Origin of the sequence: Pseudomonas japonica, from assembly GCF_013522925.1 — a bacterium.
GTDB lineage: Bacteria > Pseudomonadota > Gammaproteobacteria > Pseudomonadales > Pseudomonadaceae > Aquipseudomonas > Aquipseudomonas japonica_A.
In genome coordinates this window covers 115,343-171,592 of sequence record NZ_JAAMQU010000006.1, presented here as the reverse complement: position 1 = coordinate 171,592, position 56,250 = coordinate 115,343, and the positions used below count along the sequence as shown (strand labels likewise).

Genomic DNA, 56,250 nt, shown 5'->3' with positions numbered 1-56,250 from the left:
GCTTCGTAGCGCCAGACGCAGGCGTTCTTCGGAAGCGGTCTTGAGGATGTAGCCATAGGCCGCGCCCGGCGGCACGATGCGGGCGATGCCGCGCACGTAAGCCTCGTCGGCGTAGTTGGACCAGAACAGGATGGAAGTGTCGGGGCGGTCCTTCCAGATAGTCTTGGCCGCTTCCACGCCGGTGCGCTGGGGCATTTGCAGGTCCATCACCACGGCGTTTATCTGGTGCGCGTGGGCCAGGTGTACGCCTTCCAGGCCGTTCTGGCCCTCAAGCAGTTGCTCGCACTCGGGCAACGCCGCTTCGATCACTTCCTTCAGGAATGCCCGGTGAACCGGGTCGTCTTCCACCAATAGAATGTTCATGGCTGCTCCAGCGGTGCGCTGCCCAAAGGCATGCGGATTTTCACCCGCGTGCCCTTGTTCCCGGGGCCGCGGTCGATGTGCACGTTGGCGCCCAGCAAGCGCGCGCGGATCTGCATGTTCCGGATGCCGCCGGTCTTGAGCAGGTCCTTCACATCCAGCCCAAGGCCGTCGTCGAGGATCGTCAGTTCCAGGTGCTGTTGGCTACCGTGAATCATCACGTCGATGGTGGACGGTGAGGCATGGGTAATCGCGTTGTTCACCGCTTCCTGAATGATCCGGAACAGGGCTACTTTCTGCGGTTCAGCGAGGCGATTGGCCTGGCCATCGGTGTGGTCGTACAGGTGCGTTTCGATAGCCAGGCCGCTGTTGCGCACGCTGCGCAGCAGCAGGTCTTCAAGCCCTTCCTCGAAGCCGAACAGCTGCAATACCGTGGGTTTCACCGCATCGATGATCAACCGAAGTTCGCGCATGCTGTCGTGCAGCGCCTCGGTGATCAGCGCCAGTTCACCGGCCATGGCGGCGTCGGTGGTTTGCAGCCGCGCCAGGCGCCGGTGCAGGCGGGTCATGTCTGCCAGAGTTTGGTCGTGCAGGTCCATGCCGATGCGCTGCCGCTCGTTTTCCAGCTCTTCAGTCAGGCGAAGCGCGCCCAGCCGCAGGCCTTCCTCGCGGGCAACGATACGTTCCTTGGCGATGGCCAGCTTCTTGGCCTGGTCGGTCTGGCGCAGGGCATAAAGGTAGGAGGCCAGCAGGTCCGCCACGTGTTGGGTGTATTGCACGTCGCCCAAGGTATAGAAGTTGGCGCTGTGCTTGGAGCAACTGAGCGCGCCGATGATCTCGCCGCAGGCGCGCAGCGGCACATGCAGCCGGCTGCGCAGTTGCGCATCGAAGATGGGCTGGTTGAAGGCGCCGGGGAACTGGAAGCGCTCATCGGTCATGGCGTTATCCGTGAGGATGAACGGCTCGCTGCCCTGCAGCACGGTGCGGATGGGGCTCAAGGCAATCGGTAGCGGGTGGTCGACGAATTCGCTCCACGCCGTGAGCACGCCGGTTTCATACGCGTGCAGGTGATTTTCTCCATCGAGCAGCAGCAGGCTCACGTCGATGTGGTCGTGAGGCAGGATGTAGCGCACCTCATGGGACACGGCGTTGATCATGGATTGGAAATCCAGCAGCCCGGCGAGGGCGCGGGATACGCCGAGGAAGTGCTGCAGCACTTTTTCAGGAGGGATGTGTGGACGCTGCACGGTGCCTGGCCTTTATTGTTCTGGGGCATGCCGGTATGGCAATCGCACTATGGCGCATTGGATCGCTACCTGCACAGCCTAGCGCGCCCGGGCGCCATGCGCTTGCGCGGGTGCGCTCGCAGGGTGCGGGATCCCGCAAGCGGTGTGCGTGATCCTGCGTAACGTGTGCGCCGATCGCCGAAGACGCCGCTGGATCCCAGGCGCAGACTCGCCCCGGAACGTCATGAAACCGACCGGCCTCGGCCGGCCGTCACTAGCCCACAACAATAACAAGGGTCATGCTGATGAAACGTCCTCCATTGCGGCACGTGCTGTTGTCGAGTGTATTGCTGCTGTCGCCATTCGTTGTTGCCCACGCCGATACCTCGGATAAAACCATCGCCCTGTCCAATAACTACGCCGGTAACTCGTGGCGGCAGAACATGCTGGCCAGCTGGAAAGAAACCACCGACAAGGCCGTCAAGGATGGCGTGGTCGCCTCCACGGACGCGCTCACCACCGGCGAGAACCAGGCCACCGAGCAGGCGGCGCAAATCCAGAACCTTATCCTGCAGGGCTACAACGCGATCGTGATCAACGCCGCCTCGCCCACGGCGCTCAACGGCACGGTGAAGCAGGCTTGCGACGCCGGGATCATCGTGGTGTCGTTCGACGGCGTGGTGACCGAGCCGTGCGCCTATCGCATTTCCATGGACTTCAAGCAAAGCGGGCTGGACCAGATGGATTACCTGGCCAAGCGCTTCCCGAACGGCGCCAACGTACTCGAAATCCGCGGCCTGGCCGGCGTGTCCGTGGACGAGCAGATCCACAGCGGCATCGTGGCCGGCGCGCAGAAATACCCCAACCTGAAAATCGTAGGCTCGGTGAACGGTAACTGGACCCAGACCGTGGCGCAGAAAGCCGTGGCGGGTATCCTGCCCAGCCTGCCCAAGGTCGATGCGGTGGTCACCCAGGGTGACGACGGCTACGGTGCCGCCCAGGCCTTCGCCAATGCGGGCCGGCCAACCCCCACGATCATATTCGGCAACCGCGAAGAAGAGCTGTCGTGGTGGAAAAAACAGCGCGACGCCAACGGCTACCAGTCGTTCTCCATTTCCAGCGCCCCCAGCATTTCCAGCCTGGCGTTCTGGGTGGCGCAGCAGTTGCTCGATGGCAAACAGTTGCCTCACGACCTGCTGTCGCCAGCACTCAGCGTGACCCAGGACAACCTCGACACCGCCCTCAAAGGTGTGGAGAAGGGCGGCATCGTGACCCAGGTGTATACCGTGGACGACGTTGCCAAGCTGCAGGCCAAACCCGCCGCGGCGCTGACCGCCAACTGACCGACCCTGCCGCCTGGGAGCACACATGAGCACGATCCAGCGAGCGCTGGTGACCTTCAAGGGCACCAGCAAGTCGTTCGGCGCGGTGCGCGCGTTGAACAACGTGGACCTGAGTTTCCACGCCGGGGAATGCCTGGGCCTGATCGGCCACAACGGCGCGGGCAAATCGACGTTGATGCAGGTGCTGGCCGGCACCCTGGCGGCGGACACCGGCACTATGCAGGTCGAAGGCCGCGACCTGCGCGCCAGCTATAACGTGCAGCTGGCGCGTCAGCATGGCATTCGTTGCGTGTTTCAGGAGCTGTCCCTGTGCCCGAACCTGAGCATTGCCGAGAACACCCGGCTGATGTCGCCCGCCATTCGCGGCTTCGGATGGCGCCGCGAGGCGAGGGCACGGGTGCTGGCCTGCCTGGACGAGATCTTTCCCGGCCATGGCATCGACCCGGACGACACCGTGGCCGACCTGTCCATCGGCAAACGGCAGATGGTGGAAATCGCCCGGGCCTTCGTGCACGTGGACGAGCCGTTGAAACTGGTGATTCTCGACGAGCCCACGTCGTCACTGGACGCCCGGGTAGCTGAGCAACTGCTGCGTTTTGTGCGGCGCTTCGTGGCCAAGGGCGGCAGCATCGTGTTGATCAGCCATATCCTGGCCGAGATGCTGGGCACCTGCGATCGCATCGCAGTGATGCGCGACGGCGGTGTGGTAGACATTCGCCCCGCGAAAAACTTCGACCACGCTTCGCTGGTGGAGTGCATGGGCAGCGCCGCCAAAGCCACGGCCGAGCGCCAGGCGTTTGCCTCCAAGCGCCTGCAAGGCACACCGGTGATTTCCCAGCAACCTTCACGGCAACGGGACGGCCGCACCGTCGACGCCCACGCCGGGGAAATCGTCGGCCTGGCGGGCCTGGCCGGGCATGGCCAAAGCCAATGGCTGACCCAGGTGCTGCGCCGGTGCATCGCCAGCGGCCAGGGCGCCGCGCTGGTGGCCGGTGATCGGCAAACCGACGGGGTATTCCCGCTGTGGTCCATCGCCGAGAACATCACCGTGAGCTCCCTGGGGCAACTGCGCCGTGGTGCCCTGATCGACCCCGACGCCGAACGCGCCATGGCCGAGCAATGGCGCGAGCGCATGAGCATTCGCACGCCCGACATGGCCAACCCGATCCTGTCGCTGTCCGGCGGCAATCAGCAAAAGGCGCTGTTCGCCCGCGCCCTGGCGTCCAGCAGCAAGGTGATCCTGATGGACGACCCCATGCGCGGCGTGGACGTGAACACCAAGCGGGAGGTGTATTCGATCATTGCCGAGGAAGCCGCCAAAGGCCGCACGTTCATCTGGTACACCACCGAACTGGAAGAGCTGGACCACTGCGATCACGTGTATGTGTTCCGCGACGGCCAGGCGGTGCTGGACCTTCCACGCAACCAGCTCAGCGAGGAGCAGATCCTGCGGTGCTCCTTCGAGGAACAGCTCGTATGAATGCGTCTACACCCATTCCCCTGAAGGCTACGGTGGCCAGGCCAGCGCGGCTCAATGTGGCCCGTTTGCTGCGCGGCGCGCTACCGGGCGTGTCGCTGGCGGTGCTGCTGGTGGTGATCTTCGTGATGCAGCCTAGGGCCATGAGCTATATGGGAATGAACCTGATGTTCAACCTGGCGGTGCCGATCGCGTTGGCGACCATTGCCCAGATGCTGATCATCACGGTGAACGACCTGGATCTGTCTTTGGGCAGTTTCATCAGTTTCGTAGCGTGCGTGTGCGCGACGGTGCTCAACCAACACCCGCTGCTGGGCTGCCTGGCACTGGTGGGTTGCGTGGCCGCGTATGCGCTGCTCGGCGCGTTGATACACCTGCGCAAACTGCCTTCTATCGTGGTCACCCTGGGCATGTCGTTCATCTGGATGGGCGGCGCCATTCTGCTGCTGCCGGCCCCGGGCGGTACCGCGCCGCAGTGGTTGCAGGCCATCGTGCGGTACAAAACGCCGCTGTTGCCGTTCGCGATCTTCGTGTGCATCGCACTGGCCCTCGTGGTGCACCTGTTTCTGATGCGTTCCACCTTGGGTGTAGTGCTGCGTGGGGCCGGTGGCAACCCCATCGCCGTGGCCAAGGCGGGGTGGTCCTTGCTGCGGATCAAGGTTGGCCTGTACGCGCTGGCCGGCACCTTCGGCGTGCTCGCCGGGCTGTTCCTCGTCGGCCTTACCACCTCTGCGGACGCCAGCATCGCTTTGCGCTACACGCTGCTGTCCATTGCCGGGGTAATACTGGGCGGTGGCGAGTTCGTGGGCGGGCGCGTATCGCCCATCGGCGCGGTGCTGGGGGCGCTCACCCTGGTGCTGGCCGGGTCACTGCTGTCCTTCCTGCATATTTCCCCCGACTGGCAGATCGGCGCCCAGGGCGCGATCCTGATCCTGGTGCTGGCATTGCGCGCGTTCGTGAACCGCCTGGAGGCACACTCATGATGTCCGCCCGTTCCGCGTTTTCGCGCCTCAATAGCAAACCCTGGCTGTGGTCTTTCCTCGCCGCATTGCTCATATGGCTGGCGACGATAATGTTCACTGGCGGTATGGGCGGCGGTTCGCTGCTGTCCAGCGCGCTGAGTTTTTCGGCGTTCTTCGTGATCGTGGGTATCGGGCAGATGTTCGTGATCACCACGGGCCCCGGCAACATCGACTTGTCCATCCCGGCCAACATCGCCCTCAGCGGCGCGGTGGGCATGAAGCTGATGAACGAACAGGCGGACTTGATCTGGCTCGGGGTAGGAGCGGTGCTGTGCCTGGGCGTGCTGCTGGGCTGCGCCAACTACGCGTTGATCCGCGTACTACGGATCCCGCCGATCATCGCCACGTTGTCTGCCAGCTTCCTGTTGCAGTCCACCGCGATCGCCTATGGCCGCAGTGTTCGCATTCAACCACCAGAGCTGTTCTACAGCTTCTGCACCGGCAACGTGCTGGGCGTGCCGTACCTGGCGATCAGCGTGGCGGTGCTGGCTGTGGGGATGGGCTATGTCTTGGCGCGTACCCGCTATGGTCGCTGGACCGTGGCTATCGGGCAGAACGCCCGCGCCGCCGAACTGGCGGGTGGGCGAGTGGGCCGCGTGCGTTTTGCCACCTACGTATTGAGCGCCGTGTTTGCCAGCCTGTGCGGCGTATTGCTGGCGGGCTTTTCCGGTGGCGCCTCGCTGAGCATGGGCGAGGAATACCTGCTGGCTTCCATTGCGGTCGTGGTGATCGGCGGCACCTCGGTGGGCGGTGGTTTTTCCAACGTGCCTGGCATCTGGGGCGCCGCGTTGTTCCTGTATTTGCTGGTGAGCATGCTCAATACCTTCGGCGCCAGCGCCGGGGTGCGGCTGATCCTTACTGGCTTGATCATTATCGCGGTGATTACCGCTGTGAGCGGGCGCTCGTCCGCCCGCGCTGCTTGAGTGCCAGGCCATGTCGATATCCGAACCCGTCTATGAAGTGCTGGACCCACGTTTTCGCGGGCTGATTTTGCCCAACACCCAACTCGAATGCCTGTACGACCAATGCCGCTGGGCCGAGGGGCCGGTGTGGTTCAACGACGGCGGTTACCTGCTGTGGAGCGACATCCCCAATGAACGCATCCTGCGCTGGACGCCCGAGCAGGGGGTGTCGGTGTTTCGGCCCCGATCCAACTTTGCCAATGGCAACACCCGGGACCTGCAGGGGCGCCTGGTTACCTGTGAGCATGGCACCCGACTCGTGACCCGCACCGAGCCCGACGGCTCGATCACCGTGATCGCCGACCGCTTCGAGGGTAAACGCCTGAACTCGCCCAACGACGTGGTGGTGCATCGTGATGGCGCGGTGTGGTTCACTGACCCCACCTACGGCATCCTCAGTGACTATGAAGGTTTCAAGGCCGAGCCCGAGCAGGCGGGGCGTAACGTGTATCGGGTAGACCCGACCACCGGCGAGGTCCGCTGTATGGTAGGCGATTTTGCTCAGCCCAACGGGCTTGCATTCTCGCCGGATGGCGCAACGCTATATGTTGCCGATTCAGCGCGTTCGCACCATCCCGATGCGCCCCACCATATTCGCGCCTTCGAAGTAAAGGAGGGCAGTTGGCTGGGCGGTTCGCGCGTGTTCGCGCAGATCGAGCCTGGCATCCCGGATGGCCTGCGGGTGGACGTGGAAGGCAATGTGTGGACCAGCGCCGGCGATGGCATTCAGTGCTTCGCCGCCGACGGCACGTTGCTGGGCAAGATCCTGCTGCCAGAAAAAGTCGCCAACCTCACCTTCGGCGGGCCGCGCCGCAACCGGCTGTTCATCACCGCCAACACCTCGCTGTACATGATCCATGTGGCGGTGGCCGGCGCGCAGCTGCCTTGATCGCCCTTATTCGCGAGCTCCGCCCGCTTCCTACAGGTGCATGCCAGAATTCGTAGGAAGCGGGCGGAGCTCGCGAACGGTATCTTCTTACCAGTGAAGCGATCAGGTAATCGCACCAATTTGCCAAGGCACGAATTCGTTCTGGCCGTAGCCGTGTTGCTCGCTCTTGCTGCGCTCCCCGGAAGCAATGCTCAACATCATCCGGAAGATGTGTTCGCCGCGCTCTTCGATGGTCATGCTGCCGTCGGCGATGCCGCCGCAGTTCACGTCCATGTCGTCTTCCTGGGTTTCCCATAGCCGCGTATTGGTTGCCAGCTTGATCGACGGCGAGGGCGCGCAGCCGTAGGCCGAGCCGCGCCCCGTGGTAAAGGCGATCAAGTTGGCGCCGCCAGCCACCTGGCCCGTGGCCGACACAGGGTCATACCCGGGCGTATCCATGAACACCAGCCCGTGAGCCCTTACCGGCTGCGCGTACTCGTACACGTCCACCAGATCGGTGGAGCCGGCCTTGGCCACGGCACCGAGGGATTTTTCCAGGATGGTGGTCAGGCCGCCGGCCTTGTTGCCCGCCGAAGGATTGTTGTTCAACTCGGCGTCCATGCGCGCGCAGTAGCTCTCCCACCAGTGGATGCGCTCGATCAGCTTTTCTCCTACCGCTTGAGTCACCGCGCGGCGGGTGAGCAGGTGCTCGGCGCCATACACCTCGGGGGTTTCGGAGAGTATCGCGGTGCCTCCCGCCGCGACCAGACGGTCCACCGCATTGCCCAGCGCCGGGTTGGCGGTAATCCCGGAGTAGCCGTCGGAACCACCGCATTGCAGGCCTACCACCAAGTGGCTAGCGCTCACCGGTTGCCGTTCCACCTGGTTGGCTTCGGCTAGCAGTTCCTTCACCTGAGCAATCCCGCTGGCGATGGTTTTAGTGGTGCCGCCTGTGCCCTGGATGGTGAAGGTGCGTAGCGAATGGCTGCTCTCCAGGCCTTGCGCGGCGAGCAGGTCGGGAATCTGGTTGGTTTCGCAGCCCAGGCCGATCATCAACACCGAGGCGAAATTGGGGTGCACTGCATAACCGCCCAAGGTGCGGCGCAACATCGCCAAGGCCTCACCGCCGGAATCCACCGCGCAGCCTACGCCGTGGGTGAGGGCGACCACGCCGTCCACGTTGGGGTAGGGCGCCAGCGCCTCGGGGTGGATGTCCCGGCGGAAATAGTCCGCAACCGCCCGGGCCACCGTGGCCGAGCAGTTCACCGAGGTCAGAATGCCGATGAAGTTGCGGGTAGCCACCCGGCCATCCGGGCGCACGATGCCCATGAAGGTTTCGTCGGTTGGCGCGGGCGCGCCCTTGGCATCCACGCCAAAGGCATAGTCCCGTGAAAATTCACCCATGGCCACGTTGTGGGTGTGCACGTGCTGGCCGGCTTCGATGGGCTGGCTGGCGAAGCCGATGATCTGCCCATAGCGGCGCACCGGTTGCCCGGCGGCGATAGCCCTGGCCGCAACCTTGTGGCCTGAAGGGACAGCGTCGAGCACCTCGATGCCTTCAGGGAGGGCCAGGCCTTTTACCAGCGGCTGGCGTGCAATCAGCACGTCGTCCAGCGGGTTGAGGCGGATCACGGCATTGGCGGCGGTTTCGCTGCCTGTTGTTGTTATGAGTTGCATGGTGGTACCTCGGTGTGGTCTTCCTGCTGGGCCGGCGGCAAGCCATTGAGCGCTTTCATTACGTCGAAGAGGTGAGGGACGTAGAGATCGCCATGCCCCAGATTAGTCGCCAGTACGTACACCTGCCGAACCGCTTCAGCGATTGACGCCGACGAGGACTGCTCCGCTGCTAATCGGGAGTACGCGCGCATGTCCTTGGCGGCGTTGCGGATGGCGAACTGTTGGCCGCTGTCGTCGCCTTCAAGCAGGTACGGGATGATGCGGTCGAAGGTTTTGCTGTGGGCGCCGCTGAGCCGGCACACCCCGGCGAATTCGCGCAGGTCGAGCCCGGCCTTGGCGGCAGTGCCGAAGGCTTCGGCGAGGATCGCGCCATTGGCCTGGGCAATGAAGTTGTGAATCAGCTTGGCCCGATAGCCCGAACCGTGGGCGCCCAGGTGATGCACGGTTTCGGCATAAGCGGCCATCAGTGGGCGCACCTGTTCCAGCACCTGCGCCTCACCGCCCACCAGCACGTTCAGCCGGCCTTCGCGCGCTTCTCTGGGGGTGCGGTTCACCGGCGCGTCGAGGAACGCCGCGCCCTTGCTGGCCAATGCCGTGGCCAGCTCCTCGGCCAGTTCGGGGTCGGCCGTGCTGCTGTCGATCACGACAAGGCCAGGGTGCGCGCCTTCGAGCAGGCCGCCCGGGCCGAACACCACCTCGCGCACCTGCGGCGTACCGGTCACGCAGAGGATGACCACGTCGGCATGGCGAGCCAGTTCGGCCCCACTGGAGGCCTCCCCGGCCCCCTGTTCAAGCAATGCCTCAATGGCCGTGCGGCTGCGGTGCGCCAGCGCACGCAGTTCAAAACCTTTCTCGAGCACCCGCGCGGCGATGGCGCTGCCCATCAAGCCCAGCCCCACCATGCCAACGCGTGTGATGCGCTGTTGTGTGGTGCTGGTCGGTTCGTTGCCTGTCTGGTTCATTGCGGCGCCTCCGCGCACAGCGTTCGATGATTGGCCAAGGCAGGCGTGTCGCGCCTTGGCGCCAGCTCACGGCCTGCCCATTGCACATGCTGATGGCCAAGGGCAGCGATGTTGTCGCAGCCCAGCAAGCCAATTACGCGGTCCACTTCGTTCATCAGGATTTCAATGGCGCGATCGGCGCCCGCACGGCCACCGGCGGCCAGGCCCCAGGTGGTGGCACGGCCCACCAGCACCGCATCCGCGCCCAGGGCCATGGCCTTGACGATGTCGCTGCCACGCCTGAAGCCGCCGTCCAGCATGACCGCCAGCCGGCCTTTCACGGCTTCCACTACCTCGGGCAGCACGTCCATCGCCGACACCGCGCCATCGAGCTGGCGGCCACCGTGGTTCGACAGCACGATGCCGTCCGCGCCGATGGCCACGGCCTGCGCGGCGTCGTCCGGGTGCAGCAGCCCTTTGATAATCAGCCGCCGTGGCCAGCGATCCCTTAGCCAGCGCAGGTCCTCCCAGGACAACGAAGGGTCGAGCTCTTTGGCAAGTGCCGTGGCCGCGCCGCTCACGCTGTCCTTGCCGGGCGGCAACAGGTCGCCCAGGTTGGCGAAGCGCGGCATGCCATGGGGCCACAGCACCTCGGTCATCCAGCGGGGGTGCGTGATCACATCCAGGGTATTGCGCAGGTTCAGCTTCAGCGGCCGGGCATAGTTGCGCAGGTCCCATTCGCGCTTGCCATAGATCGCGCTGTCGGTGGTCACCACCAGCGCTTCTACACCCGCACGTTCGGCGCGCTCGGCCAGCTTGGCGACGAAATCGCGGGTACGGTACATGTACACCTGCATCCACACGCGGCCACCGGCGGCTTCGACCACCCGCTCCAGCGGCACGGTGGACGCGTTGCTCAGGATGAACGGGATACCCGCCGCGGCGGCCGCGCTTGCCAGCGCAATGTCGCCTTCGTGGGCGAGCAGCCCGCTGAAGCCGGTGGGCCCGATCATGAACGGTGCCGCGCTGCGCCGGCCGAACAGGTCGATGCCGATGTTGCGCTTGGACACGTCGATCAATGCCCGGGGCTTGAAAGCGATTTCCGAGAACACCTCCCGGTTGCGGCGCAAGGTGGTTTCTTCCTCGGCGCCGCCCTCGATGTATTCGAAACAGAAGTTCGGCACGCGCCGGGCCGCCATTGCGCGCAGGTCTTCGATGCTGTGCGCGCGGCGGGGGTCGCGGCCTGTATAGAGACGACGTAGCACGGGAGGCCTCCTAAACCGGCAGCTTGCGTTGATAGTCGATGGACAGCACGGCGAGCATCTGCACCACCGCCACGCCCACGAAGAACATCAGCGCCAGGAAATACGAGCCGGTGTTCTGCACGATGTAGCCGATGAAGATCGGCACAAAGATCCCGGCAATGTTTCCCACAAAGTTCATGATGCCGTTCAGCGCACCGGTACGGGCCCGGGTGGCCAGCATCGCCGGCGTGGCCCAGTTGCAGCCGCCGCACCAGCGCAGGAAGAACAGCGCCACGCACAGCAGCCCGACCACCGCGAACGGTGCGCGTACATAGGCCACCCCGAGCATGGACAACCCCACGGCGCCCGCGCCGATCATCATCATGCTGCGGTATACCCGGTTGGCGCTCGCCCCGGCCGATTTCCACCGGTCCGCCAACTGCCCGGCCACTACCTCGCCAACGAAGCCGAAAAAGAAGATCAGGAAGGTGGCGCCGCCCAGGGACTTGAGGTCGAAGCCGTGGACGTTGAACAGGTAGGTGGGCAGCCAGGTCATCAGGCCAAAGAACACCAGGTTGGTGCAGGTGTGGCTGGCGCACATGCCCCATACCGAACGGTAGGTGAAGAACCTCAGCAGCGAACCGCCTGCGGCCACCTTCGGCTCGCGTGCATCCTCCTCGGCGTGGGCGTGTTCGATGTAGGCGATTTCCGCATCGTTGATCGACGGATGCTCGCGTGGCGTATTGCGGATGTACCACCAGGCCCAGATACCGCACAGGATGGTGCCCACCCCGGCGACCACGAAGGCCGCGCGCCATGAGCCAAGCCAGGCCATCAAGGAGGCGACCACCACCGCGCCTACGCCGGACCCGAGCGCAGAGCCGGCATCCACAAGGGAAGCCCCGCGGGTTTTTTCGTTCTGGGTGAGCCACAGCGCGTTGAGCTTGCCGCCCACCGGGTAGATCGGCGCTTCGGCGATGCCCAGGCCCATGCGGGTCAGCATCAGGGCGAACCACCCGGTACACGCGGCGCCCAGGGCCTGGAACGCGCCCCAGCTGATGGTGGCGACTGCGATCAGCGTACGAGGTTTCAGGCGGTCGGCGAGCATGCCCGAGGGCACTTGCATGAAGAGGTAGGTCCAGAAGAACGAGCTGAGGATCAGCCCCTGGCGCTCCGGGGTGAGGGAAAATTCCTGGGAAATCGCCGGCATGGCCACGGACAACGCCGCGCGGTCGATGTAGTTGATGGACACGAGCAGTAGCAATAGAAGAAAGATCTTCCACCGCACAGTCGTCTTCTTGGTGCCTTGCAGGCGGGACATATCCATGCCGAGTCTCCTGTTATTTTTATAAGATCGGGCGGGTGGTGTAGGAACTTCTTATCTCTCGAAAGCGGAAACGACTGTCCTGTGAAGTACATTCGCGAGCTTCGCCCGCTTCCTACGTAGGTACTGCGGTGCTCCTAGCGCCCCCAGCGCAATACAAGCGGGTCGAGGCGGCGCGCGACCTCCAGCAACCCTTCGCGAATCTGTGGATGTACCGGGGAGAGTGGGTGGCGCACGGCATCGGAGTGGATGACGCCGCCTTCTTTCATCAGGATTTTGCAGGCCGCCAGCCCGCATTGGCGGTTCTCGTAGTTGATCAGCGGTAACCACTGCTGGTACAGCGCCGCCGCGCGCTCACGATCCCCGTTCACATGGGCCTCGATGATCTTGCGAATCCCATCCGGGTAGGCGCCGCCGGTCATTGCGCCGGTGGCGCCGGCGTCCAGGTCTGGCATCAGCGTGATCGCTTCTTCGCCGTCCCAGGGCCCAACCACGCTATCGCCACCCAGGGCGATCAGCTCGCGTAGCTTGGCGGCAGCCTGCGCAGTTTCGATCTTGAAGTACGAGACGTTCTCGATCTCCCGCGCCATACGGGCAAGAAACGCCGCCGGCAACGGTGTACCGGCCACAGGTGCGTCCTGGATCATGATCGGAATGTTGACCGCGTTCGACACCTGTTCGAAGAACTCATAAATGCCTTGCTCGGTCACCCGGATCGTTGCGCCGTGGTAGGGCGGCATCACCATCAACATGGCGGCCCCGGCGGCTTGCGCGGCCTGGCTGCGGCGGGCGCACACCTGGCTGCTGAAGTGCGTGGTAGTAACGATCACAGGTACCCGGCCGGCCACATGGTCCAGCACCACATTCATCACGGTGTCGCGTTCATCGTCGGCGAGGGCGAACTGCTCCGAGAAATTGGCGAGTATGCACAGGCCGTCGGAGCCGGCATCGATCATGAAGTCGATGCAGCGCTTCTGGCCGTCGAGGTCGAGCTGCCCGTGTGCGTCGAAAATCGTGGGTGCGACAGGGAACACTCCGCTATAGCGGTTTTTGTTGTGGGTATTCATATCGTGCTGTGCTCGTGACTGCGGGGTAGGGGACAACCGCTGCGCTCAGGCGCATATTCACAGGGTGCGGTGACTGCTGATGGCCCGACTATACCGAGGCGTTTTCCGGCCTGTATATTGAGTCCTTTCCATCCCCTGATGAGTTTTTCGACTCACCCATGAATACCCTCAACCTGCTGCTCTCCAGGCTGCGCCTCAAACAGCTGCAACTGGTGACCGCGCTCGACCAGCACAAGTCGCTGCACAAGGCCGCCGCCGTGCTGTCGATCACGCAGTCGGCCGCCAGCAAGGCCTTGCACGAGCTTGAGGTGATGTTCGAGGCGCCGCTGTTCGAGCGATCGGCGAGCGGGATGATCCCCAACGCGTGTGGCCAGCGCGTGATCGAATATGCCCGCTTGCTCACCACGGACCTGGCGTTGCTGTGTGACGACATGGCCGATATCAGGGCCGGGCGCACAGGCCGGCTGGCCATTGGCGCGATCATGGGGGCTATTCCGACCTATGTGATCCCCGCGCTGGATGCCCTTCATGCGCAGATGCCGGCCGTAACCGTGGAAATCGTGGAGGACACCAGCGCGCGCATGCTCGCGCAGCTGGACGACGGCCGCCTGGATCTGGTCATCGGCCGGTCTGCCGTAAGCGCGCACCCCACCCGGTACCGTTACCTCAAGCTCGCCGACGAGCCGCTGTCAGTGGTTGCCGGGTATGACCACTCGACCAAAACCCAGGGTGAGCTGTGCATGCGTGACCTTGCGCAGTATCGATGGGTGACCTACCCCAGCAAGATGCCGCTGCGTGACCTGCTCGAACGCGAGCTGGACCTGGCCGGTATCGACAAGCCCGTGGACACCGTGTCCACGGCTTCGACGTTCGTCACCGTCGCGCTGCTCAACCAGGGCCGGGACCTGGTTTCGCTGTTGCCCACCGACATTGCCCAGCTGTTCGAGCGGCACAAGATGTTGCGCATCCTGCCCGTAGCCCTGCGCTCGCCCTCGCAGCCCTTTGGCATCGTCACCCGGCGCAGCAGCGTGCTGTCACCTGCGGCGGAGCGCTTGATCGAACTGCTGCGCCAATCGGCTCGGTGAGCCGCGCGGTGATCACACTGTGGGACCAGGCTTAGCCTGGGAACATGCGCGCCCATAAACCGCCACCACCACAAAGCACCCCAGTGGCAACAGGTAGGCCAGGGCGGTAGAGGCATGATCCGCCACCAGCCCCATGAAGTAGGGCATCAAGGCGCCGCCGACGATGGCCATGATCAGGAACGAGCTGCCGCGCTTGGTGTGCGCGCCCAGGTCCTTCACGCCCATGGCGAAGATGGTGGGGAACATGATCGACATGAAGAAAAAGATCGCGACCAGCGCAATCACCGAGAGGCTTTGCACCCCGCTCACCACTACGGCGCACAGGGCGACGTTGATGCAGGCGTACACCGTAAGCAGGCGTTGCGGCGCGACCCGCCCCATCAGCCAGGTGCTGAAAAACCGCCCGCACATGAAGCAGATCATCGCCACCGACAGCAGGTAGGCCGCGGTCTGGCTGCTCATGTTGGCCCAGTGTTCGGTGACGTAGTTGATGAAAAATGCCCCCACGCCCACCTGCGCCGCCACATAAAAGAACTGCGCGATTACCCCGCCAACGAAGCTGCGGTGTTGCCAGAGACCTTTGTCGGTGATGCCTTGTGCGTGAGTGGTGCGCTCGCGTGCATCGGGCATGGGGGTACGGGCGAACATGGCCGCGACCACCAGCACAATCGCCGCGATCACTACATAGGTGGTTTGCAGGGAGGTACTGTCACCGTCATTGCTGGCCCCGCCGAAAAACAGCATGCCGCCCAGCAACGGCCCCACGAATTGCCCTAGCCCATTGAAGGACTGCGCCAGGTTGAGCCTGCGCTCCGCGCCGCCAGGCTCGCCGAGCACCGTGGCATAGGGGTTGGCGGCGGTTTCCAGGCAGCCCAGCCCCAGCGCGATCACAAACAGGGCGAACAGGAAGAACGGGAAGCTGGCCGCATTGGCCGCCGGCATGAACAACAGCGCGCCAGCGGCGTACAGGCAAAGCCCCAGCAGGATGCCCGCCTTGTAGCCGAAGCGGTCCATCAGAAAACCCGCCGGCAAGGCGATGATGAAATAGGCGCCAAAATAGGCCGCTTGCAACAGACCGGACTGCGCCTTGCTCACATGCAAGGTTTCCTGAAAATGCTTGTTCAGCACGTCCAGCAGGCCATACGACAGACCCCACAGAAAGAACAGGCTGGTCACCAGCATCAGCGCCAGCCGCACCGACGGTTCGGCGCGGGTGTATATGGGGGTTTCGATCTTGCCCAGTTTGGCCGACATAACGCTCTCCTCTTGTTGTTGTAGGTGTGAAGCGTGTGTACGAACAGCGGTGCGCGGTGACCCTCCGGCGGGGTTACGGCGCTAAGTAAGCGCCCGATCCAGGTGGGTGTAGCCACCGTCGACCACTACCCATTGGCCCGTGGTGTGTGAGGCGCGAGGGGACAGCAGGAACAGCACGCTGTCGGCAATTTCCTCCGGGGTGGTCATGCGCTGGCCCAGCGGGATTTTCCCGACGATCGCCGCCAGGCGGGCTTCAGGGTCGTCGAAGCTGGCGATCCAGCGCTCGTACAGTGGCGTCATCACCTCGGCGGGAATCACCGCGTTCACCCGCACCCCTTCCTGCAGCAGCGAGGCTGCCCATTCCCGGGTCAGCGACAACTGCGCGCCTTTTGAGGCGGTATAGCCGCTGGTGCCACCCTGGCCGGTGAGCGCGGTCTTCGAACCGATATTCACGATCGCCCCCTGGCTGGCTTTGAGCGCGTCCACGCACAAGTGGGCCATCAAGTAGTAATGGATGAGGTTTTTCTCAAGCGACTCGATGAACGCCGCGCGGCCGGCCTCCAGGCCCACGCTGTCGTTCACGCCTGCGTTGTTCACCAACCCGTCTATACGGCCGAAGCGCGCCAACACCTGAGCTACCGCTGCGGCGCACTGGGCCTCGTCGCGCAGCTCCACCTGGAAGAACAGCGTTTGCGGTTGGCGCCGGTCCAGCTCCGCGCTGAAAGCAGCAGGAAGCGGCTGGTTGGCGAAGATCACCGGGATGGCGCCTTCCTCGGCCAGCCCGAGGGAAATCGCGGCACCAATGCCCGAGCCGCCACCGGTAATGATGACCACCTTGTCCATGAGATGCAGGTTCATGAGCGGTATCCCTTGAAGGCGAACTGCTGCCTGGACGCCGCTTTCATCTGGATGGAAAAGCCCGGCGCGCTCGGCGGCATATAGGCAGCGCCCTTGACCACGCAGGGGTCTTCAAAGTGCTCATGAAGGTGATCGACGTATTCCACCACCCGGCCTTCATGGGTGCCGGCGATGCACAGGTAGTCGATCATCGACAGGTGCTGCACGTATTCGCACAGGCCTACGCCGCCCGCATGGGGGCACACCGGCAATTGGTATTTGGCCGCCATCAGCATCACCGCCAGCACTTCGTTCACACCGCCCAGGCGGCACGCGTCGATCTGCACCACGTCGATGGCTTCACGCATGATCAGTTGCTTGAACACGATCCGGTTCTGGCACATTTCGCCGGTGGCTACTTTCACTGGCGACACGCCCAGGCGAATGCGCCGATGGCCTTCCACGTCGTCCGGGCTGGTGGGCTCTTCGATAAACCAGGGGCGGGCGAACGCCAGTTCACGCACCCAGTCGATGGCGGCGTCCACTTCCCATACCTGATTGGCGTCGATCATCAGGTGCCGATCCGGGCCCAGCACTTCGCGGGCGATGCGCACGCGGCGGATGTCATCCTGCAGATCGCGGCCCACCTTGAGCTTGATATGGGAGAAGCCACCGTCGATCGCGGCCTGGCACAGGCGGCGCAATTTGTCGTCCGGGTAGCCCAGCCAGCCCGCAGACGTGGTGTAGCAGGGGTAGCCATCGGCCTGGAGTGCCGCCAGCCGCTCGGCTTTAGCGGTGGCGCGTTCGCTGAGCAACGCCAGGGCTTCGACCGGGGTGATGCAGTCGGTGATGTAGCGAAAGTCGATGCAGCGCACCAGCTCCTCGGGCGTCATGTCGGCCACCAGCTTCCACACCGGTTTGCCTTCGGCCTTGGCCCACAGGTCCCAGGCGGCATTCACCACCGCGCCGGTGGCCAGGTGAATCGCGCCCTTGTCGGGGCCGATCCAGCGCAACTGGCTGTCACTGGTGATGTGGCGCCAGAAGCGCCCCATGTCCTCGGCGATCCACTCCAGCTTCAGGCCGATCACCAACCCGGCCAGCGCGTTTATCGCCGCGCAGCAGATTTCATTGCCCCGGCCGATGGTGAACGTCAGGCCATGGCCTTGCAGGGTAGGGTGGTCCGTTTCGAGGATTACATAGGCGGCGGAGTAATCGGGGTCGGGGTTCATGGCGTCCGAGCCATCGAGGGACTGGGACGTAGGAAAGCGGATGTCTTCAACGCGCACGGCGGTGATGGTGGTCATGGCGGTTCCCATTGGCGTTATTGTCGGAACGAACCGACCTGCCGCGTACGGCAGGCCATGCGCGGCGTCAGGCGTCGACGGTGAGTTGCTCCTGTTCGCCCAGGCCCTCGATACCCAGGCGCATGCGCTGCCCCGCGCGCAGGAATACAGGCTCCGGCTTGCAACCAAGGCCCACCCCCGGCGGCGTGCCGGTGGAAATCACATCGCCCGGCTGCAGGCTCATGAACTGGCTGAGGTAGCTCACCAGCTTGGGAATCTGGAAGATCATCGTGCGGGTGTTGCCGTTCTGGTAGCGCTTGCCATCCACTTCCAGCCACAGGTTGAGCTGGTGCGGGTCAGGCACTTCGTCACGCGTTACCAGCCACGGGCCCATGGGGCCGAAGGTGTCGCAGCCCTTGCCCTTGTCCCAGGTGCCGCCGCGCTCGATCTGGAATTCCCGTTCCGACACGTCGTTGATCACGCAGTAGCCGGCCACGTGGTCCAGTGCGCTGGCCTCGTCGATGTAGCGGCCGCCCTTGCCGATCACCACGCCCAGCTCCACTTCCCAGTCGGTCTTCTTCGAGTTGCGGGGGATTTCCACGTTGTCGTTCGGGCCAACGATGGCGCTGGTCCACTTATTGAAGATGATCGGCTCGGCAGGAATATCAGCGCCGGTTTCCGCGGCATGGTCGGCGTAGTTCAGGCCGATGCAGATGAACTTGCCGACATTGCCCACGCAAGGGCCGATACGCGGGTTTCCGTGCACCAGGGGCAGGGTCGAGTGGTCCAGCGCTTGAAGCCTGGCGATGCTTTCCGGGCTCAGGGCCTGGCCTGACACATCGTCGATGAAGTCGCGCAGGTCGCGCAGGTTGCCATCGTTGTCCAGCAGGGCGGGGTGTTCGTGGCCAGGTTCACCGTAACGCAGCAGTTTCATGGGGTTTCCTTGTTCGAGGTAAAGGGTGTGGCGCGTTTGGCGCCGTATCAAGAAAGAGGTAGTCGCTCAGGCTTCAATTGCTCCAGCCGCCGTCGATCACCTGCGCGGTGCCGGTGGTGAAGCCGCTGCGGGGCGAGCCCAGGTACAGCGCCAGCTGGGCGATTTCCTGGGGCGTGCCGAGGCGGCCCATGGGCTGGCGGGCCTCGAATGCGGCGTACACCTCTTCCTCGCTGCGCTGTTCCCGCGCCGCCTGCTCGGCCACGCGCTGGCGCAGCGAGGGAGATTCCACGGTGCCGGGGCAGATGCAATTGCAACGGATGTTCTGGCCCACGAAGTCGGCGGCCACGGAGCGCGTGATGCCGATGACCGCAGCCTTGCTGGCGCAGTAGGCGAAGCGGTTGGGCACACCCTTGATGGCAGACGCTACCGACGACATGTTGATGATCGAGCCGCCACCGTTGGCCAACATGCCCGGTAGAAACGCCTGGATCATCTTGTACATGGCGGTGACGTTGAGATCGAAAGCGAAGCGCCAGTCTTCGTCGGAGCATTCGAGAATGTTGCCGCTGTGCACCACACCCGCGCAGTTGAACAGCACGTCCAGCGGGCCGGTGTGCGCGGCCAGGCGTTGGATCGCGGCGGTGTCGGTAACGTCCAGCACATGTTTGTGCGCGCCTTCGAGGGGTTCCAGCGCGGCGCGGTTGATGTCGATGGCGAAGACTTCGGCGCCTGCTTCCAGGAACGCTTCCACGCTGGCGCGGCCGATACCCTGGGCTGCCGCGGTGATGAGCACGCGCTTGCCGGTGAGGTCCATGTTCGATCCCTTGTTTTTATGTGATGGGCCTGTGGTCCGAGGTTCGGTGGCCAGCCTCATAAACGAGCACGTTGCGCTGGAACCCTTGCTATGATCCAGCCAACCGCAGCTGCTCCAATGGTCAGGCCACTGGACCTATGTGTAGCACCAGGTTGCCAATGCAACAAGGTGATGCCGCTGTTAAATCGCATAGCACAGGCCGAGTCGACGTCAGATGCCCATTCAAGTGATTGATAACCCCAGGCTTTATCGCCAGATCGCCGATCAGCTCCGCGCCTTGATCAGCAGTGGCGAATACCCGCCCGGCAGTCGCCTGCCCGCCGAACGGGAGCTGGCCAAGCTTTTAGGCGTGAGCCGCGCTTCGGTCCGCGAGGCGATGATTGCGCTCGAAGTGGTGGGGTTGGTTGAAGTGCGCGTGGGTAATGGCGTGCTGGTATGTGAGCCGGCGGTGCGACAGCTGTCGGACGAGCCGGTGATGACACAAGCTACGCGGGATCAATGGAACGACATCGACCCGGAGCTGGGCATCGAGGTGGATTTCAGCGCCGAAATCCCGCCGTTTGCACTATTGCAAGCGCGGCGGCTGATCGAGCCCGAAGCCGCAGCCCTTGCAGCGGATAACGCCAGTGAGCAGGAATTGCAGGGCATTCGCCTGGCGTTCGAACGCAACACTCAGGACAACCGGGAGAGCTCACATACCCATCCGGGCGATCGGCTGTTCCACATTCGCATCGCCCAGGCGTCGGGCAACCCCGCCTACGCGCTGATGATCCAGCACCTGCTCGGGCATCGCTACGGCAGCATGTTCCAGCGTTTGCAGGCCCACTACACGAGCGAGGACATGCCGTTCCGGTCCGAGCACGAGCACAGGCGAGTGCTTGAAGCACTGGAGCGCCGCGACGCAGCGGCCGCTCGCGACGCCATGGCAGCGCACCTTGACGAGGTGATCCGTATTTTCAGCCGGGGTACGGCCTGAAGTGGCTTTCAGTGAAGGAGTCTGGAACCGGGTTTGGTAAGGCCACTTAACTTATAAGTAGGATTGGTCTTGCCAGTTGCAAGGTGCGTGTGTAGTTTTCTTCCAGAGGCGATTCGCCCTTCATGGCGGATATGCCTTCCCCCTCAACAACAATAAAAGCGCCCGCACGGGCCGCTAGCGGGCATTGCCCACAGCGTGTCGGCGTGCCCGGCCTGGAGAACGCCATGCTCACCGTCGTTTGCGACAAGCCCGGAACACTTCTCGCCCAGGATCGACCCCGGCCGCTGCGGGCGCCGGGTGAAACCCTGGTCCGGATCAAGCGTGTGGGTGTGTGCGGCACCGACCTGCACATCTTCAACGGCAACCAACCTTTCCTCGACTACCCGCGTGTGATGGGGCATGAGTTTTCTGGCTTGGTAGAACAAAGCGAGGAGGGCAGCGGCCTTGAGCCGGGCGACCTGGTGTATGTGATGCCCTACCTGTCCTGTGGCGAGTGCATCGCCTGCCGACAGGGCAAAACCAACTGTTGCGTGCGTATTCAGGTGTTGGGCGTGCACCGGGACGGAGCATTCACCGAATACCTGAGCCTGCCCCATGCGTTCGTGCTCAAGGCCGAAGGGGTGACCCTGGACCAGGCCGCCATGATCGAATTCCTGTCCATCGGCGCCCATGCGGTACGCCGCTCGGACATCCAGCCCGGGCAGCGCGCGCTGGTGGTGGGCACAGGCCCTATCGGCATGGCGGTGGCGATCTTTTCTCGCCTGCGTGGGGCCAAGGTCACTGTGCTGGACACCCGCCAGGACCGCCTGGCGTTTTGTACCCAACACCTGCACGTGGACAGCGCCGTGTTGATCGGTGACGCCGACAAGGCTCAGTTGGACGAAATCACGGGCGGCGAGTTTTTCGACGTGGTGTTCGACGCCACCGGCAATCCCGGCGCCATGGAGCGCGGCTTCGAATTCATCGCCCACGGTGGCAAATACGTATTGGTGTCCATCGTGCGCGGCAACATCAGTTTTTCCGACCCGGAATTCCACAAGCGCGAGGCGACCCTCATGGGCAGCCGCAACGCCACGGTGGAGGACTTCCGCTATGTGGAGCAATGCCTGCGTGAAGGCTTGATTCCGGACGCGGCGCTCAACACCCATCGCATGGCCTTGAGCGAGGTCAGTGCCCGCTTTACCGAGCTGCTCGACCCGAGCCAGGGCGTGGTCAAAGCCATCGTTGAATGCTGAGGTGTGCCATGAGTGCGACAACCGATACATCAGCGGCAACGCCCATCCTTCAATTCGGCACTAGCCGGTTCTTGCAGGCGCATGCCGACCTGTTCATTTCCGAAGCGTTGGCGCAAGGCAAGGCATTGGGAAGGGTTACCGTGGTGCAGACCACCGACAACCCCGGCAGCAGCGTGCGGGTAAAGGCATTGGCTACCGGCGCGGCCTATCCGGTACACATCCAGGGCATCGATAACGGGCAGGTCATCGACGAAGTGCGTTGGTCATCCTCGGTCAGCGGTGCCCTGCGCGCTACTGAAGACTGGCCGTTGATCAGGCAGCGCTTCGCGTGGGACGCGCAAGTGGTGATCTCCAACACCGCGGACACCGGCTATGTAGTGAGCGATCTGGATACACCCGAGGCATTGAAGGCGAGCGCGGCGGCGCCAGCGAGTTTCCCGGCCAAGCTGTTGGTACTGCTGCATGACCGCTGGCAGGCCAACCCCGCCGCGCCGCTGTCGTTGTTCCCGTGCGAGTTGGTGTCACGAAATGGCGAGGTGCTGCGCGAGCTTGTCGTGGGTATTGCTGAGCAGTGGGCGCTTGCGCCGTCATTCATCACGTACCTTCGAACCACCTGCCGCTGGGCCAATTCGCTTGTGGACCGGATCGTCCCTCAGCCCCTGGACCCCGTGGGCGCGGTGGCCGAGCCCTATGCGCTATGGGCTATCGAGCGGCAGGAGGGGCTGGTGCTGCCCTGCGAACATCCCGCCATCGTGGTAACCGACACGCTGGACCATTACGAGCACTTCAAGCTGTTCATGCTCAACCTGGGGCATACCTGGCTGGCCGAGCGGTGGAAGGTAGATGGGCGCGACCCAGAGGAAACCGTGCATCACGCCATGAACGACCCCGCCCTGCGCCAAAGCCTTGAGCACGTTTGGGAGGAAGAGGTGCTGCCAGTGTTCGCCGCACAAGGTTGCCTGGCGGAGGCCCGCGACTACCTGGCCTCGGTACGCGACCGGTTCCTCAACCCCTATTTGCAGCACCATTTGGCGGACATTGCGCGAAACCATGAGGAAAAGAAACGCCGGCGCTTCTTGCCCATTGTGGAGATGGCGCGGCAAGGGCTACCGGGCCTTGCGCAGCCGCGTTTGACTACGGCACTGGCTGTGCAATAAAACGCTGAGGAACGGGCGCCAGGCGGCGCCCTTGAGCCGCTGTGATATGCTCCGCCGCAGCCAGACGGAAGCTGATCGATGACCCTGCCAAACCCGCCCGCCGAACGCCGCCTCTATCAAGTTATCGCCGACCGGCTGCGTGAGCACATCCGCAAGCACGGCATCGCAGCGGGCACCCGGCTGGCTCCCGAACGCGACCTGGCGCAGATGCTCGGCGTGTCCCGGCCTTCGTTGCGTGAAGCCTTGATTGCGCTGGAAATCGAAGGCAGCGTCGAAATTCGCATGGGCTCCGGCATCTATGTGTGCGAGCACCTGCTGGGCATCAAAGGGCGAACCAAAACCCTGGGCGAGAGCCCTTCGGAATTGATGCAGGCGCGGGCATTGGTCGAAGGCGAGTGCGTGATGCAGGCGTGCCTCAATGGCACCAAAGCCGATTACCGCTACCTGCAAACCTGCATCGACAAGATGCGCGAGGGCGTGGAGAAGGGCATTCCAGCGCTGGACGACGACCGTCGCTTCCACCAGCGCCTGGCAAAGATGAGCGGCAACTCAACCCTGGTGCGGATCATCACGTCGCTGTTCGAAGAGCGTTACAGCCCGCTCTCCGCGCATATCAGCGAACACTCCGAGAATCGAGACACCTGGGCCGCTGCAGTGGCCGAGCACGAGGCCATCCTGCAAGCGGTGCAAGCCCGTGACCTGATCGGCGCACAGACCGCCATGCGCCAGCACCTGCGGTGTTCCGAGGCGCGTTGGCTGAAGGGCATGGACGCCGAGGTCAACAGCGGCAGCGAGTAACCCATGGCGGGTTCAGGCCGTGATCGTTTTGCGAATGCCTTCCCATAGCCCATTCAGGTAAACGGCGCCCAGTGCCCGATCATAGAGGCCATACCCGGGCCGACCGGTTTCGCCCCAGATCATGCGGCCGTGATCCGGCCGGTAGTAGCCCTCGAACCCTGTCTCCACATAGGCCCTTACGATCTCGGCCATGTCCAGCGAACCGTCTTCGGAGCGGTGCGCGGTTTCGAAGAAGTCACCCGCTGCGTTGACCTTCACATTGCGCAGGTGGGCGAAATGAATGCGCCCCTGGCCACCGAATTCACGCACCAGCGCCGGGATATCGTTCCCCAGGTCCGCGCCCAGCGAGCCTGAACACAGCGTAAGGCCGTTGGCCGGGTTGTCGACCATGGCCATGATGTGGGCAAGGTCCTCACGATTCTTCACCACTCGCGGCAGCCCGAAAATGGAGCGGGGCGGGTCGTCCGGGTGCAGCGCCATCTTGATGCCGGCCTCGCTGGCCGCCGGGATAACCCGCTCGAGGAAATACGCCAGCCGCTGGCGCAGTGTCGCTTCGTCCACCTCGGCATATTCGGCCAGCAGTGCCTTCAATGCGGCAGGCTCGTAACTCACATCCCAGCCGGGCAGCGTAAGACCCTTTTCAAGGCTGGCCTGCTCGATGACCGCAGTCTCGAATGCCAGCGTGGTGGAGCCGTCGGGCAGGAGCATCTCGAGGGTGGAGCGGGTCCAGTCGAACACCGGCATGAAGTTGTAGCACACCACCTTGATCCCACACGCGGCGAGGTTGCGCAGGGTCTGGCAATAGTTGTCGATCAAGCGATCGCGGCTGGGCAGGCCGCGCTTGATGTCCTCATGTACGGGCACGCTTTCGATCACCTCCAGCGCCAGCCCATGGGCGTTGACGGTGGCCTTCAATGCTTGAATACGTTCCAGCGGCCATACCTCGCCCACGGGTATGTCGTAAATGGCGCTCACCACGCCGGTCATGCCGGGGATCTGGCGGATATAGGGCAGCGTTACCGGGTCGGTGTCGCCGTACCAACGGAATGTCATCTTCATGGGCCATGTCCTTTCTTGTTCTGCTGCCACTGGGGTGGGAGAAGTATAGATTGGTCAGGCCAAAATGCTGAGGGGTGGATTGCGAGTACTCGAATTCAGCCAGGATTCCGCGATTTTCTCCTCGCCGCCCTCAATTGACGTCTAGTATCTCTGGTTGTCGGCTGATTTGGTCAGGCCAATCAAGGCCCGAGACCTCTGGCTGAAGCACGCAGCAGTCTTGCTCATAACAATAATTACGGAGGACTCGCCATGCAGAAAGGGCGCTGGTTAGTGATATTTCTGTGCTTCCTCGCGGTTGCGATCAACTACATAGACAGGGCCAACCTCGCGGTGGCCGCTCCCTATATCCAGAAAGAGCTGGGCCTGGGCTCCGGGCAAATGGGCCTGTTGCTCAGCGGTTTCTTCTGGACCTATGCCCTGATGCAGATGCCTTTCGGCTGGTTCGTGGACAAGGTCGGCGCGAAGATCGCCTTGCCGCTCGCCGTAGCCTGGTGGTCGCTGTTCACCGCAGCCACGGCCGCCGCCGGCAGCCTGGCGGCGATGTTTGGCTGCCGCTTGCTGCTGGGTGTGGGTGAGGCCGGTGCGTATCCCTCCTGCGCAAAAATTGTCAGCCAATGGTTCGAGGTGAAGGAACGCGGCTTTGCCACCAGCATCTTCGACAGCGGTTCGCGCGTGGGCTCGGCGCTGTCCATCCCCGTGGTAGCGCTGATCATCGAGCTGTGGGGCTGGCGCGCTTCGTTCGTGATCACCGGCGCGGTAGGGTTTGTGTGGGTAGTTGGCTGGTTCCTGATCTACCGGGAGCCCGCAGCCGTTGCCGCCATTCAGCGCAATGACGCGAGCAAGGCGGCCAGCCTGGCCGCGCAGCCAAAAGTCCGTTGGGCGTCGTTGTTCCGCCATCGCACCCTGTGGGGGATGATGCTGGGCTTCTTCTGCCTGAACTTCGTGATCTACTTCTTTATTACCTGGTTCCCTACCTATCTGATTCAGGACCGGGGCTTCTCGCTGAAATCCCTGGGTACGCTCGGCACCATCCCGGCGGTGGCCTCCATCGTCGGCGGCTGGATAGGCGGGCTTACCTCGGACGCACTGTATCGCCGCGGCTGGAGCCTTACGGCCGCGCGCAAAACCTGCATCGTGGGCGGGATGTTGATGTCGTCGAGCATTTCGCTGTCGGTGTTCACTGAAAATACCTACGCGATGCTTGGCTTCTTCAGCCTGGCCTATGCCAGCCTGGCGTTCGCCGGTGCCAGCATCTGGTGCCTGCCAGCGGACGTGGCGCCCACGCCCTCCCATGTGGCGTCCATCGGCGGCATTCAGAACTTCGCTTCCAACACGGCCGGTATTTTCATTACCACCTTCACAGGCTTCATGCTGGTGATCGGTAATGGCTCATTCACCGCGCCCTTGATCACCGCGGGTGGGTTCGCGGTGCTTGGCGCGTTCAGCTACCTGTTCATCGTGGGCAGGATCGAACCACTGCCGGCATTGCCCGGCGACAGGAAGGGAGGAGAGGGCGCTCCGCTCGCGCAACAGTTGTAAGCCTTGGTCAGGCCCCGCAGGAACGAGGCGGGGCTGCCTTGACGGGCCTTGGAGGTGGCGTCAGCGCCGATGACGTCGCCGTTCCGGGTTCACCACGGGTATGGTCGCCAGCTTTGCCTTGAGCTCTGCGACTAACGTTGTAATATCCAGGGTCGAGGACAGGTCCGATGTCTTGATCTCTCGTTCTTCGAAAATCACTTCGTTAGTGCGGGCATTGATCAACTTGAGGGTCATTATCCCGGAATCGATTTCACACTTGCAGACAGTAGGCAGGAACGCGTTTTCCAGGATATGTCGAAGCTCTAGAGTAGATAGCATGGCTCACCCTTGTTTTCTTATATAAAGCTAAGTGCCTTTGAGCATAGCCCACAGGCTGTTTTTTTTCGCATCCTCACCGACTGGGGGTATCGCGGTAGAGCCCGCCGCTGCGTTTGCCGCGCCTCGCTAACCACACTTCAAAACCTTCCCCACTGAATTATTCGGCCTGCTTCGCCTCTGACGTTCATTCACGGCACGCGCCCACACGGGATCCGCCGTGTGAACATGACTGTCAGGTTCAGGTAACCCGTATGAAATCACGTAAAAAGGCCATTAAACCGTTTGGCTTGAAAGACATCACCATTGTCGACGACGCCAAGATGCGCAAGGCGATCACCGCCGCAGCGCTGGGCAATGCCATGGAGTGGTTCGACTTTGGCGTGTACGGCTTCGTCGCCTATGTGCTGGGCAAGGTGTTCTTCCCCAGCGCCGACCCCAGCGTGCAGATGATCGCCGCGCTGGCGACCTTCTCCGTGCCCTTCCTGATTCGCCCCCTCGGCGGGTTGTTCTTCGGTGCCATGGGCGACCGCTACGGTCGACAGAAGGTATTGGCCGCCACCATCGTGATCATGTCGCTGAGCACGTTCGCCATAGGGTTGATACCGTCGTATGCCGCTATCGGCATCTGGGCGCCGATCCTGTTGCTGCTGGCAAAAATGGCCCAAGGCTTTTCGGTGGGAGGTGAATACACCGGCGCCTCGATTTTCGTGGCCGAGTACGCGCCGGACCGCAAGCGCGGCTTTCTGGGCAGCTGGCTGGACTTCGGTTCGATTGCTGGCTTTGTGCTCGGCGCCGGGCTGGTAGTGGCTATTTCTTCGGTGGTAGGGGAAGACAACTTCCAGGCGTGGGGCTGGCGGCTGCCGTTCTTCCTCGCCTTACCGCTCGGGCTGCTGGGCCTGTACTTGCGCCATGCGCTGGAAGAAACGCCGGCGTTTCAGCAGCACGTTGAAAAGCTGGAGCAGGGCGACCGGGAAGGCCTGGCCACCGGCCCGCAGGTGTCATTCAAGGAAGTAGCCACCAAATACTGGCGTAGCCTGATTACCTGCGTGGGCGTGGTAGTGGCGACCAACGTCACCTATTACATGCTGCTTACCTACATGCCCAGCTACCTCTCCCACAACCTGCATTACAGCGAAAGCCGCGGTGTGCTCATCATCATCGCCATCATGGTGGGCATGCTGTTCGTGCAGCCCTTCATCGGCCGCCTGAGCGACCGCTTCGGCCGCAGGCCGTTTATCATCTGCGGCAGCGTGGGGCTGTTCTTCCTGGCCATTCCGGCATTCATGCTGATCACCAGCGGCACGGTAGGGCTGATTTTCTGCGGCCTGCTCATCCTCGCGGTGCTGCTCAACTTCTTCATTGGGGTAATGGCCTCCACGCTGCCGGCCATGTTCCCTACGCATATCCGCTACAGCGCCCTGGCCAGTGCGTTCAATATCTCGGTGCTGATCGCCGGGCTTACCCCCACCCTCGCGGCCTGGCTGGTGGAAAGCACCCAGGACCTGTACATGCCCGCCTACTACCTGATGATCATCGCCATCATTGGCCTGGCCACCGGCGTGACCATGAAGGAAACCGCCAACAAGCCGCTGCGCGGCGCCGCGCCCACGGCATCGGACCTGGAAGAAGCCAAGGAGCTACTGCAGGAACACCACGACACCATCGAACAGAAGGTCGAAGACATCGACGCCGAGATCGCCCGCTTGCAGGCCAAGCGCGAGGAGTTGGCGCAGCAGCACCCGCGGATCGACTGATCCGGGGTGGCTGAGGGCTAGCTCGGTTGAATAGCGCCGGGGCCGAGTAGGTTTTCTAAATGGCTATGAGGGAAGAGCGCTTCTTTGCGGTGAGAAGCGCCGACCCAATACAAACAGCACTGTTACCCCAACAGCCATACCGGCCCACGCAAAGCGCAGTGAGGAAACTTCGTCTCGAAGTATGCCAGCGAAGTACGGCGTTACTGCGGCGATCAGATAGCCCCCGCCCTGCACGAAGGCCATTAGCGAACCCGCTTCGGCGGGCGAATGCGTATGGTCCAGCGTGACGATCAGGGAGAGGGGGAAGAGGGTTCCGATCCCTAGACCCAGCAGCACCGTTGCCACAATGGCTAACTCAAGCGGCGCGGTAACGAGGCAACCGAGGCCGACCATGGCCAAGAGTATGGCGATTATAAGAGGCACTCTGCGATCAGAGAACTGATGGATTACCGAAGAAACGGCCAAGCCCGCCACCACTTCTGTAAGCGTGAGTGCTCCCAGTAGATACCCTGCGCTGGCTGCGGACCAGCCCAGCTCGACGTAATAGGGCGCAAGCCAGGCTAGTACCAAGGTGTAGGCACCGGTTCCAATGCCGAAAAACCCCATGAGGCGCCAAGCGCGGCCGCTATTTATTGGCAGCCCTTTGGGATCGGACGGCGCTTTGTTACGGCGCGCACAGAGGGCCCAGATGGCGAAGGCCGCTAGTGCTGGAATCGCGGCAGAGCTCAGCATTAATCGCCAGCCAACAATAACGGTCCCGGGCGCTGCAGCTGCCGACGCAACCGCCGCGCCCGCCATGATGCCTGTTGTATAAAGCCCCATTAACGTACCCGCGCGCTGCGGGTATACGCGCTTGAGGTATGCCGGCATCAACGCCTGGGCGATGGCGATTCCAATTCCACCCAAGGCGGCGGTGGCTATTAGCGTTGAGGGTTGATCGGCCCACGCCCTTAAACCATTTGCCACTGCAATGAGTAGCAGGCCAACTGCCACCCCTGTGTTCTCCCCTATCCATCTCTGTACCCACGGCCCTGCCAATGCAAAGGCGCCCATCATCATCACGGGCAGGGTAGTAAGCAGGCTTGCTTGCGTGCTGGTTAATGCAAGGTCCTTCTGAATGATTCCAAGGACGGGACCGACCGAGGCCATGATGGGGCGAAGGTTAATGCCTACAAGCACCGCGAGAACTGCGATCGTTACTTTTGAGGGGCGACTGTCCATATCTGTAGCCTCTCAAAAAACGCCGGTGCGGGGACTGGACTGGTAAGCGCTGGACTCGTTGAAAACGTGGTCGCTGCCGGTGACCCCTTTGAAAACTGTCATTAGGCTTTCCTTGAAAACGACTTGGGTTGGCAAGATAGCTTAACGTTAAGATATATGAAAGCTGATATTGTTTACTGGCCCTGCGCCACACCTCTACGTTCATGCGCACGGGCGGAGAGCTATGAAAGATCATGTAGATTTTGTGGTCGCCCAGTGGGCCCAAGCGATGCCGGGCGTGGATGCATCTTCCATGGAAGTTTTTGGGCGGATCGCGCGAATCCAGAAGCATCTGGAACGCGCCAGAGCCGATGCTTTGACAAAGTACGGATTCAAGGAAGGTGAATTCGACGTTCTGGCTACGCTTCGACGATCAGGAGAGCCTTATCGGCTCACACCTACGGCGTTGTATCGTTCTCTTTTAATCACCTCCGGCGCGATGACCAACCGTTTGGCGAGGCTGGAAAGCGCAGGTATGGTCGAGCGGCTAGTCGATGCCGATGACAGGCGTAGCCTGCAGGTATCCCTTACGCCGGAGGGAAGGGCCATGATCGAGGAAGCGGTGGCCACGCATACGGAGGTTCAAAACCTTCTACTGGCGGCCCTGACGTCTGAACAGAGGGATACGCTGGCCGCGCTTCTGAAAACCATTCTTTCCAGCCTGCCCGGTGAATGTGCGCCCAATGAGTGATCATCGAAATTCACCGGGTGCTCTTAGTGCTACTTAGAAACAGGTGTCCAGGGGCTCCACCACCTTAAGCTGCGCGTCCACCAGGCAGCCGCTTCGCCATTTGTCAAAGGTAAGGCAGGGGTGGGAGGTACCAAACGCAATGATGTCACCTACACGCAGTTCGCAGCCGGGCGCTATTTGCATGAAGGCATGTTGGTCCATGATCGCCGTCACGGTGCAGGCGCTGACATCGTCGGCGTGATCGGCGGTGCCGCCGGCCGCATAGCGTCGCAAAGGGTTGGGCAGGCCTGCGTCATGGGCGACGTCACGCTTGCCCAGCGCGATGATCGCCAAGCCTGGCTCGGGTAACGATTGCACGTGCGCGAACACCTCCAGCGCGGGCCGCAGGCCTTCGTGCAGATCGTGCCGGCGGCCCAGCACGCCGCACTGGGCGTCCTTGTAGATCCCGTGATCATGCGCCACGTAGCTTCCCGGGCGCAGCACTGAGAGGAAGCGATCGCGCACGGCTTGCCGGTCGAACTCTTGCGCGATGAGGTCATACCAGGCCGAGCCCGAGGCCGTGACGATCGGTCGGGCAAGGGCGAAGCGCTGGTTGTTCTGCAAGGTGATTGCCAGCCCCACCAGCGAAGCGGCGAAGGCGCGGATACCGGTAACGGCCTCGGCGCCGTGAATCACCCCTTCGTATCCCTCGATACCCGTAAGCGCCAGCGCGGGCTGGGTGGCAATGACATCGGCGAGGTCCAGCACTTGCTGCTCGGTGCGGCAGCCGCAGCGGCCGCCCATCACGCCGTACTCGATCATCACATTCAGCCGCAGCCCGCGGTCCGCGAAGAACGCGCCCAACGCCTGGACGTTGTCCGGGTGGTCCACAAGGCAGTGGAACTCAAAGGCCGGGTCTGTGAGCAGCTCAGCGATCAAGGCCATGTTGGGCGAGCCCACCAACTGGTTCGCCATCACCACCCGGCGCACGCCATGGGCGTAGGCAGCGCGGGTTTGCGTGGCCGTCGCCAATGTGATGCCCCAGGCGCCATGGGCCAACTGGCGGCGGAACAGGGCAGCGGTCATGCTGGTTTTCCCGTGCGGGGCCAACTCGGCGCCAACCTGGCGGACGAAGGCCTGCATCCAGCGCAGGTTGTGCTCCAAAGCCTCCTCGTGCAGCACAAGGGCGGGCAGCGAAACGTCGTGCAGCAGGCGGTGACCGGGTTGCGCACCGCCTTTTTCTACCGGGTTAAGGTCCATGATCACTCCATGAAGGGGTCTTGATTCATTGACAGGGCGTTCGTACAAGCGGCACGGTCATGCCGAAGGCGCCTTGCGGCGGTAGGCAATGCAGTCGATCTCGACCTTGCAGTCCACCATCATGCTGGCCTGTACACAGGCGCGGGCCGGGGCGTGCTCCGGGGTAAAATACTGCGCGAACACTTTGTTGAAACTGGTGAAGTCCCGAGGGTCATCCAGCCATACGCCTACCCGCACCACGTCCTCCAGCCCGTAACCGGCCTCGGTCAGAATGGCGACCAGGTTTTTCATCGCCTGGTGGGTTTGCTCGACGATGCCGCCGGCAACGATTTCTCCGTCCAGTGCCGGCACCTGGCCAGACACATGCAGCCAACCGTCGGCCTCCACGGCGCGCGCGAACGGCCGTGGCGTGCCCCCGGCGGCCGTGCTGCCGCTGCCATAGCGGGTAATAGTCATGTCACGCTCCTTGAGCTAAAAAATGAATGTTCCTGAGGCAGCCCCGCAAGCATACGGAATCAGGCGGCTCGAAAATGGCGCCGTGCGCCCGTTGCATAGGATAGCGGTATCATCGTGCCCGGATCGAAACGCCTCGCCTGCCATCCGGGCAGGCGGCCACTACTACAAGGCCAGATAGCTGATGACCGAACGCGACATTGAATTCCTTCCCGATGCCGACCCGGAGTCCATTTCCTCCGACGTAGCTGTGTTCAACGGGATGCTGGTGACGACACAGATCCCTGCGCGACCCGACGGCAGCCTCGAACTGGGTGACATCGAAGCGCAGAGCGTCTGCACCCTGGAGGCCCTGAAGGCGGCATTGGAGCGCGCCGGCAGCGGCCTGGATCGGGTGATGCACCTCACCATCTACCTCACCGATATCAGCGAACGGCCGCGATTCAACGAGGTGTACCAGCGCTACTTCAGCCGCCCATGGCCGGTTCGTGCCGCCGTGGGGGTCGCCGCGCTGGCGGTGGAGGGCATGCGCGTGGAAGTGACCGCGATCGCTGCTCGCGGCTAACCCTTCGCGCATTGCGCCCGTATATCCTCCATCCGGCCCTGGTTGGCAAAAAAACTGAACCATAAGCCCAACGGCACGCCCTAACTCAGTGAACGCAGTACAAGCGCTTACACATGGCTGCCTCTAGGGCCCATCAGGGCCGTCCATTTGGGAGATCTGAAATGACCGACGTCAATAAAGAAAACATCAGCGTACTGAACGACCTGATCGAAACTTCGAAAGACGGCGAAGCGGGCTTCAAGGACCTCGCCGAAAACACCAAAAACCCTGAGCTGAAAGCGATCTTCGCTAGCGCCGCTGCCGATACCGCCAGCGCTGCAGTTGAGTTGCAAGGCTTGGTCCGCCAGCTGGGCGGCGATCCGGAAACCTCCACCAGCGTGGCCGGCGACCTGCACCGCCGCTGGGTTGACCTCAAATCCGCCGTTACCGGCAAGGACGACGTTGCCCTGCTGAACGAAGCCGAGCGTGGCGAAGACGTGGCCAAGAAGAGCTACAAGAAGGCGCTGGAAAACACCGCTGTCACCGCCGACGTTCGCGCTGTGATCCAGAAGCAGTTCGACGGCGTGATGCGCAACCACGACAAGATCAAGGCGCTGCGCGACCAGGCTCGCGCCCAGAAGTAACCTCGCATTGGGGGCGGCGCTCAACCCGCCGCCCTGCGCCAGGCTCGCGATTAGGTTTCGCCTTTTTCGCGAGCTTCGCCCGCTTCCTACGCAGGGGTGCTGGGGTATCGCTCTGCGCGGTCCTGTGAGAGCCGGGCGGAGCCGCAGGCGCAGCTCGCGAATGAGCCTCCATCGAACCGCCGAACGAAAGGCCATTCGCGGGCCCGATTTCCATAGCGTTGTCAGCTACACCCACCCCCCCGTTACGCTATTGTCCCCTCGTGACTTCCCTCACCTTGCATTTCCTCGATGCCCGGGGCGCACTGACCCGCGTACAGCCTTGGCTTCAGGCCGCCCTCACGCAGACCCATGCTCAAGCCACCGCACTGATGCCCCTGCCGCCAGTTGATGTGATCTTGAAGGCCGGCGCACAGGTGATCCCTGAAAAAGGCCATCTGGGCTATGCCCCTGAGCCTGGGGTGATCTACCTGACGGTGGACCCGGGCAATCCGATATTGCATGAAAACATCAACGCGTCCCTCGAGCGGATGTTCGCCCATGAGCTTCATCACTGTGCCCGGTGGGAAGGGCCGGGCTACGGCCGCACGCTGGGCGAGGCGCTGGTGTCCGAGGGGCTCGCCGGACACTTCGCGCAGGAGGTATGCGCAGGGCCGCCTGAGCCATGGGAATGCCTGGCGCTCCCTACCGTGCTGCCCCATGTGGCCGTTGTCATTAGCGAATGGGATCGGCCGGATTACGATCACGCCGCCTGGTTTTTCGGCACCGCGCGCCTGCCACGCTGGGTTGGCTACTCACTGGGCTACCAAGTGGTTGCGCGGTTTATCAAGGCCAATCCCGGGCAGCGGGCCTCTACACTGGCGGCCGCGCCTGCACGGGATTTCCTCAAATGCCTCCGGGCGCTAGCGTGACACCGCTGAACCCACCGTGCCAGATAGCAATGAGAATGCTTCCCTGTTACATTTCCGTACTTTCTGACACATTTCGTCAGAGTCCGGGGTATTGACCCCGCAACGGCAAGGAAGGGGAAGCTGGGATGGCGCGCGGGAATCACTCGTTTCAACGAACGGCACTGGCGGCATTGGTAGCGACTGCCGGGTGGTCGGGCATGGCGGCGGCAGAGGAGGGAGCGCCTACGGCAGGGCAAGCCTCTGCGGTGCAGCTTCAAAACATCCAAGTGTCGGCGCAGGCACCGGAAGAAGACCCCCAGGCCCAGGCGTACCGGGCCAGAAGCAGCACGGCCGGAACCAAAACCAGTACCCCGTTGGCGGAAACGCCGCGCTCCGTCTCAGTCGTTACGCAGCAACGCATTCGCGACCAGGGCGCGCAAACCCTCACCGATGTGCTGGGTTATGTGCCGGGCATCTTCGCGCCGCCGTTCGCCGTGGGCGACGGCCTGGCGGGGGACCTGTTTTCGATCCGGGGTTACAACGCCACGGACTACGGCTATGGCCTGTTGAAGGATGGCTTGCGCTTGCAGGGCAACCGCTACGACACCACCACCGAGCCTTACGGCCTGGAACGTACGGAAGTGTTCCGCGGGCCAAGCTCCATCTTGTATGGGGAAAACGCCCCGGGTGGCCTGGTGAACCTGGTGAGCAAGAAACCGACCGAAAATGCCCAGGGCGAAGCCCGGCTTACGTACGGCAGCAACAACCGTCGCCAACTGGCGCTGGACGTGAGCGGGCCGCTGAGCGAGGTCGACAGCGTGCTGGGGCGTATCGTGATGCTGGGGCGCAATGCCGATACTCAGGTGGATACGGTGCCTGATGACCGGATTTATCTGGCCCCCTCGATGACTTTCAATTTCAGCGAAGACACCGCCCTTACGTTGCTGTCCAGCTACCAGCGCGACCGCACCAAGCTGCTGCTGGGCTATCCGGCAGCTGGCACGCTGCTGGACAACCCCAACGGCAAGATCGGCAAGGACCAGTTCAACGGCAACCCGAACTGGGATGACTTTGAACGCGAAACCTGGACGCTGGGGTATGAGTTCAGCCACCAGCTTAACGACACCTGGCAGTTCCGGCAGAATTCGCGCTACCTGCAATCGCGGGTCAACCGGCACGAAACCTGGCCGAATACCCTTGGCAATGGCGGCTTCGGCGCCACCTTGAGCAGCACCGCGTACGACCGTGACAACAAGTCCCTGACGTATTCGGTGGACAACCAGTTCGAGGGGCACTTCAACACCGGTGCGCTGGAACACACTGTATTGCTGGGCGCCAGCTACGACCGCACCTCGTACAACCAGGATTGGGACGCCGGCCTAGGTGGTACCTATAACGTGTTCAATCCTGTGTTCTCGCCTGTTCAGCCCAACACCACCCAGTACGTGCAGAACTCCCAGCTCGACCAGCACATGTACGGCGCCTACGGCCAGTTACAGAGCAAGTATGACCACTGGATATTCCTGCTGGGCGGCCGGCAGGACTGGGTGCACAGCGAGTACCGCAATCGCGCCAGCGCCGCGCGGCCCGGCAGCGCGGCGGTGGCCGGTACCGACCTGGACGGTTGGGACCATCGCTTCAGCTGGCAAACCGGCGTGATGTACCAGTTCGAGAATGGGCTGTCGCCTTACCTGAGCTACTCCACGGCCTTTACCCCCGTGCAGCAATCGTCCCAGCCGGGCGGCGGTTTGTTCGACCCGATCCTCAGCGAGCAATACGAAATCGGGCTCAAGTACGAGCCGGTTGGCTGGCACACCACGTTCAGTGCGGCGGTGTTCGACCTCACCAAGACCGACGATGTGGTGTCGGGCTCGAACGGCTTCAGCCGCCAGGTGGGCAAGAGCGAATCCCATGGCGTAGAGCTTGAAGTGAACAGTGACGTGACCCGCAACCTCAGCCTGACGGCGGCCTACACCTATACCGATGCCCGGGTGAAGAAGGACGGGCCCGGTTCGTTGGTCGAGGATCACCAGCTTACCGGCATCCCGCGCAACCAGGCTTCCACCTGGGCCACCTACCGCTTCCTTGACGGCCCGCTACGCGGCTTGCGGCTGGGCGGTGGCGTGCGCTACTTCGATAACACCTTCGCCTACACGTCCCCGGCCTTGTACGGAAAACTCAAGACTGGCGACGTTACCTTGGTGGATGCCTTGGTGGGCTACGACATCGACGAACACTGGTCGGTGGACGTGAACGCCAAGAACCTGTTCGACAAGGAATACGTGAGTGGCTGCAACAACGCCGGCCGTTGCTACTGGGGCGAGGAGCGCACCGTGCTCGGTACCGTGGCACTGCGCTGGTAAACATCGCGCGTTGAGGGGGTGGGCCAGAATAACCTCCCGCGAACAACCCCACGGCGTATCGCGAAGCGGACAGCGCTCGCGATACGCCGTGGGTGAGCGTTGTAATCCAGACGCCCTGTCAGGCGGCAGTAGCACCTGCATCACTATGGCCCAGTAGCTCCACCGTTACCTCGCCATGAGGATAGGCAAAGATAAAGCGCGATTCCTCAAGGGCTGCGACCTGATTACCGCTGAGGGTGACCTGGAACGAGCGCCCTTGGTCGTCGGTGGTGAGATCGCGCACGTAGGTGCGGTCAACGCTGGCGTTATAACTCACCTTCAGCGTACCGCCGGTACCATCACCGAGCGCGGTGTATCCCAGGTCCCTTACATCCAGCGTGTCCCAGCCCTGGCTGAAGTCAGTGATCAGGTCCGAATGGCTGGCCGTGGCGGTGCGATAACTGTCTTCGAGGCTATGGAACACGAACACATCCCCGCTGCTACCTCCGGTCAGCGTGTCAGCGCCGGCGCCCCCTGTCAGCCAGTCTTCATTCACGCCACCATTGATACGGTCGTTACCTGCGCCGCCATCGATAATATCCGCATTATTACCGCCGGTTAGCACGTCATTGCCCTCGGTGCCGGTTATGAAATTGCGATAAGGAGGCAAGCTGGTGACCACCTTGTCGCCCTCGCTCAGGGTGAAGTCGATACCACCCAATTGCAGGCCCGCTACTTGATCACCCCGCAGGGCCACTTCGAAATGCCCGCCCTGGCTATCGAGTGCTTTGGAGTACAGGCGCGTGAGGTCGCTGGCACTGTCATATACCAAAGCCAGGGAGGTTCCAGTGCCGTCGCCAAGGTTGGTGAAGCCCAGTGCGCTGACGTCGATGCGATCGAAGGCGTTAATGTCAAAGTCTGTGATCAGGTCCCGGCCCTGGGTACCGCCGGCAGCGGTGACGGTACTGTCTGCCAGTGCGCTGAAGAGGAAAGTATCCGCGCCCGCGCCGCCGCTCAGGCGATCACCGTCGGCACCACCGTCGAGGCGGTCATCGCTGCCCAGGCCTGAAAGGGTGTCTCGCCCGGCACCCCCCACCAGGGTTTCCTCACCGTGGGTAGTGCCTTTTAGGCTATCCGCCCCCTCTGTGCCGGAAATCAACGTCTGGAAGTTGGCAGCGGTAAGCAGGCCGCGGTAGTCACCCTTCAGCCCCACTTCAAAACGGTTGCCCTGGTCATCGGCATCGTAGCTCTTGAGGTAGGTGACGTCCTTGGCGGCGTTGTACACCAGCGCCAGGGTGCCGTCGTGGCCATTACCCAGCCCGCTGAAGCCGAGGCTGGCGACGTCAAGCTTGTCCGTGGCCACGTTGAAGCCACGGATCTGATCGGCATGGCTGCTGGTGGTATCACGGTAGCTGTCTTCCACCGAGTCGTAACGGAAGGTTGCACTGGAACGTTGGAAGTAGGTCCCGGTACCTACCAACACATCCACGCCGCTACCGCCTACCAGTATCGCGTTGCCGGCCCCGGCCGCTATCACATCGTTACCGGCTCCCCCTTGGATCACGCGATCATTGAAGTTGAAGTTATTGTTATAGCTAATGTCGTCGTTGCCAGCGGTGCCGGCGGTGTAGATGGTCGACGCGTTCGCCAGCAGGGTGCTGTCGGGGCCCACCAGCAGTGGCGCGGTAAGGCTTGCGCCGATGTAGTTCGCCTCGATCCTGTTGGCGTCGCTTTGGCCGGTTTCCAGGATGGTCGGTGCCAATGGGGTGAAGTCGTTGCTGCGCTGATCCTGGAAAATGTTGCCACGCACCAGTGAGCCGGTGCTGTCTTGCAAGGCAACCTCGGACAGCTCTCCCTCACGGCCATTGGACAGGAAGGTGTTGTCGATGATCTGTGTACCCGTGGCGTCCACTGCCTGCACCGCCACGCCACCTATATGGGTACTGAACTGCAGTTGCTCAACTCGCGCATCGGTGGTGCCTTCCAGGCGGATGGCATTCAAGCCATTGCTGTCTACCTGGCCCGAGATCAATGTGGCTGCGGTGCCGTCGGCATCGCCCACAACCAGCACGCCGTGGCCCTTGTTAGCGGTGCTGAGGGTATCCAGCACCGTCAACGGGCCGGTCACCGTCAGGCCGTTTCCGCCATTATCGCGGGTATAGGTGTCGCTGAGCTGGCTGTTCACCAGGCCCGAGGCGATGATTCCATCCAGGCCATTGGCGTCGGTGGTGGCAGCGCGTACCTGTACCTGGCTGTTATCGCCGCGCAGGTCCAGGCCGTAGCCGGACGCCTGGGTGACCCGCACGTGGTCCAGTGTCACGTCGGTACTGTCACCATTGACCCAACCGCTGGTTTCCCCAGTGGTATGGGTACGGTTGCCATCCAGGGTAAGGAAGCGCGCGCCGGTGTGGTCGCCCACGCTTTCTATCAGCGCGTCAGTGGAGGCCGCGCCATTGGCGAGTTTCAAGGTGGCGGGCGTTTCATACCCCCCGGGGCCCTCGAGAACAACCCCGGCCTTGAGCAACAGCGCCGCTCCTCCTTGCTCGGCGCTGATCACGTAGGTGCCGCCTGAAAGCCGTACGGTGCCTCCCCCGGCCGCCGCTGCGGCATCAATTGCCGCCTGCAGTGCCTGGGTGTCATTGGTGCGGCCATCGCCTAGCGCACCGAAGTCACTTGCGTTGAAATCAGTCATTGAGAAATTTTCCAGAGGGTCAGAGCACGGGCGTGCCTGCTATAGAGCCTTGAAGTGACCAAAGGATCCACATTTGCGCACCTTTTATCATTCCGTGGCCCTTGCGTTGTTGTTATGGATGGGGCGTTCAGGCGGCCAGCAATGCTGCCAGCGCGGGTACCGTCAGCACTGCCGTGTAATAACCCATGAACTGCACGCCGATGTTGAAGCCCACGAAGCGCGACAACAGCCCGCCGAGCAGGCCGACGGTAACGATGACCAGCAGGCCCAGCGCGCCGCCTTCCCAGATGCCGATCACCAGAATCAATCCCACGAAGGTGGAAATCACCGCTTCATGGCTGATCTTGCGCGATACGGAAGAGGCGGCCCGGTGGGCGTAGTTCATGGTGAAGGGGTAGGCGACCAGCACCGCGATGACCACCGCCGCCATGCCGTAACCGAGAAATTCCCAGGTGCTGAGCAGGTTGTGCAGGTTGTTCACCTGGCCGCTGGCGGCGTCCACGGTAAAGCGCGGCGGAGCATTGAACAGTGGCGCGGCGGGCCCCGCAGCCACGGGGCTCAGGGGCAAGCCGAAGGCAATCAGCGGGATCAGCGCTTCGGCGATGTAGGTGGCCTCGGTCACTCCGTTACGCGCGGCGATCACCGTGGTGAGGCGGTGATATACGTGCTTCACCCGGGCGCCCACCACTTCGCCCATGATCACGGTCATGGCCACCGGGCTGAACACGAACGTGGCGCTGGAAATCACCGCCGTGGCACCCGTCCACAGGGCCTGCTTGCGGTCCAGTACGCGCAAGGGGTTGGGGAAATAACCGCCCCAGCCTTTGACGTCCGGGGAAAGCGAAAACGTACGCGCGTGCGCTCGGCTCATGGCTTGGCGTTCGTTGGGGGCCAGCAGTGAAAACAGCGCCGCGATCAACGGCCCGATAGCGATCCCCAGGAAGTAGCTCACGCTGAGCTTCACTCCGTATTGGGCAGTGACCGCCTGCAGCCCCACGATCACCAGTACGAAGGGAATCAGCGCCAATACCGCAGCCAGCCGGCCCTTGGAAAACCAGGCGATCGCCACGGCGGCCGCGAGGAACACCCACGGCGCTGCCCGTTTGATAGGATCGCCGAACGGCCCGAGCATCACCGCGAACAGCACCGCCAGGGGCACTGCGATGAGGGCGGCGATCACTGCGCCGGAAATCATCTTGCGCAAGGCAATGTGCGGCACGCCGAGGTTGCGTAGCAGGTTGGCTTCGCGCATCAGTGGTGTGGCCATTGTGTCGCCGGGAATCCCCAACAACGCCGTGGGTACGGCGTGTGTCATGTGCTTGGCGACGGCGCCCGCCAGGAAGAAGGTGAGCACGCCCGGCGCGGGCACGCCCAGCAACACTACCAGGAGGGTAAGGGGGGCGAGAGTGGTGGTTTCGTCGCTGCCGGAAATCAGGCCGATGCCGGCGAAAATCACCGCGCCCAGCACACCCATCCCCAGGGCTATCAACAGTTGGTCGAGAACCAGGCCAGTCATGGGCGTCCTCCTTTTACAGCGAACACGGCGGGGGGCACTGCCGCGGTATTCGCCCGCGGTGTCTCGGCCCGCCCCGAAGACGCAGCACGCTCCTCGGCCGCGAACAGTTCATACAGGTCCATCTCCTTGAGCTCTGCCACCGTGGCCGCAGGAAGGTCGGCCAGCCGGCCAAGGTCACCGAATTCTTCCTTCAGCTCTTGCAGAAGCTGGGCGCGCTGGGCGGGATCGGCCTGATGCTCGACCACGATGCGTTTGGGTTTGAACAGGCACGCGCTGATGGCGCCGGCGCCCAGGCAACCGAGAATGCCCACCAGCATGGCGTAGGCGCGGGCCATTTGCGCCGAAGCTACCCAGGCGAGGAGGAAGTGCTGCGCGATGAAGAACGCGCCGAGGCTGACCACTGCCCCGATCAGGATCGAATATCCCAGGTGACGGCTGTCTACCGTGTCACCCCATACTTCGTAGAGTTGCTGCTTCACAGGTTTCTCCCAGTGCCCTTCGGGCTTTTATTGTTATGGACAGGGTAGGGCAGGCGGCTCAGCCCGGCACCGCCCGTTGGCGCCTGGCGCGCACTGCCCGGGCCACTCGCGAGGCTGACTCGCGGCCCAGCGCGGCATCGATGAAGGTGCCTGCGTCCACCACGGCGTTCAGGTTCACACCATGGCGCAGGCCAAGGCCATCGAGCAGGTAGAGCAGGTCTTCGGTGGCCAGGTTGCCCGTGGCGCCGGGCGAGTAAGGGCAGCCACCCAGCCCGGATACGGCGCTGTCGAACACCCGCACGCCCAGCTCCAGCGCGGTATGGATATTGGCGATGGCCATGCCATAGGTGTCGTGGAAGTGCCCGGCGAGGGCGGTGACAGGAACTTCTTCGGCGCAGGCCTGGATCAGCGCGCGGGTGCTGGCAGGGGTGCCGGCGCCGATGGTGTCGCCCAAGCTCACTTCGTAACAGCCCATGCGGTAAAGCGCCGTGCTCACCGCCGCCACCTCGCCTGGCGCCACGGCCCCGGTAAAGGGGCAGCCCATCGCGCAAGACACATAGCCGCGCACGCGAATCCCGTTGGCCGCGGCCCGGGCCAGCACTGGCTCGAAGCGCGCCAGGCTGTCCGCGATGGAACAGTTTATGTTCTTGCGGGAAAAGGCCTCGGAAGCGGCGGCGAACACGGCCACTTCGGTGCAACCCACAGCCAGTGCCGCATCCAAGCCCTGTTCATTAGGTACCAGTGCTGTCCAGGTCACGCCCGGGCGTTGGGGTAAGGCCTTGAACACCTTATCAGTACCGGCCATTTGCGGTACCCAACGGGGCGATACGAAGGCGCCTGCTTCCAGCGTGGTGAGGCCGGCGTCGGCAAGCCGGGTGAGTAATTCCACCCGAGCGGCAGCGGGCAGGGTGCGTGCCTCGTTCTGCAGCCCGTCGCGGGCGCCGACCTCCACTACCCGTACGGCGTCATCGTTGGCCAGGCTCATGGCTGTGCCCGTTTTTCTTGCAACAGCGCCGCGGCACGGTCGGCGCGCACGTCATGGGTCGCTACCATCTGTTTCACTACCCACTCCACTTCTTCGCCCCGCGCACCCGCAGACAACGCCACGTTGCGCGCATGCAACGCCATGTGCCCCCGCTGGATGCCTTCGGTGGCCAGCGCGCGAAGGGCACCGAGGTTCTGCGCCAGCCCCACCGCAACGGCAATTTCGGCCAGTTCCTGAGCGCTTTTCACGCCCAGAATGCGCAACGACAGCTGGGCCAGCGGGTGAGTTTTCGTCGCACCGCCCACCAGGCCCACTGGCATAGGCATTTCCAGCGTGCCCAGCAAGTGGCCCTGGGCATCTTTTTCCCAGGTAGTCAGCGAACCGTAGTGGCCCTCGCGGCACGCATAGGCATGGGCGCCGGCTTCTACCGCGCGCCAGTCGTTGCCGGTGGCGACGATCACCGGGTCGATGCCGTTCATGATGCCTTTGTTATGGGTCGCGGCCCGGTAGGGGTCCACGGCGGCGAAGTTGTAGGCGTCAAGGATGCCCTCGATCACGTCTTCGCCCCTGAACGCTTTCGTGGTCAGGGTTTCGGGACAAAGCCGTACCTGGGCGCGGGCCAGGCGCAGGTCCGCCAGGTTGGAGAGGATGCGCAACCGTACCTTGCCGCCGGTGATCTCCTCGATCAGCGGTGCCACGGCTTCGGCCATGGTGTTCACCGTGTTGGCGCCCATGGCATCGCGCACATCCACGATCAAATGGGCTACCAGCAGCGGGCCGCGCGGGGTGCTGGGGAAAGTGTGCACTTCCAGGTCCCGGCAGCCGCCACCCAGTTGGTTGAGCAACTGATCCTTGCGGTTGGCCAGCTCGATGATTTCCTGTTTGCGCGCCAGCAGGCTCAAGCGGGCGTTGTACGGGTCAGCGATGCCGACCACCTGTACCTGGGCCCGCATCAGCGGCAGGGTACTGGAGGTTTTGAAACCCCCGGCTTCCCGGGCCAGCTTGGCCATGAAGGAGGCGGCGGCAATCACCGAAGGTTCTTCCACCACCAGCGGTACCAGCACATCCCGGCCATTGATGGTGAAGTTGCTGGCAATCCCGTAAGGCAGCTCAAAGGTGCCCACCACGTTCTCGATCATGCCGTCGGCGATGGCCAAGGGAAGCGCGCCCGCCTCGCTGAGCAAGGCCACGTCGGCGTCGGACAGTGAAAGCCGCTCGCGCAGCTGGCCGAGACGGTCAGCCGGGGCCATGGCACGGAAGTCAGGAAGGCGGGAGTCGAGGCTCATGGAAGCGTCCTTTTCGGTTCTTATGGTCATTTGCCCTTACCCTAGCCCGGCGCGTTGGCACAACAAAGGTACAGTTTGGACAAACAGTACCCAGGCTGTACCCTCGGCCGAGGGAAGCAAAGGGCATGGCCATGGTTTATCAAACATTGGCGCAGCAGCTGGCGGCGACATTTACCGAGCAGATCGGCAACGGCACGTATCAAACAGGGGACCGATTGCCGTCCCTGCGCGAATGCGTGCGGGTGCTCGGGCACTCCAAGAACACCGTGATCACGGCGTATGAGCAGCTTGCCTCCCAAGGGTTGGTGGAGGCACGACACGGCCAGGGGTTTTTCGTCAGGCAAGGTGCAAGCCGTAGCCAGGAGGCGGAGGAGACCGCACCCTACGCCCGGGCCATGGACACCATCTGGTTGATGCGCCAGCAGTTCGTCCGCGAACCCGGTCAGGCACCCCTCGGCGAAGGGTTCCCGCCCACGGACTGGCTGATGGACATGCGCCTGGACCGGTTCACCCGGCAGATCATGCGCACCGGCGTGACCACGTTATTCCGTTATGGCAACCGCCTGGGTAACCCGGCACTGCGCCAGCAGCTGGCACGCAAGCTCGGGAGCTATGCCATCGCTGCCACGCCGCGCCAAATCGTCACCACCCATGGCGCCAACCACGCGCTGGACCTGATCATTCGCCGCTTCCTCGCCCCGGGCGATCACGTACTGGTGGAAGACCCTGGCTACTACCCGCTGTTTGGCAAGCTCAAACTTCACGGTGCCAATATGCTCGCAGTGCCCCGGTTACCTGACGGGCCGGACATCGACGCGTTGCGCAGGCACTTGCGCAGCCACAAGCCCAAGCTGTTTTTCATTCAGTCGGCGGGCCACAACCCTACGGGCTCGGACATTTCACCCAGCAAAGCGCATCAACTGGTGCAACTGGCCGAACAGCATGATTTTTACCTGGTGGACGACGACGCCCTCGCAGACTTCAAGCCTGCCACCACGATCAAGGTGTCCGCCCTGGATCAACTGAAACGGTCGCTCTACGTGGGCAGTTTCTCCAAATCGGTGTCCGCCGCGCTACGGGTGGGCTTTATTGCCGGCAGCAAGGAGGTGATCGACGAACTCGGCGACCTGAAGATGCTGTTGCACACCAGTTCGTCCGAGTTCTGCGAGCGCACGGTGGATGTGATCCTGGGCGAGGGGCATTTCGTGCGCCATTGCCTGCGCTTGCAGGACAGGGTAAGGGAGGCGACCGCACAAGGGCTGGATACCTTGGCCGAGCTAGGCGCTCAGGTGTTCTGCGCACCCCAGGCCAGCCTTTACCTGTGGGCGCGCTTTCCTGCTATCGGCGACGCCAGAGACCTTGCGCGGCTATGGCAGCCCAGGGGTTGCATGGTAGCGCCTGGGCATATCTTCTCGCCCGACCAACATCGCACCGTGCCCTGGACGCGTTTGAACGTGGCCTATATCGACCGTTTGCGAGGCTGAGCGCGCCCGCGGGTGTTCAACAGATCCTCGCACGGCATTCGCCAAAGCCGATCGGCGCCAGGCCGTCGCGGTGGCAGCGCGCCCGCAGGATGATTTCGTCCCCGTCGAGCAGAAAGCGGCGTTCCTCGCCGTTGGCCAGGATCAGTGCCCGTTTGCCGCCCTCGGTGATCTCCAGAAGGCTGCCGTACTGCCCGGGTTCAGGGCCGGACAGGGTACCGGTACCCATCAGGTCGCCCGGCCGCAGTTGGCAGCCATTGACGGCGTGATGGGTGACCATCTGCGCCATGGTCCAGTACATATGCTGCGTGTTGCTCAGCCCGATGCGTTGCGGGCCCAGGCCAGCGTCGTGCATGAGGGGGGTGAGCAACAGCACCTCCAGTTCGATGTCCAGCGCGCCCTGCTGTTGGTCGTTGGCATCGAGCAGGTAGGCCAGCGGTTGCGGGTCGCCTTCGGGGCGAGGCGCCTGGGCGCAGCGGAACGGCGCCAGCGCTTCGGCGGTGATCACCCAGGGCGACAAGGTAGTGGCGAAGCTTTTGGAGAGGAACGGCCCCAGTGGCTGGTATTCCCAGGCCTGAACATCCCGAGCGGACCAGTCGTTGAGCAGGCACAGGCCGGCGATGTGTTCGGGTGCATCGGCGATCGCAATGGGCTCGCCCTGGGCATTGCCGGGGCCGATCCATACGCCCATTTCCAGTTCGTAGTCCAGCCGCTGGCAAGGCCCGAACACGGGCACGCTGGCCCCGGCTGGCAGGGTTTGGCCGTGAGGGCGTTTCACATCGGTGCCGCTGACGTTCAGGGTGGAAGCCCGCCCGTGATAGCCGATGGGCACGTATTTGTAGTTGGGCAGCAGTGGGTTATCGGGGCGGAACAGCCTGCCCACGTTAGTGGCGTGGTGAATACCTACGTAAAAGTCGGTGTAGTCGCCCACTTCGGCGGGCAGGTGCATCTGGCAGTCCGCCTGCGGATACAGCGCAGGCGCCAGCCGGGTTTGATGGCTGCTGCGCTCGCTTAACAGGTCCAGCAGCGCTGAGCGTAGCGCGCGGCGAGGGCCGCTACCCAAGGCGAAGAAGCCATTGAGTGTGCTGGCGCTGGCGCACTCTGCCGCATCCAGCGCGCTGTCGGTGAACACGCCGGCGGCCACGGCCGCGCGAAGGTCCAGCACCTGATCGCCGATGGCGACGCCGCCGCGTGGCGTTTCCCCAAACCGGCTGAAGATGCCAAGTGGCAGGTTGTGCAAGGGAAAGTCGGCGTGGCCGTTGGCGCTGGTAGCCCAGCTACGCAAAGCGGAGCTGCTCATGAATGGCCTCGGGAAAAGTGGCTGGAAAGGCCCGCCCAGCAGGCGTCGTAATCGTTTTGAAGATGTTCGCTGTCCAGTGCCGCCTGGCTGGGCCTGAGCACCTGCGAGGTCTCGAACATGAACGCCATGGTGTTATCCACCTTCTGCGGCTGCAGGTCCGCCGCCATTGCCTTGCCCGCCGTGGCGTCGTCCGGCCCATGGGCACTCATGCAGCTGTGCAGGGAAGCCCCGCCCGGGCTGAAACCTTCGGCCTTGGCATCGTAGGCGCCGGTGATCAGGCCCATGAATTCATTCATCACGTTGCGGTGGAACCATGGCGGGCGGAAGGTGTTTTCCGCCACCAGCCAGCGAGGCGGGAAGATCACGAAGTCCACGTTGGCGACGCCTTCGGCCGCGCCGGGCGAGGTGAGAACGGTGAAGATCGACGGGTCCGGGTGGTCGAAGCTGATCGAGCCCAGTGTGTTGAAGCGCCGCAGGTCGTACTTGCAGGGCACGTTGTTGCCATGCCAGGCCACCACGTCGAAAGGCGAGTGATCGAGTTCGGTGGAAAACAGCTCGCCGAGAAATTTCTGTACCAGGGTCCAGGGGGTGGCGGTCTCCTCGAATGCCGCGACCGGGGCGAGAAAGTCCCGCGGGTTGGCCAGGCCGTTACTGCCGATGGGCCCCAGGTCTGGCAGGCGTAGCGGGCGACCATGGTTTTCACAGATGTAGCCCCTGGCCAAGGCATCGAGCAGTTCCACCCGGAACTTCAGCCCGCGCGGCAGCAGGGCGATTTCCTGCGGTTCAACCTGCAGCACACCCAGTTCGGTGACAATCCGCAGCCGCCCGGCCTGAGGCACCAGCAACCACTCGCCGTCGGCGGTGAAGAAGGCCCGTTGCATGGAGGCATTGGCGCTGTACAGGTACACGCTCACGCCGCTGGCCTGCTCGCTGTCGTGCGTTGCAGCGAGGGTTAACAGCCCATCGATCAGGTCGGTGGGCGTGGAAGGGTACGGCATGGGGTTCCAGCGCAACCGGTTGGGCGTGATCGGGCCGGCATGCCCTCCAGGGATCTGCCTTTCGAGCCGCTCGAAGCGCGGGTGGGCCGCGGAGGGCTTGATCCGGTACAGCCACGTACGGCGCGCCTCGCTGCGGGGCACGGTGAACGCAGTACCTGAAAACTGTTCGGCATAAAGGCCGTACTCTGGCCGTTGCGGCGAGTTCTGGCCTTGGGGCAGCGCGCCGGGCAGCGCCTCGCTGCTGAACTGGTTGCCAAAGCCGCTCATGTAAGTAAGTGGGTGCGCAGCTGACAGGTGCATGGCGACCTCTTGTTGTTTTTTGTAATTGAATTACGATTAACGTAATTTGAGTTCGCTGGCGGGTCAAGCTATAAACCCGCACTTCTTTGCAAAGGCACTTACCCCTTATGGCCAGCGATACCCCCGGGCCTGAAGCCAGCCCCGCCACCCCTGTACGGCAGCAAAAGGTTCAGGCCGCCGAAGTGGGCACGGGCATCCTCAAAGGGCTGGCGCAGCTGGCGCCCAGCACGTCGTTGTCTCGGCTGGCCGAACATGTGGGCATGCCCGCCGCCAAGGTCCATCGCTACCTGCAAGCGTTGATCGCCAGCGGGTTCGCCGAGCAGGACCCGGCCACCAACCATTACGGTCTGGGCCGCGAGGCGCTGCTGGTCGGCCTTGCGGCGCTGGGCAGGCTGGATGTGCTGAGAATCGCCAGCCCTCACTTGCAGGGCTTGCGCGATGAGCTCAACGAAACCTGCTTCCTGGCCGTCTGGGGTAACAAAGGCCCTACCGTGGTGCATGTGGAACAGTCCATCGGCGCGGTCACACTGGTCACCCGTGTAGGCTCGGTGCTGCCGTTGCTCGGTTCATCCACCGGCATGGTGTTCAACAGTTACCTGCCGGCCGCCGAAACCGCCGCACTCCTTCACGACGAAAGCGCAGGGCAGGGCGCGGCCTTCTTGAAGGACATCGAACAGCGTGTGGCGCACATCCGGGCCACTGGCCTGAACCAGGTGCACGGCTTGTTGATGCCCGGGGTGAATGCCGTGTCCGCGCCCTTGTTCGCCACGGGCCATGTACTGGCTGGGGTTATCACCGTAGTGGGCGCTGCTTCGGTATTCACGCCGCCCAACCAGGCAACCGCCGCCGAGCGGCTGCAGCAGGCCGCGCAGGCTATTACCGACCGCATGGGCGGGGCTCGGCCGCTGGATGTTTAGCGCAGCTCAGGCCGGGGTGTCCGGCTGCCGCTCAGGGTGTGCGCCGAGGAACGCCGGGTGCGCCCTCGCCAGGGCTTCCACCCGGGCAATACGTGGCCAGCCTTCCAGGCCTACGGCAAAGCGCCGGGCGGCATACACTTGTGGCAGCAGGTAAACATCCGCCAGCCCTGGCTCGCCGAAGCACCAGCCGTGGTCGCCGATCAACGCCTCCACCGCGCCAAGGCCTTCGCCAATCCAGTGGTTGATCCAGGCGGTTACCTGGGGTTCCTCGATACCCAGCTCGCGCAGGCGCTGGAGCACCGCCACATTGTGCAGCGGATGAATATCGCAGCCGATGATCGCCGCCACGCTGCGATGGCGTGCCCGGGCCAGTGCATCAACCGGCAACAGGCGCGGGGCAGGATAGCGCTCTTCGAGGTACTCGATGATCGCGGGTGACTGCATCAGTACTTCGCCGCCATCGCCGCGTAGCACGGGTACTCGGCGTTGGGGGTTCACCGCTTGATAAGCGGGCTGCAGATGCTCGTGCTTGAGCAGGTTCACCGGCAGGGCGTTGTAACTCAGGCCCTTGAAGGCCAGTGCAATGCGAACCCGATAAGAGGACGTGGAGCGGTAGTAGGTATAAAGGTCCACGGCATGCTCCTGTGCCTTGTTGTTATGGGCGCGCGCCTGCAATTGACAGCTCCGGAGAATTGGCGGAGATTACGTTTTGCGTAACCATATTACGAATAACAAAGGAGCGCACCGTGTGAGGGTTCTTGGGTTGCAGTTGCTTCTCGGCGATTTTCTCGCCCGCAGCGTACGAGGGATATCGTGCGCGCCGCCGGCCCGGTAGTGGAAACAGCACATTTTCCTGCTCCCTACTGACCAACCGGATACCGCCATGACTGACCTCTACGACAACCCCATGGGCCTGATGGGCTTCGAATTCATTGAGTTTGCCTCGCCCACGCCAGGCGTTCTCGAGCCTGTGTTCGAAATGATGGGCTTCACCAAGGTTGCCCATCACCGCTCCAAGCAAGTAGTGCTGTATCGCCAGGGTGGGATCAACCTGGTGCTCAACAACGAGCCGGGCAGCCTCGCGGCCTACTTTGCGGCGGAGCATGGGCCTTCCGTGTGCGGCATGGCCTTCAGGGTGAGGAACTCGCACCAGGCCTACAAGCGGGCCCTGGAGCTCGGCGCGCAGCCGGTCGAAATTCCCACAGGGCCCATGGAGCTGCGCCTGCCCGCCATCAAGGGCATCGGGGGCGCCCCGTTGTACCTGATCGACCGCTTTGGTGATGGCACCTCTATCTACGACATCGACTTCGAGTTCATCGAAGGGGTCGACCGCCACCCGGAAGGCGCCGGCCTGAAGCTGATCGACCACCTTACCCATAACGTGTACCGCGGCCGCATGGCCTATTGGGCGAACTTCTACGAAACCCTGTTCAATTTCCGCGAGCTTCGCTACTTCGATATCAAGGGCGAGTACACGGGGCTGACTTCCAAGGCCATGTCGGCACCCGATGGCATGATCCGCATCCCCTTGAACGAAGAGTCTTCCAAGGGCGCGGGGCAGATCGAAGAGTTCCTCATGCAGTTCAACGGCGAGGGCATCCAGCACGTGGCCTTCATCACCGACGACCTGATCCAGACCTGGGACAAGCTCAAGGCCCTGGGCATGAACTTCATGACCGCCCCCCCGGCCACTTACTACGAAATGCTGCAGGGCCGCTTGCCGGACCACGGTGAGCCGGAAGAGGCCCTGCAGGCAAGAGGCATTCTGCTCGACGGCACATCCGAGGGCGGCAACCGGCGGCTGCTGTTGCAGATATTCTCGGCAACCTTGCTCGGCCCGGTGTTCTTCGAGTTCATCCAGCGCAAGGGCGACGACGGGTTCGGCGAGGGCAACTTCAAAGCGCTGTTCGAATCCATCGAGCGCGACCAAGTGCGCCGCGGGGTGCTGTCCACGTCCTGAGTTTCGGCGCGCCCGGTACGCCGCTCGCCTTGTCAGCGTATGGGCCTGATCTAGAGTGTGAGGGCCCGTGTTGCGTTCTTCACTGCCTTTTCCATTCACCTTGAGCGCGCCGCGGCAGGGAGAACAGAACAATGGCCAGCGAATTCAACGTGAAGGATTACGGCGCCAAGGGCGACGGTGTAACCGACGACACACAGGCAATCCAGGCAGCTATCGACGCGGCAGCAGCAGCGGGTGGCGGGCAGGTGACGATAGGCGCCGGCACCTTTCGGCTCAGCCCCGGCGAGGACGCAGATGGCGGGTGCCTCTTGGTCAAGGCCGGCGTATCCCTTCAGGGCCTCAGCACCGAGGCCACTATCCTCAAGCTGGCCAGCGGTGTCACGTCAGCCGCTGGCATCCTGCGGGCCGAGGGCGCGGGGGTGCAACTCGGCCATCTGAGTATCGACGGCACCAGCACCGTGGCGGATATCGGGTCGGTAGATGGTGTGGCCGTTAGCCGGGCGAGCGGGGTGGTGATCGACGACGTTGAAGTGCACAACGTCAGCGGTAACGGTTTCGACCTGCGCAGCCTCGGCAGTACGGTAACCCTGCGAAACAGCACTGCCCACGACAACGGCAAGGACGGCGTGATCGCCGACGGCTTGCGCAACAGCGTGTTCGAACACAACACGTCCTACGCCAACGTGGGCGATGGCTACGAGCTGGGCGGTACCCTGCGCATGCTCGACAGCGATGGCTATGGGAACGCAGGTGATGGGGTGCGCCTGGTGGAGGGCACCGCATCGAACACCACGAGGGATGACCAGGTAGGCAACATTGTGGTGAGTGGCGGGCATTTCACCGAGAACCGTGAAACGGGCGTTCATATCGAGAATGTCGCGGGCTACCGAGTAACCGGTGTAGAAGCCTCGCTGAATTTGTCGTACGGCATACACAGCGATGCCAGCAAGCTGGGTGAAATCACGTTCAACAACGTTCACGAGAACAATCAGCGGATCGAGGGCGCGGAAATACTGCTGACCGGCGTCGTTTATGTGCCCTCATTGAGCGCCCAGTTCATCGACGTTCACGGCAATGTCGTCACCGGGGGCTATTGGTCCAATTCCACGTACGGCATCGCCGAGGCGAGCGGACTGGGCGGAAACAACCGAATCACCGACAACGTGATCAGCCAGGTTGATTACGCCACGCGGCAAGGCACCCTCAGCAGTGTCATCCGCGACAACCAGATGTTCATTCACCAGTTCGGTACTTCTACTGCCGACACACTGAAGGGTTCGCTGGCTCGGGAACTACTGGTGGGGGGCGGGGGCAACGACCGGCTCGATGGCGGCGACAACAACGATATTCTCGTGGGTGGCGCCGGTCGCGACCGGCTGCATGGAGGTAGCGACGGCTGGACCGGCGGAGATACCTTCCGCTTCACTGCCATGACGGACAGCTACCGGGCCGGCGGTGTCTCCCATGCCGACTACATCGACGACTTCGATTCGGAGGACCAGCTCGACCTCACCCAGCTTGGCTTCACTGGCTTGGGAGACGGCCATGGCAGCACCTTGAAGGTCGATGCACACAAGGCCAGCGGCCTGACCTACCTCAGCAGCTTGGACGCCGACGCGCATGGCAACTACTTCGAGTTGATCTTGAACAGCGAGTGGCTACCCAACCTGCAACCGGGCAACTTCCGCGCCCTGGTGCAAGGTGACGCTGCGGCGAATACCTTGAACGGCGGCACCTCGGGCGAAACCTTGATCGGGGCCAACGGCGCGGATGTGATCTCGGGTGGAAGGGGTGAAGACCGCCTGATAGGAGGCGAGGGCGCTGATCGGCTGAGCGGCGGCGATGACAGCGACACCTTTGTGTACACCTCGCTCAAGGACAGCTGGCGGGCGGACAATAACGTGTTGGTGCACCGGGACACGGTGATGGATTTCGACCTGGAGGGTAACGACAGTATCGACGTCAGTGCGCTGGGGTTCACCGGCCTGGGTAATGGTTACAACCACACGCTGCTGCTGGAATGGGATACCACCCGGCGTGAAGGGGTGCTCAAATCGCTGGAGAATGATGCCCTGGGCCGGCATTTCGAAGTCGCGTTCTTCCCTATCAACATTGCCGCGCTGCAATCGGACACCGCGATCATCTTCGCCCACCCCGGGGGATACAACAGCCAGCCCTTGCCCGATAGCGCGTGGGGCGTGCCAGAAACCCAGACGCCATTGACGCTGCTGGGTGCGGCTGCTCCTGAGGTGGAGGCGTTGGCGTGACCCGCGGGCGCTCAGATAACGTGCGCCGAATGCAACTCCGTCAAGGCTTGCGCCTTGAGTTCGGCCAGCAGTGGGTGGCGCCGGTCGCGCGGCTGCGGCAAGGGCACTTCGATTGATTGCCGGACGTTGCTGGGGCGGTTGCCCATGATCAACGCGCGGTCGCTGAGGTACAGGGCTTCGTCGATGTCATGGGTGACCAGCAGCAACGCGATGTTGTGCCGTTGTGCCAGCTGCAACAGCAGGTCCTGAAGTTTCATCCGCGTGAAGGCATCGACTGCGCTGAAGGGTTCGTCCAGCAGCAACACCCCCGGCCGGGAGTACAGCCCACGCGCGATGGCGACGCGCTGGGCCATCCCGCCGGAAAGCTCCTTGGGCAAGGCCGTGCCGAAGCCCTCAAGCCCGACTTCCTCAAGCAACTGGTTCACCCAGGCCCGATCGAAATGCGCGTCGTCGTGAAAGCCGATGTTGCGCTCCACGCTCAGCCACGGCATCAGGCGAGGCTCCTGGAACACAAAGGCGGTGTGCTCGGTGCTTTGCCGAAGCTCACCCGTATAATCGCGCTCCAGCCCCGCGATGATCCGCAACAGTGTGCTTTTGCCGCACCCGCTGGGGCCCAGCACGCTGACGATTTCGCCGCGATGCAAGGTCACCCTGGCGTTGTTCAGTACCAGCGCCTGGCCGAAGGACTTTCGGCGTACATGAACATCCAGCAGTACGTCACTCAGGGGGTACCTCCCTGGCCTGTGTAGGTGTCCCGCCAACGCAACCAGCGGCGCTCGACGCTGGCGAACAGGCCGTCGCTGATCTTGCCGAGCACGGCAAGGATGATGATCGCCGCCAGCACGATGTCCGGCCGTGACGTTTCGCGACCATCGCTGAGCAGGTACCCCAGGCCTTTGGTAGCCGCGATCAACTCGGCGGCGACCACGAACATCCACGCCATGCTGAGCCCGCTTCGCAGGCCGGTGAACAAACCCGGCATGGCGGCCGGCAACAGGATGCGCCACACCAGCCGGCGCCGGCCGAACCCATACATCTGGCCGACCTCCACCAACCGCCGATCAATGCTGCGTATGGCCGCCACGCCATTTACGTACACCGGGAAGAACGCCCCGATGGCGATCAGAATGATCTTGGAGCTCTCGTCGATACCTAGCCATAACAGCAGCAATGGTACCCAGGCCAGGCTAGGGATGGCGCGCAAGCCAGCGAACGTCGGCTCCAGGTAAGCTTCGGCTTCGCGGCTCAGGCCCACCCAGGCGGCGAACACCAGCGCCAGTGACGCGCCGATGAAGAAGCCGATCAGTACCCGCAACAGGCTGGCGCCAATGTGCTTGCCCAGCGGGCCATGGGCGAGGTCCAGCAGCGTAACGGCCACGTCGCTGGGCGCGGGCATCTGGTAGGCCGGTACCCAGCCCAGCCGTACCACCGCTTCGAGCACCGCGATGATCGCCACCGGAAGCACGCAGCCCTTGAGCGGCGTGCGCCACCGCGAGCGGCCCGGCCCTTGGGATTGCGCCTGCGCGTTGCCCAGGCTTTTGCTCGGCACAGCCATGGGCTTAGTTTTTCCCGATGGCAGTGGCACTGAAGAGAGGATCGAACAGCTGATCCACCACCGCGTTCACGTCGGTACCCTTACGCACCAGCCCCTCGGCCAGCAGGATCGGCGCGGCGGCTTTCAACGCGGCGACATGCTCCCGCCCGGGCTGGGCGTTGCTGAAGTCGGTGCGAGAGATCTGCAGCTTGGCCACCTCCAGTGGCAAGCCGGATTCCTGCGCCAATAGCGCCGCCAGCTCATCGGGGTGCTGGCTGGCCCAGGTACGGGCTTTCTCGTAGGCCTGCAGCACGGTCTCGACAGTGTGAGGCTGGGCCTTGGCATAGGCTTCGGTCACGCTGATCACCCCATAGCTGTTGAAATCCACGTTGCGGTACAGCAGGCGGGAACCGGCCTGGAGCTGGCTCGCGGCAAGCAACGGGTCCAACCCTGCCCAGGCGTCCACTTCACCTTTTTCCAGGGCCACGCGGCCATCGGGATGTTGCAGGTGCACCAGTTCCACGTCGTCCTTGCTCAGGCCGGCTTGCTGCAAGGCACGCAAGGTGAACAGGTACGGGTCGGTGCCTTTGGTGGCGGCGATTTTCTTCCCTTTCAGGTCCGCCACTGTCTTGATCGGGGAGTCCTTGCGCACGGCGAGGGCGGTCCACTCGGGCCGGCTGGCGATATAAACGGTTTTCAAGGGGCTGCCGTTGGCGCGGCTCAATACCGCGGCAAGGCCTGCGGTGGAAGCGAAGTCGATACTCCCGCTGTTGATGTATTCCAGCGAACGGTTACTGCCCTGACTCAAAACCCAGCTCACCTTGGTGCCAGGCAGCGCTTGCTCCAGCCAACCGAAATGCTTGAGCACCAGGCTGGTGGGGGAGTAATAGGCGTAGTCCAGGTGCACTTCGGCCGGTGGCGTATCAGCCGCCTGGGCGATGCCAGCCCAACTTGCCGAGAGAATAGCGGCCGCAAACAAGGGCTGGGCCCACCGAAACAAGGGTTTTCTCAACAAGGGTGTAAGCATCGGGGGCGTCCTGGCAGGGCTGGCGTTGATAAACAAATCCCCGGGCAGGCACTTTGCTCCAGCCCGGGCGCGGCTAACCCTAATTGATCTAAGAAACGGCAAATAAATAATATTTTGATCTTTGCCTAGATCGTTTCGGTTGCGCGAGTTTCGGCGCGGGATCGCCCGGGCAGCGTTGCCCCACATATATGCCTATCATGGCGCACCCACCCAGCGAGAACCTTCGATGCGCTACGACCTCACCAGCATGGACCTCTTCATCGCGGTGGCCGAGGAACGCAACCTTACGCGCGCGGCGAAACGCAGCCACCTTGCCGTGTCGGCGGTCAGCAAGCGGGTCGCCGAACTGGAAGAACAGGTGGGGGCACCTTTGCTGTTGCGCTATGCGCGTGGGGTAGAGCTGACCCCGGCAGGGGAGTCGATGCTGCATTACGCGCGGCAGGTGCGCCTGATGCTTGGCCAGATGGACGAGGAACTCGCCAGTTATGCGGCGGGGGTTCGCGGCCATGTAAGGGTGCACGCCATCGCTTCGGCATTGGCCCAGTTTCTGCCCACCGACGTGGAGCGATTTCTCCAGCGTTATCCGCTGATTCATTTTGATATCGAGGAGCGGGTGGGCTCGGCGGTGGTTCGCGCGGTGCTCGATGGCAGAGCCGATGTGGGCATTTTCGCCGAGCATACCCCGGCCGCCGGCCTGGAAATTCGACCGTATCGGCAGGACCAGCTGGTATTGGTGACCCGCGCCGACCATCCCTTGGCCGGGACGGGCGCGCTGAGTTTCGATGCAGTGCTGGACCATGAGTTCATCGGCCCCCACTTGGACAGTTCGCTCTACACGCTCTTCAACCAGCACCTGGCCCCATTGGGTCGAACGATGAAAGTGCGAGTGCGCGC

50 protein-coding genes (2 of these 50 only partly in view) are annotated in these 56,250 nt (G+C 63.1%); 22 read left to right on the top strand and 28 right to left on the bottom strand.

Annotated elements, in window-relative coordinates:
• Both G7016_RS11700 and G7016_RS11695 read right to left on the bottom strand, forming a co-directional pair.
• A protein-coding gene (locus tag G7016_RS11700) for a response regulator transcription factor (protein ID WP_181114278.1) crosses the window boundary here: on the bottom strand, positions 1-363 show its start. It extends 387 nt beyond the left edge of the window; 363 of the gene's 750 nt are visible here — the first part of the coding sequence; the start codon lies at positions 361-363; its stop codon lies beyond the left edge, outside the window.
• Positions 360-1,607: a GAF domain-containing sensor histidine kinase gene (locus G7016_RS11695; protein ID WP_308812158.1), complete on the bottom strand. Its 1,248-nt coding sequence runs from the start codon at positions 1,605-1,607 to the stop codon at positions 360-362. The genes G7016_RS11700 and G7016_RS11695 overlap by 4 nt, the downstream gene beginning before the upstream one ends.
• A gap of 284 nt (positions 1,608-1,891) precedes the next feature.
• Between G7016_RS11695 and G7016_RS11690 the strand changes: the two genes are divergently transcribed.
• Genes G7016_RS11690 through G7016_RS11670 form a run of 5 tightly spaced genes read left to right on the top strand, consistent with a single transcriptional unit; the run spans position 1,892 to position 7,279 of the window.
• Positions 1,892-2,929, top strand: a complete 1,038-nt coding sequence (locus G7016_RS11690; protein ID WP_181114276.1) for an ABC transporter substrate-binding protein — start codon at positions 1,892-1,894, stop codon at positions 2,927-2,929.
• 25 nt (positions 2,930-2,954) lie between these two features.
• The gene (locus G7016_RS11685; protein WP_181114274.1) at positions 2,955-4,409 is read left to right on the top strand and encodes a sugar ABC transporter ATP-binding protein; all 1,455 of its coding nucleotides are present in this window, start codon (positions 2,955-2,957) and stop codon (positions 4,407-4,409) included.
• Complete coding sequence (locus tag G7016_RS11680; protein WP_181114272.1) at positions 4,406-5,389, top strand: ABC transporter permease; 984 nt, start codon at positions 4,406-4,408, stop codon at positions 5,387-5,389. The genes G7016_RS11685 and G7016_RS11680 overlap by 4 nt, the downstream gene beginning before the upstream one ends.
• Positions 5,386-6,351, top strand: coding sequence for an ABC transporter permease (locus G7016_RS11675; RefSeq protein ID WP_181114270.1), 966 nt, complete (start codon positions 5,386-5,388; stop codon positions 6,349-6,351). The genes G7016_RS11680 and G7016_RS11675 overlap by 4 nt, the downstream gene beginning before the upstream one ends.
• A 10-nt stretch (positions 6,352-6,361) precedes the next feature.
• On the top strand, positions 6,362-7,279 hold the full coding sequence (locus G7016_RS11670; protein ID WP_181114268.1) for an SMP-30/gluconolactonase/LRE family protein: 918 nt from the start codon (positions 6,362-6,364) through the stop codon (positions 7,277-7,279).
• A 102-nt stretch (positions 7,280-7,381) separates the two neighbouring features.
• Here G7016_RS11670 and G7016_RS11665 read toward each other — a convergent pair whose 3' ends face one another.
• The 5 genes from G7016_RS11665 to G7016_RS11645 form a co-directional block, all read right to left on the bottom strand.
• Positions 7,382-8,935, bottom strand: coding sequence for a UxaA family hydrolase (locus G7016_RS11665; RefSeq protein ID WP_181114266.1), 1,554 nt, complete (start codon positions 8,933-8,935; stop codon positions 7,382-7,384).
• Positions 8,923-9,897: an NAD(P)-dependent oxidoreductase gene (locus G7016_RS11660; RefSeq protein WP_181114264.1), complete on the bottom strand. Its 975-nt coding sequence runs from the start codon at positions 9,895-9,897 to the stop codon at positions 8,923-8,925. Before G7016_RS11660 ends, G7016_RS11665 begins: the two co-directional genes overlap by 13 nt.
• A complete protein-coding gene (locus G7016_RS11655; RefSeq protein ID WP_181114262.1) occupies positions 9,894-11,141 on the bottom strand; it encodes an alpha-hydroxy acid oxidase in 1,248 nt (415 codons plus the stop codon). Before G7016_RS11655 ends, G7016_RS11660 begins: the two co-directional genes overlap by 4 nt.
• A gap of 10 nt (positions 11,142-11,151) precedes the next feature.
• Positions 11,152-12,447, bottom strand: coding sequence for an MFS transporter (locus tag G7016_RS11650; RefSeq protein WP_181114260.1), 1,296 nt, complete (start codon positions 12,445-12,447; stop codon positions 11,152-11,154).
• Positions 12,448-12,581: 134 nt separating this feature from the next.
• Complete coding sequence (locus tag G7016_RS11645) at positions 12,582-13,511, bottom strand: dihydrodipicolinate synthase family protein (protein ID WP_181114258.1); 930 nt, start codon at positions 13,509-13,511, stop codon at positions 12,582-12,584.
• 158 nt (positions 13,512-13,669) lie between these two features.
• Here G7016_RS11645 and G7016_RS11640 point away from each other — a divergent pair, with 158 nt between their 5' ends.
• On the top strand, positions 13,670-14,596 hold the full coding sequence (locus tag G7016_RS11640) for a LysR family transcriptional regulator (protein WP_181114256.1): 927 nt from the start codon (positions 13,670-13,672) through the stop codon (positions 14,594-14,596).
• A gap of 12 nt (positions 14,597-14,608) precedes the next feature.
• Here G7016_RS11640 and G7016_RS11635 read toward each other — a convergent pair whose 3' ends face one another.
• From G7016_RS11635 to G7016_RS11615, 5 genes are all read right to left on the bottom strand, one after another.
• Positions 14,609-15,850 carry a sugar MFS transporter gene (locus tag G7016_RS11635; protein ID WP_181114254.1) on the bottom strand — a complete coding sequence of 414 codons (1,242 nt, stop codon included), beginning with the start codon at positions 15,848-15,850 and terminating at the stop codon, positions 14,609-14,611.
• Positions 15,851-15,931: 81 nt separating this feature from the next.
• Positions 15,932-16,708: an SDR family oxidoreductase gene (locus G7016_RS11630; RefSeq protein WP_181114252.1), complete on the bottom strand. Its 777-nt coding sequence runs from the start codon at positions 16,706-16,708 to the stop codon at positions 15,932-15,934.
• Positions 16,705-17,991, bottom strand: a complete 1,287-nt coding sequence (locus G7016_RS11625; protein WP_181114249.1) for an L-fuconate dehydratase — start codon at positions 17,989-17,991, stop codon at positions 16,705-16,707. Before G7016_RS11625 ends, G7016_RS11630 begins: the two co-directional genes overlap by 4 nt.
• Before the next feature lie 67 nt (positions 17,992-18,058).
• Complete coding sequence (locus G7016_RS11620; protein WP_181114247.1) at positions 18,059-18,904, bottom strand: fumarylacetoacetate hydrolase family protein; 846 nt, start codon at positions 18,902-18,904, stop codon at positions 18,059-18,061.
• Positions 18,905-18,977: 73 nt separating this feature from the next.
• A complete protein-coding gene (locus G7016_RS11615; protein ID WP_181114245.1) occupies positions 18,978-19,718 on the bottom strand; it encodes an SDR family oxidoreductase in 741 nt (246 codons plus the stop codon).
• 214 nt (positions 19,719-19,932) lie between these two features.
• On the opposite strand from G7016_RS11615, the gene G7016_RS11610 reads away from it, so the two are divergent.
• From G7016_RS11610 to G7016_RS11595, 4 genes are all read left to right on the top strand, one after another.
• Positions 19,933-20,694: a FadR/GntR family transcriptional regulator gene (locus G7016_RS11610; RefSeq protein ID WP_181114242.1), complete on the top strand. Its 762-nt coding sequence runs from the start codon at positions 19,933-19,935 to the stop codon at positions 20,692-20,694.
• 224 nt (positions 20,695-20,918) lie between these two features.
• Positions 20,919-21,929 carry a zinc-binding alcohol dehydrogenase family protein gene (locus G7016_RS11605; RefSeq protein ID WP_181114239.1) on the top strand — a complete coding sequence of 337 codons (1,011 nt, stop codon included), beginning with the start codon at positions 20,919-20,921 and terminating at the stop codon, positions 21,927-21,929.
• Positions 21,930-21,937: 8 nt separating this feature from the next.
• The gene (locus G7016_RS11600) at positions 21,938-23,086 is read left to right on the top strand and encodes a mannitol dehydrogenase family protein (RefSeq protein ID WP_181114236.1); all 1,149 of its coding nucleotides are present in this window, start codon (positions 21,938-21,940) and stop codon (positions 23,084-23,086) included.
• A gap of 78 nt (positions 23,087-23,164) precedes the next feature.
• Positions 23,165-23,884 (top strand): FadR/GntR family transcriptional regulator, encoded by a 720-nt coding sequence (locus tag G7016_RS11595; RefSeq protein ID WP_181114233.1) that lies wholly within the window; start codon positions 23,165-23,167, stop codon positions 23,882-23,884.
• 12 nt (positions 23,885-23,896) lie between these two features.
• Here the strand turns inward: G7016_RS11595 and uxuA are convergent, their stop codons facing one another.
• Positions 23,897-24,943 (bottom strand): mannonate dehydratase, encoded by a 1,047-nt coding sequence (gene uxuA / locus G7016_RS11590; RefSeq protein ID WP_181114230.1) that lies wholly within the window; start codon positions 24,941-24,943, stop codon positions 23,897-23,899.
• 249 nt (positions 24,944-25,192) lie between these two features.
• Here uxuA and G7016_RS11585 point away from each other — a divergent pair, with 249 nt between their 5' ends.
• Positions 25,193-26,482, top strand: a complete 1,290-nt coding sequence (locus tag G7016_RS11585; RefSeq protein ID WP_181114228.1) for an MFS transporter — start codon at positions 25,193-25,195, stop codon at positions 26,480-26,482.
• Between the two features lie 60 nt (positions 26,483-26,542).
• Here G7016_RS11585 and G7016_RS11580 read toward each other — a convergent pair whose 3' ends face one another.
• Positions 26,543-26,800, bottom strand: a complete 258-nt coding sequence (locus G7016_RS11580; RefSeq protein WP_181114225.1) for a DUF1652 domain-containing protein — start codon at positions 26,798-26,800, stop codon at positions 26,543-26,545.
• 251 nt (positions 26,801-27,051) lie between these two features.
• Here G7016_RS11580 and proP point away from each other — a divergent pair, with 251 nt between their 5' ends.
• Positions 27,052-28,554, top strand: a complete 1,503-nt coding sequence (proP, locus tag G7016_RS11575; protein ID WP_181114223.1) for a glycine betaine/L-proline transporter ProP — start codon at positions 27,052-27,054, stop codon at positions 28,552-28,554.
• Between the two features lie 63 nt (positions 28,555-28,617).
• On the opposite strand, the gene G7016_RS11570 is transcribed toward proP, so the two are convergent.
• Positions 28,618-29,775, bottom strand: a complete 1,158-nt coding sequence (locus G7016_RS11570) for an MFS transporter (protein ID WP_181114221.1) — start codon at positions 29,773-29,775, stop codon at positions 28,618-28,620.
• 223 nt (positions 29,776-29,998) lie between these two features.
• Here G7016_RS11570 and G7016_RS11565 point away from each other — a divergent pair, with 223 nt between their 5' ends.
• Entirely contained in the window at positions 29,999-30,505 is a 507-nt protein-coding gene (locus G7016_RS11565) for a MarR family winged helix-turn-helix transcriptional regulator (RefSeq protein ID WP_181114219.1), read from the top strand.
• 33 nt (positions 30,506-30,538) lie between these two features.
• Here the strand turns inward: G7016_RS11565 and G7016_RS11560 are convergent, their stop codons facing one another.
• Both G7016_RS11560 and G7016_RS11555 read right to left on the bottom strand, forming a co-directional pair.
• Positions 30,539-31,744, bottom strand: a complete 1,206-nt coding sequence (locus G7016_RS11560; RefSeq protein WP_181114217.1) for an amino acid deaminase — start codon at positions 31,742-31,744, stop codon at positions 30,539-30,541.
• Positions 31,745-31,801: 57 nt separating this feature from the next.
• Complete coding sequence (locus tag G7016_RS11555; RefSeq protein ID WP_181114215.1) at positions 31,802-32,200, bottom strand: RidA family protein; 399 nt, start codon at positions 32,198-32,200, stop codon at positions 31,802-31,804.
• Between the two features lie 181 nt (positions 32,201-32,381).
• On the opposite strand from G7016_RS11555, the gene G7016_RS11550 reads away from it, so the two are divergent.
• From G7016_RS11550 to G7016_RS11535, 4 genes are all read left to right on the top strand, one after another.
• On the top strand, positions 32,382-32,762 hold the full coding sequence (locus tag G7016_RS11550) for a RidA family protein (RefSeq protein WP_181114213.1): 381 nt from the start codon (positions 32,382-32,384) through the stop codon (positions 32,760-32,762).
• Between the two features lie 161 nt (positions 32,763-32,923).
• Positions 32,924-33,385 (top strand): PA2169 family four-helix-bundle protein, encoded by a 462-nt coding sequence (locus G7016_RS11545; protein ID WP_181114211.1) that lies wholly within the window; start codon positions 32,924-32,926, stop codon positions 33,383-33,385.
• A 260-nt stretch (positions 33,386-33,645) separates the two neighbouring features.
• On the top strand, positions 33,646-34,293 hold the full coding sequence (locus G7016_RS11540; protein WP_181114209.1) for a DUF2268 domain-containing protein: 648 nt from the start codon (positions 33,646-33,648) through the stop codon (positions 34,291-34,293).
• 125 nt (positions 34,294-34,418) lie between these two features.
• On the top strand, positions 34,419-36,635 hold the full coding sequence (locus tag G7016_RS11535) for a TonB-dependent siderophore receptor (RefSeq protein WP_181114207.1): 2,217 nt from the start codon (positions 34,419-34,421) through the stop codon (positions 36,633-36,635).
• Between the two features lie 118 nt (positions 36,636-36,753).
• Here the strand turns inward: G7016_RS11535 and G7016_RS25370 are convergent, their stop codons facing one another.
• The 5 genes from G7016_RS25370 to G7016_RS11510 form a co-directional block, all read right to left on the bottom strand.
• Positions 36,754-39,306, bottom strand: coding sequence for a M10 family metallopeptidase C-terminal domain-containing protein (locus G7016_RS25370; RefSeq protein WP_181114205.1), 2,553 nt, complete (start codon positions 39,304-39,306; stop codon positions 36,754-36,756).
• Positions 39,307-39,433: 127 nt separating this feature from the next.
• The gene (locus G7016_RS11525; protein ID WP_181114203.1) at positions 39,434-40,822 is read right to left on the bottom strand and encodes a tripartite tricarboxylate transporter permease; all 1,389 of its coding nucleotides are present in this window, start codon (positions 40,820-40,822) and stop codon (positions 39,434-39,436) included.
• A complete protein-coding gene (locus G7016_RS11520) occupies positions 40,819-41,301 on the bottom strand; it encodes a hypothetical protein (RefSeq protein ID WP_181114201.1) in 483 nt (160 codons plus the stop codon). Before G7016_RS11520 ends, G7016_RS11525 begins: the two co-directional genes overlap by 4 nt.
• A gap of 58 nt (positions 41,302-41,359) precedes the next feature.
• A complete protein-coding gene (locus tag G7016_RS11515; protein WP_181114199.1) occupies positions 41,360-42,286 on the bottom strand; it encodes a hydroxymethylglutaryl-CoA lyase in 927 nt (308 codons plus the stop codon).
• Positions 42,283-43,572: a hydroxymethylglutaryl-CoA reductase, degradative gene (locus G7016_RS11510; RefSeq protein WP_181114197.1), complete on the bottom strand. Its 1,290-nt coding sequence runs from the start codon at positions 43,570-43,572 to the stop codon at positions 42,283-42,285. Before G7016_RS11510 ends, G7016_RS11515 begins: the two co-directional genes overlap by 4 nt.
• 131 nt (positions 43,573-43,703) lie before the next feature.
• Here G7016_RS11510 and G7016_RS11505 point away from each other — a divergent pair, with 131 nt between their 5' ends.
• Positions 43,704-45,056 (top strand): aminotransferase-like domain-containing protein, encoded by a 1,353-nt coding sequence (locus tag G7016_RS11505; RefSeq protein WP_181114575.1) that lies wholly within the window; start codon positions 43,704-43,706, stop codon positions 45,054-45,056.
• A 16-nt stretch (positions 45,057-45,072) separates the two neighbouring features.
• On the opposite strand, the gene fahA is transcribed toward G7016_RS11505, so the two are convergent.
• Positions 45,073-46,353 carry a fumarylacetoacetase gene (fahA, locus tag G7016_RS11500; RefSeq protein WP_181114195.1) on the bottom strand — a complete coding sequence of 427 codons (1,281 nt, stop codon included), beginning with the start codon at positions 46,351-46,353 and terminating at the stop codon, positions 45,073-45,075.
• Entirely contained in the window at positions 46,350-47,651 is a 1,302-nt protein-coding gene (hmgA, locus tag G7016_RS11495) for a homogentisate 1,2-dioxygenase (RefSeq protein WP_181114193.1), read from the bottom strand. The genes fahA and hmgA overlap by 4 nt, the downstream gene beginning before the upstream one ends.
• A 107-nt stretch (positions 47,652-47,758) precedes the next feature.
• Here hmgA and G7016_RS11490 point away from each other — a divergent pair, with 107 nt between their 5' ends.
• Positions 47,759-48,568 carry an IclR family transcriptional regulator gene (locus G7016_RS11490; protein WP_181114191.1) on the top strand — a complete coding sequence of 270 codons (810 nt, stop codon included), beginning with the start codon at positions 47,759-47,761 and terminating at the stop codon, positions 48,566-48,568.
• A 6-nt stretch (positions 48,569-48,574) separates the two neighbouring features.
• Here G7016_RS11490 and maiA read toward each other — a convergent pair whose 3' ends face one another.
• Positions 48,575-49,201, bottom strand: coding sequence for a maleylacetoacetate isomerase (gene maiA, locus G7016_RS11485; protein ID WP_181114189.1), 627 nt, complete (start codon positions 49,199-49,201; stop codon positions 48,575-48,577).
• Positions 49,202-49,451: 250 nt separating this feature from the next.
• Here maiA and hppD point away from each other — a divergent pair, with 250 nt between their 5' ends.
• A complete protein-coding gene (hppD, locus tag G7016_RS11480) occupies positions 49,452-50,528 on the top strand; it encodes a 4-hydroxyphenylpyruvate dioxygenase (RefSeq protein WP_181114187.1) in 1,077 nt (358 codons plus the stop codon).
• 131 nt (positions 50,529-50,659) lie between these two features.
• On the top strand, positions 50,660-52,795 hold the full coding sequence (locus tag G7016_RS11475; protein ID WP_181114185.1) for a glycosyl hydrolase family 28-related protein: 2,136 nt from the start codon (positions 50,660-50,662) through the stop codon (positions 52,793-52,795).
• An 11-nt stretch (positions 52,796-52,806) separates the two neighbouring features.
• Here the strand turns inward: G7016_RS11475 and G7016_RS11470 are convergent, their stop codons facing one another.
• From G7016_RS11470 to G7016_RS11460, 3 genes are read right to left on the bottom strand one after another with little or no spacing between them, the layout of a single operon-like run.
• Positions 52,807-53,520, bottom strand: coding sequence for an ABC transporter ATP-binding protein (locus tag G7016_RS11470; protein ID WP_181114573.1), 714 nt, complete (start codon positions 53,518-53,520; stop codon positions 52,807-52,809).
• Entirely contained in the window at positions 53,517-54,350 is an 834-nt protein-coding gene (locus G7016_RS11465; protein ID WP_181114181.1) for an ABC transporter permease, read from the bottom strand. The genes G7016_RS11470 and G7016_RS11465 overlap by 4 nt, the downstream gene beginning before the upstream one ends.
• Positions 54,351-54,354: 4 nt before the next feature.
• Positions 54,355-55,356, bottom strand: coding sequence for an aliphatic sulfonate ABC transporter substrate-binding protein (locus tag G7016_RS11460; protein ID WP_181114179.1), 1,002 nt, complete (start codon positions 55,354-55,356; stop codon positions 54,355-54,357).
• 226 nt (positions 55,357-55,582) lie between these two features.
• Between G7016_RS11460 and G7016_RS11455 the strand changes: the two genes are divergently transcribed.
• Positions 55,583-56,250: the 5' portion of a LysR family transcriptional regulator gene (locus G7016_RS11455; protein WP_181114177.1), read on the top strand. 220 nt of this gene lie beyond the right edge of the window; 668 of the gene's 888 nt are visible here — the first part of the coding sequence; its start codon is at positions 55,583-55,585; the stop codon falls past the right edge of the window.

What these genes read in the sequence shown, in the direction of transcription:
- G7016_RS11690 (WP_181114276.1), top strand. Translation starts at nt 1,892, where the DNA reads ATGAAACGTCCTCCATTGCGGCACGTGCTGTTGTCGAGTGTATTGCTG.
- G7016_RS11685 (WP_181114274.1), top strand. Translation starts at nt 2,955, where the DNA reads ATGAGCACGATCCAGCGAGCGCTGGTGACCTTCAAGGGCACCAGCAAG.
- G7016_RS11680 (WP_181114272.1), top strand. Translation starts at nt 4,406, where the DNA reads ATGAATGCGTCTACACCCATTCCCCTGAAGGCTACGGTGGCCAGGCCA.
- G7016_RS11675 (WP_181114270.1), top strand. Translation starts at nt 5,386, where the DNA reads ATGATGTCCGCCCGTTCCGCGTTTTCGCGCCTCAATAGCAAACCCTGG.
- G7016_RS11670 (WP_181114268.1), top strand. Translation starts at nt 6,362, where the DNA reads ATGTCGATATCCGAACCCGTCTATGAAGTGCTGGACCCACGTTTTCGC.
- G7016_RS11665 (WP_181114266.1), bottom strand. Translation starts at nt 8,935, where the DNA reads ATGCAACTCATAACAACAACAGGCAGCGAAACCGCCGCCAATGCCGTG.
- G7016_RS11660 (WP_181114264.1), bottom strand. Translation starts at nt 9,897, where the DNA reads ATGAACCAGACAGGCAACGAACCGACCAGCACCACACAACAGCGCATC.
- G7016_RS11650 (WP_181114260.1), bottom strand. Translation starts at nt 12,447, where the DNA reads ATGGATATGTCCCGCCTGCAAGGCACCAAGAAGACGACTGTGCGGTGG.
- G7016_RS11645 (WP_181114258.1), bottom strand. Translation starts at nt 13,511, where the DNA reads ATGAATACCCACAACAAAAACCGCTATAGCGGAGTGTTCCCTGTCGCA.
- G7016_RS11640 (WP_181114256.1), top strand. Translation starts at nt 13,670, where the DNA reads ATGAATACCCTCAACCTGCTGCTCTCCAGGCTGCGCCTCAAACAGCTG.
- G7016_RS11635 (WP_181114254.1), bottom strand. Translation starts at nt 15,850, where the DNA reads ATGTCGGCCAAACTGGGCAAGATCGAAACCCCCATATACACCCGCGCC.
- G7016_RS11630 (WP_181114252.1), bottom strand. Translation starts at nt 16,708, where the DNA reads ATGAACCTGCATCTCATGGACAAGGTGGTCATCATTACCGGTGGCGGC.
- G7016_RS11625 (WP_181114249.1), bottom strand. Translation starts at nt 17,991, where the DNA reads ATGACCACCATCACCGCCGTGCGCGTTGAAGACATCCGCTTTCCTACG.
- G7016_RS11620 (WP_181114247.1), bottom strand. Translation starts at nt 18,904, where the DNA reads ATGAAACTGCTGCGTTACGGTGAACCTGGCCACGAACACCCCGCCCTG.
- G7016_RS11615 (WP_181114245.1), bottom strand. Translation starts at nt 19,718, where the DNA reads ATGGACCTCACCGGCAAGCGCGTGCTCATCACCGCGGCAGCCCAGGGT.
- G7016_RS11610 (WP_181114242.1), top strand. Translation starts at nt 19,933, where the DNA reads ATGCCCATTCAAGTGATTGATAACCCCAGGCTTTATCGCCAGATCGCC.
- G7016_RS11605 (WP_181114239.1), top strand. Translation starts at nt 20,919, where the DNA reads ATGCTCACCGTCGTTTGCGACAAGCCCGGAACACTTCTCGCCCAGGAT.
- G7016_RS11600 (WP_181114236.1), top strand. Translation starts at nt 21,938, where the DNA reads ATGAGTGCGACAACCGATACATCAGCGGCAACGCCCATCCTTCAATTC.
- G7016_RS11595 (WP_181114233.1), top strand. Translation starts at nt 23,165, where the DNA reads ATGACCCTGCCAAACCCGCCCGCCGAACGCCGCCTCTATCAAGTTATC.
- uxuA (WP_181114230.1), bottom strand. Translation starts at nt 24,943, where the DNA reads ATGAAGATGACATTCCGTTGGTACGGCGACACCGACCCGGTAACGCTG.
- G7016_RS11585 (WP_181114228.1), top strand. Translation starts at nt 25,193, where the DNA reads ATGCAGAAAGGGCGCTGGTTAGTGATATTTCTGTGCTTCCTCGCGGTT.
- G7016_RS11580 (WP_181114225.1), bottom strand. Translation starts at nt 26,800, where the DNA reads ATGCTATCTACTCTAGAGCTTCGACATATCCTGGAAAACGCGTTCCTG.
- proP (WP_181114223.1), top strand. Translation starts at nt 27,052, where the DNA reads ATGAAATCACGTAAAAAGGCCATTAAACCGTTTGGCTTGAAAGACATC.
- G7016_RS11570 (WP_181114221.1), bottom strand. Translation starts at nt 29,775, where the DNA reads ATGGACAGTCGCCCCTCAAAAGTAACGATCGCAGTTCTCGCGGTGCTT.
- G7016_RS11565 (WP_181114219.1), top strand. Translation starts at nt 29,999, where the DNA reads ATGAAAGATCATGTAGATTTTGTGGTCGCCCAGTGGGCCCAAGCGATG.
- G7016_RS11560 (WP_181114217.1), bottom strand. Translation starts at nt 31,744, where the DNA reads ATGGACCTTAACCCGGTAGAAAAAGGCGGTGCGCAACCCGGTCACCGC.
- G7016_RS11555 (WP_181114215.1), bottom strand. Translation starts at nt 32,200, where the DNA reads ATGACTATTACCCGCTATGGCAGCGGCAGCACGGCCGCCGGGGGCACG.
- G7016_RS11550 (WP_181114213.1), top strand. Translation starts at nt 32,382, where the DNA reads ATGACCGAACGCGACATTGAATTCCTTCCCGATGCCGACCCGGAGTCC.
- G7016_RS11545 (WP_181114211.1), top strand. Translation starts at nt 32,924, where the DNA reads ATGACCGACGTCAATAAAGAAAACATCAGCGTACTGAACGACCTGATC.
- G7016_RS11535 (WP_181114207.1), top strand. Translation starts at nt 34,419, where the DNA reads ATGGCGCGCGGGAATCACTCGTTTCAACGAACGGCACTGGCGGCATTG.
- G7016_RS25370 (WP_181114205.1), bottom strand. Translation starts at nt 39,306, where the DNA reads ATGACTGATTTCAACGCAAGTGACTTCGGTGCGCTAGGCGATGGCCGC.
- G7016_RS11525 (WP_181114203.1), bottom strand. Translation starts at nt 40,822, where the DNA reads ATGACTGGCCTGGTTCTCGACCAACTGTTGATAGCCCTGGGGATGGGT.
- G7016_RS11515 (WP_181114199.1), bottom strand. Translation starts at nt 42,286, where the DNA reads ATGAGCCTGGCCAACGATGACGCCGTACGGGTAGTGGAGGTCGGCGCC.
- G7016_RS11510 (WP_181114197.1), bottom strand. Translation starts at nt 43,572, where the DNA reads ATGAGCCTCGACTCCCGCCTTCCTGACTTCCGTGCCATGGCCCCGGCT.
- G7016_RS11505 (WP_181114575.1), top strand. Translation starts at nt 43,704, where the DNA reads ATGGTTTATCAAACATTGGCGCAGCAGCTGGCGGCGACATTTACCGAG.
- fahA (WP_181114195.1), bottom strand. Translation starts at nt 46,353, where the DNA reads ATGAGCAGCTCCGCTTTGCGTAGCTGGGCTACCAGCGCCAACGGCCAC.
- hmgA (WP_181114193.1), bottom strand. Translation starts at nt 47,651, where the DNA reads ATGCACCTGTCAGCTGCGCACCCACTTACTTACATGAGCGGCTTTGGC.
- G7016_RS11490 (WP_181114191.1), top strand. Translation starts at nt 47,759, where the DNA reads ATGGCCAGCGATACCCCCGGGCCTGAAGCCAGCCCCGCCACCCCTGTA.
- hppD (WP_181114187.1), top strand. Translation starts at nt 49,452, where the DNA reads ATGACTGACCTCTACGACAACCCCATGGGCCTGATGGGCTTCGAATTC.
- G7016_RS11475 (WP_181114185.1), top strand. Translation starts at nt 50,660, where the DNA reads ATGGCCAGCGAATTCAACGTGAAGGATTACGGCGCCAAGGGCGACGGT.
- G7016_RS11465 (WP_181114181.1), bottom strand. Translation starts at nt 54,350, where the DNA reads ATGGCTGTGCCGAGCAAAAGCCTGGGCAACGCGCAGGCGCAATCCCAA.
- G7016_RS11460 (WP_181114179.1), bottom strand. Translation starts at nt 55,356, where the DNA reads ATGCTTACACCCTTGTTGAGAAAACCCTTGTTTCGGTGGGCCCAGCCC.